Raw genomic sequence first — 56,907 nt, 5'->3', positions numbered from 1 at the left:
ATCATGCCGCTCCACGTCGGATCGGCGGGCCGGGTCCTCCTCGCGTGGAGCCCGCAGCTCGCAGACGAGGTCTACGCATCCGGGCTGAGCGCGATCACCGACCAGACGATCACCAGCCCGGACGAGCTCAAGCGGGCCGTCGCGCAGACGCGGGCCGAGGGCTACGCCATCACCATCGGCGAGCGCGTCACGAGCGCGAGCGGCCTCTCCGCGCCCATCTTCGGCCCCCAGACCGAGCTCTTCGGCGCCCTCAGCGTCATGGGCCCCACCGCGCGGATGCCGCGGGACGTGTGCGAGTCCTGGGTCGAACCTCTGCTCGCGGCCGCAGAGGAGGCCACCCGGCTCCTGGGCGGGAGGATCCCCGCCGCGGCCTAGGGTGGCCTCCTCCAGGGGGCCGCCGGGCACTCAGGCGGGCGGAGCCGCCGACGGCGACGACTCGCCGTCGTGCGCCGCGGCACCGGCCGAGCGGGTGCCGGCCGAGCGGGTGCCGGCTGAGCGGGTCTTGGCCCGCCGCCGCACGAACGGGTACACGACCAGCAGCAGCGCGAGCGCGCCGAGGCTCAGCCAGACCTGGGGTGCGGCGTCCGGGTCGAGGGCCATGAGGACCACGATGAGCCCGACCGCGGCCAGGACCACCGCGTTGAGCCACGGGTGCAGCCACATCTTCAGGGTCAGTCCGGCGCGCTCCTGGGCGCTCATCCGGTTGCGCAGGCGCCACTGCGTGAGCGCCACGAAGGCGTAGACGAAGAGGGCCACGCAGCCGGCGGAGTTCATGATGAAGTCGAAGACGTCCCTGGGCGCGGCGTAGTTCGCGGCGATCGCCCCGTAGCCCACCACCGTGGAGAGGAGGATGGCCTTCCACGGCACACCCGCCCCGTTCCGGTCCTCGACCCAGCGCGGGGCGTAGCCGTGCCGCGCGAGGGCGAACAGCATGCGCGAGCCCGAGTAGAGGCCGGAATTGAGCACAGAGAGCGCGGCGGTGAGCACCACGGCGTTCATGACCTGCTCGGCGCCGGGGAGGCCGAACCGGCCGAAGGCGAACGCGAACGGGCTGGCCTTGGCGGGGAGCTCGTCCCAGGGGACCACCATGAGGAGGATCGCCACCGAGCCGACGTAGAAGAGCAGGATGCGCCAGACCACCGTGTTGGTCGACCGTGCCACGGCGCGGGCGGGCTGGTCGGACTCGGCGGCGGCCATGGTGACGATCTCGGTGCCGAAGTAGCTGAAGATGACGACGGCGACGCCGTTGAACACCGCCGTCCAGCCGTGCGGCATGAAGCCGTGGTCCGCCAGGTGGGCGACCGAGCCGGTGGAGCCGGGGATGACGCCGAAGACATAGAGCGCGCCGACTCCGAGGAACACCACGATGGTGGTCACCTTGATCGATGCGAGCCAGAACTCCGTCTCCCCGAAGGAGCGCAGGGACATCAGGTTCGTGGCCGTGAAGACGAGCATGCCGGCGAGCGCGAACGTCCAGTCCGGCACCGCCGGGAACCACTCGTGGAAGATCCGGCCGACGACGACCGCCTCGAAGGCGACCACGCCGACCCAGAAGTACCAGTAGAGCCAGCCGATCGTGAACCCGGCCCAGTTGCCGAGCCCCTCCCGGGCGTACTCCATGAAGGAGCCGACGACCGGGCGGTTCGTGGACATCTCGCCGAGCATGCGCATCACGAGGACCACGAGCGTCCCGCCGATCGCGTACGAGAGCAGGGCGGCCGGCCCCACGCTGCGGATCACCGAGCCGGAGCCCACGAAGAGGCTCGCCCCGATGATGCCGCCCAGGGCGATCATCGTCAGGTGCCGCGGCCTGAGGCTCGCACGGCCGGACGCCGTTGTCCGGTCCGCGCCCCCCTCCGCCTCTGGTCGGGTGGGCGCAGCCAAGTTGTCTGGTGCCTGCATGCGGATCTCCGTTCCATCCGGGGCGATCGGCGTGGCGCCGATCACAGTGCCCCGTCAGGATGCGTGAGCGGGCGGGCAGGCGCGATGGATGAACTGCACTGGCGAGCGACGCGACCTTGTGCGGTCCGTCTTGGATGCGCAGGCGTGGGGCGGCGAGCGTGGGAACGAGGGCCGTGCGACCTCACTCTAAAACATGCGTTTGCAGATGAAAAGGGGACTCCCGCTCTTGCGGGAGGAGCCCTACGGCCCAAGGGCGTCCCGCCGGGGTCGGCGTGCACAGGCTGGGGATGCCACTCCCGCCGAGGCCCTTGCCAATCTAAATCATCCATGTTTATAGTTTTTAGACCCGGAGCCTGTGGTTCGCGTCACAGGCCTCTGTGGTTCCGGACACCCCCAGCCCTTATCCGCCCCACTAGGAGGCACCGTGACAACTGACACCGCTGAGCCTGCCCCGCAGGCTCCGGGCGCAGGTCAGCTCGAGCAGCACGACGAGGACACCGCGCACCTGGCGTCCTTGGGCTATTCCTATGACACCACCTTCAAGCGCGAGATGACGTTCTGGGGGAACGTCTCACTCGGCTTCACCTATCTCTCGCCGGTTGTCGGCATCTACTCGCTCTTCTCCGTCTCACTCGGCATCGCCGGACCACCGATGTTCTGGTCGCTGGTCGTGGTGGGACTCGGACAGCTCTTCGTCGCGCTCATCTTCGGTGAGGTCGTCTCGAACTACCCGGTCGCGGGCGGCATCTACCCATGGACCCGCAGGCTCTGGGGCCGCAAGTGGGCGTGGATGAGCGGATGGGTCTATCTCGTCGCCCTCCTGACCACCATCGCATCCGTCGCCTACGGGGCTGGCCCCTACCTGGCAGGCTTCCTCGGAATGGAGTCGAACGTCGACACCACGATTGCGGCAGCCCTGGTCCTCATCGCCCTCGCCACGGTGCTCAACCTCATGGGCACCAAGATCCTCAACCGCGTAGCCATGATCGGCCTGATTGCCGAGCTCTGCGGCGCCGTCGCCGTGGGCGTGTGGCTCCTCGTCGCCAACCGGCACCAGGACCTCTCGGTCCTCTTCAACTCCTTCGGCGCAGGCAACGGCTCGAACTACTTCTTCGCCTTCGCGGCCGCGGGCCTTATCGGCATCTTCCAGTACTACGGGTTCGAGGCCTGCGGCGACGTTGCCGAGGAAGTCCCCAATCCTGGACGCACGATCCCGAAGGCGATGCGCACCACGATCTACATCGGCGGCGCCGCAGCCATGTTCGTGTGCTTCTCGCTCATCCTTGCCGTGCCGGATCTCGGCAAGGTCATCTCCGGCGAGGATGCGGATCCGCTGAGCACTGTGCTCGAGAACGCATTCGGCCCCGTCGGCTACCACGTGGTCCTCGGCGTGGTGCTCATCTCCTTCATCTCCTGCGTCTTGAGCCTTCAGGCTGCGGCCAGCCGCCTCTCCTACGCCATGGCCCGCGACGGGATCCTGCCCTTCAGCGGAATCCTCGGAAAATTCAGCGAGAAGCGCCACGTTCCGCCGTATTCGCTCCTCGTCGCCGCGCTGTTCCCGGCTGCGGTCGTGCTCGCCTCGAAGCTCTCGGCAGACGCGCTCGTTGCGATCATCTCCTTCGCCGCCATGGGCATGTACCTCGGATTCCAGATGGTGGTCCTCGCCGCACTGAGGGCACGGCTGCGGGGCTGGAAGCCTGCCGGCAAGTTCGCCCTCGGCCGGTGGGCCATCCCGGTCAACGTGCTCGCCTTGGTCTGGGGCGTGCTCGGCATGGTCAACATGGCCTGGCCGCGCACTCCCGACGTGGACTGGTGGCAGAACTGGATCGTCCTGATCTCCACGGTGGCAGTGATTGCCGTGGGAGCCATCTACATGGCGATCAAGAAGCCCTACCTCCGCGGGGACGCTCCGGCAGCGGACGCGCACGCCTGATCCGTGCCGGCCGCGGCCCCGTGCGCCGCGGCCGGCACCGCCCTCCACCCCAGCACCACCGAAAGGATGCCGCCATGAGCATCGACGCCCATCTCGACGCGCCCTACCTGGACATCTCGGACCCGACCTTCGCCATGCAGTCGGAGCAGCTCCGTACCGCCCGCGAGGCCAACTGGTACGCACGCACCAACTACGGCATCGCCGTCCTGCGCTACCAAGAAGTCAGCACGCTGCTGAAGAGCCCCAAACTCTCCCAGGGCAGCAAGAAGTGGCCCGAGCACAACGGCGTCCATGGCGGCCTCTTCTACGACTGGTGGACCAAGAATCTTCTGGTCCTCGAAGGCGAGGACCACCACCGCATCCGCCGCCTCCTCAATCCGGCATTCTCACCGAAGCTCATCAAGGAGCTCGTCCCCCGCTTCCAGGAGCTGGCCCACGAGCTGGTCGACGCGTTCATCGACTCCGGCGAATGCGAGTTCGTGCGCGACTTCGCAGAGCCCTATGCAACCCGCGTCCTGACCATCCTGCTCGGCATCCCCGAGTCAGAATGGCCCACGATCGCCCGACTGGCCTCGACCGTGGGCCTCGCGCTCGGCGTGACCTTCAAGCGCGACCTCGACAAAGTCGAGGCCGCAGTCGCCGAACTCTACGCCTACGCCGAGGAGCTCATCCGCGACCGCCAGGCCAGCCCGGGCGAGGACTTCGTGAGCCGCCTCGTGCTCGCCAGCCGTGACGGTGACCGGCTCAGCGACGAGGAGCTCCGCAACGCCCTCGTGCTGCTGATCTTCGGCGGCATGGACACCACGCGCAACCAGCTGGGCCTGGCGATGCAGTCCTTCATCCGCAACCCAGCGCAGTGGGAGCTCCTCGCCGAGCGCCCGGACCTGGGCGGGAAGGCGGTCGAGGAGGTCATGCGCACCAACCCGACCGTCACGTGGGTCACCCGTGAGGCCATCGAGGACTTCGAGTTCGCAGGGCTCTCCATCGCCAAGGGCACCACGGTGCACCTCTTCACGCAGTCCTCGGGCACGGACCCCCGCGCATTCCCCAACCCCGAGATCGACCTGCTTGCCGAGCACGCCCCGCACTACGGCTTCGGCGGCGGGGTGCACCACTGCCTCGGCCACTTTGTGGCCCGTGCGGACATGAGCGAGGCGCTCCCGCTCCTGGCCCGCAGGATGACGAACATCCGGTTGGCGGGCGGCGACGAGTGGCTGCCCGACTCCGGCAACACCGGCCCCGTCCGGCTCCCCGTCGCCTTCGACAAGCGCGCCTGAAGGCGCCGTCCCGACCTGATCTTGAAAGGAAGCACCATGCCCTCCATCACCGTTGACCGCTCTCTCTGCGACAACCATGGCCAGTGCGCCATCGCTGCCCCGGAGATCTTCCGCATGAACGCCGACGGCATCCTCGAGTACGAGGAGACCTTCGACGACGCGCTCCTGGAGGAAGTCGAGGAGGCCATCGACGTCTGCCCGCTCCAGGCCATCTTCCTCAAGGACTAGCCGTGGAAACTGAAGAAGCCCGGCGGCGCATCGTCGTCATCGGAGCATCCCTCGGCGGCCTCCGCGCGGCCGAGCAGCTCCGCAGCGCTGGCTGGGAGGGCGACATCGTCGTCGCCGGCGATGAGGCCCACATGCCGTACAACCGGCCGCCGCTGTCCAAGGCCGCGCTCGCGGCTGCGGGCAGCGCCGCGGAGGCGCATGCCGCCCTCGCGTTCCGGCCCCGGCGCAGCGCCACCGGGATCACGTGGCGGCTCGGGGCCGCCGCCGTCGCGGCAGACCTCCCCGGGCGCACCGTCACCTTTGACGACGGCTCGGCCCTTGAATTCGACGGCCTCGTGGTCGCGACGGGCCTGCGTCCAGCGCGTGTTCCCGCGCCTGGCCCGCTGGCCGGGCGCCACGTGGTCCGCTCGCTCGATGACACGCTCGGCCTCCGCCCCGAACTCGTGCCCGGTGCGCGGGCCGTGGTGGTCGGTGCGGGGTTCATCGGGTGCGAGGTAGCGGCCACCGCCGTCGGGCTGGGCTGCCGGGTCACCCTGGTGGAGGGGTCGAGCGGACCCATGGAGCGTTCAGTCGGCAGCCGCCTCTCCGCCGGTGTCCGGGACCTCATGCGCTCCCGCGGTGTGGAATGCATCCCCTCCGCTCGGGTCGCCGAGTTCCTCGGGAGCGGCCGCGGCACCCGCTGCGGCGGTGTCCGGCTGTCGGACGGCTCGGTCCTCGGCGCAGACGTCGTGGTCGAGGCCGTCGGCTCCGCCCCCAACGTCGAGTGGCTCCACGGCAACGGACTCGACCTCTCCGACGGTGTGCTCTGCGACGCGTCGATGCGGGTCCAGGACGAGCACGGCGCCGTGCTCGGCGGCCTCGTCGTCACCGTGGGGGACGTTGCCCGCTACCCCGACCGGATCACGCACGGCCCTGCCCGCCGGATCGAACACTGGGCCACTCCCACGGACACGGCCAAGATCGCCGCCCCGGCCCTGGTCGCCGCGCTCCGCGGAGCCGAGCCGCCCGCGGCGGACGCTCCTCTGCCCTCCTTCTGGACCGACCTGTTCGGCCTGAGGATCCAGGGGGTCGGGAGCCCCGGACTTGCCGACGAGGTCGAGGTCCTCGAAGGGGATCCCGCCCAGCCCGCGGACGGGGTCGCGCTCGCCTACCGGCGCGCAGGCCGGCTCATCGGCGTGGTGTCGGCCGCTGTACCCGCTGACCGCCACCTGCGATACCGGCAGGCCGTCCTCGACGATCTGAGCCCGGTCCCAGTCTGACCAGTGCCCTCCCCTGCCGCCTGAGCGGCACCACAGTCCAGCCCTGCCCCGCGCCCAGACGCGGGGCCTGACGGAAAGAGCCCGAAGATGACCCTCCAGGACATCGCCCCAGCCGCCCACCAGGGTGCCCTCGGCGACCGCAATGCCTTTGCCGAGCACCGTGAGCGGAACCTCCGCCCGGAGACCGTCCGCGAACTCGGTGAGAAGATCGAGGCCGCCGGTGTCGAGTACATCTACTACGCCCTCCCGACCATCGGCTCGCGCATGGTGGCCAAGATGGTCCCTGCCCACCACTTCCGCCGCAACCTCGAGAAGGGCATTGCGTTCCACCGCACGGCCCTGTCCGATCTGCAGAACGACCGCCACGGAAACCTGATCGGCGGTGGGATCGAGGCACGCGAGTTCTGGGGCCTGCCCGAGCCGGACACGTTCGTCGTCCTTCCGTGGGACACCTCAGTCGCCCGCATCTTCTGCACGGCCTATGAGCCCCCGCACCTGCCCGAGGTCGGCGGCCGCGTTCTCGCCCTCGACACGCGTTCCCTGCTGATCCGCTCCCACTCCGAGTTCACGGCGCGCACGGGGTACGAGGTCCGCTCGGGCACGGAACCGGAGATGACGTGGGAAGGCCCAGGCCTCGAGGTCGTCAAGAAGCCGGGATCGAGCCCGGCGTACCAGGTGGAGAACCTCGAACGCATGCGTCCCATCTACAAGCAGCTCGTCACCTACGCACAGGCGATGGGCCTGGACATGATCGAGGGCGACTACGAGGACGACGGCCAGATCGAGCTCAACTGGATGTACGACCGCATCGAGAACACCGCGGACCGCCTCGTGACGTACCGCCAGATCTGCAAGCAGGTGGCCCGCGAGTTCGGCGTCACGGCGAGCTTCATGCCCAAGCCCTACAACGGCCAGATGGGCAACGGCTGCCACCACAACCTGAGCCTGTGGAGCGGGGACACGAACGTCACGGAGGACGCCGGTCGGGTCGAACTGCACGTCTCAGAGACCGCGAAGCACGCGATCGGCGGCCTCTTGGCCCACGCGCGCGGCTCGATGGCCGTCATGGCCTCCACCGTCAACTCCTACAAGCGCTTCTGGGACGCCGGCCAGTTCGCTCCGAGCACCGCGAACTGGGGCCTCGACTCCCGCGGCTGCCTCGTCCGGATCTCCGCCAACGGGCGGATGGAGTACCGCGTGCCGGATGCGGCAGTGAACCCGTACCTCTCGCACACCCTCATCCTCGCGGCGATGGAGGACGGCCTCGAGCGCCGCCTCGACCCAGGGGCGCCCGACGACGGCGGCTCGGGGCTGCCCGCAGTCGGCGGCCAGCTCCCGCTCACGCTGGGGGACGCGATCGAGGCGTTCGTCGAGGACACGACCCTCACCGGCCGCCTGCCCGGCGATCTCGTGGCGATCTACACGCAGCTCAAGCAGGAGGAGTGGGCCCGGTACTGCGGCGCCATCACTGAGTGGGACCGCGAGATGTACTGGGAGACGATCCCGTGAGCCGCGCGACCCCCCTCAAGGACCTCTCGGATGGCGGCACCCTCGTCCCCGGGGTCCTGCAGTTGGCCTGCATCGACTCCGACGCGCCGCCGCTGTTCGGTCTGCGGGACCGGGATGGCGTGCGTCGCGGCTACGAGCCGGCCGCCGCGGAGCTCGTAGCCGGCGAACTCGGTCTGGCCATCCAGTGGGTGTACCTCGCGTGGGACGACATGCTGGCGGCGGTCGCCGAACACCGTGTCGATGCGGTGTGGTGCGGCCAGGGGATCATCCCCGAGCGTGAGGCCGTGGTCGACTTCACGGATCCCTACGCGGTCTTCGACGAGACTGTCCTGGTCCGCAAGGGCGACCCAGCCCGCAGCCGCTGGGAACTCGACGGCTACCGGGTCGCGGCGATCGAGGGCAGCGCGAACATGCGGCTGGCCGTGACGTTCGACGGTGCGACGCCCGTCGCCTTCACCGGTGAGGACGTGTTCGGAGACATGCTCCGCGCCCTGCGCGAGGGCGAGGTGGACGCGATGGTGGACGACGACGTCGTGACCGTCCCACTCGGCGACGATCCGGCCTATGACGTGGCGTTCACCGTCCGCACCGGCAACCGTTGGGGTGTGGGCGTGGCGAAGGACAATCCGCTGCTGCGCGAGCGGCTCGATGGTGCGCTCGCGGCCGTGATCGGGGACGGGCGTCTCGGTGCCGTCTGGGCCGAGTGGATGCCGCATCTGCCCTTCCCCCTCGCTCAAGGCGTCCCGGCATGACGGCGCGTCCCCTCATCGGCGTCCCGGGCATGTGGTCTGCAGACATCCGGGGCCTCCGCTTCGCGGGCGTGGCCGTCGCTGTCGAGGTGCTCCGCTCGATCGACCGGGCTGGCGGCGAGCCCGTCATCCTGTTCCCGTCAAGCGCGGACGGCCCAGCGGGTCAGGTGCGGCGCGTGGACGGCGTGGTGCTTCCCGGCGGCTCGGACATCAGCCCGGCCCTCTACGGGCAGGCGCCGCACCCGGAGCACGCACCCGCCGATTACGAGGGGCAGGACGCGTTCGAGCTCGGAATCATCGAGGCGTGCCTCCGGCAGGACGTCCCCCTGCTCGCGATCTGCCGCGGCATGCAGCTGCTCAACGTGGGCCGCGGCGGCACGCTCGTGCAGCACCTCGAGCCCAGCGGCGTCCAGCACCGGGGCGAGGTGCACCGCGTCCGCGTGCAGGAGGGCTCGCTCCTGCACGCCGCGGTCGGCTGCCTGGCGGTCCAGGCCTCGAGCTACCACCATCAGGCGGTGGGCGCCCTCGGGGAAGGACTCCGCGTCGCCGGCCACGCCGAGGATGAGGTGGTCGAGGCGCTCGAGCTGCCCGGCGCCGAGGTGCTGGCCGTCCAGTGGCACCCGGAGGACCTCGCGGCGGCCTCTGCGACGGATCATGCGCTGTTCCGGTGGGTAGTCGAGCATGCTGCCGAACGCGCGTCGCGCTCCCACTTCGCGGTGGCGACAGCATGAATGGCGGACAGCTCGCCGTCCGGTGGGAAGACGTGATGCCCGAGGGCGTGGACCGCCTCGCGCCTGACGCGCCGCGCATCGCCGTGGTCGTCTCCATGACGTTCCCGGGTATGGGACCGGAGGCCCACGCCATCATGGAGGCCTTCACGCGCGCGGCCTTCCAGGAACTCGTGGACCAGGGCGCGGCGCCCTTCCTCGTGGACAGCGCGCTGCGGGACCCGGGCGCCCCGTCGCGGGTGGCCGGGGCCGACGGCGTCCTGTTCCTCGGCGGCGGCGACGTCGACTCGTCCCTCTACGGGCACACCGGCCCGGTGCCCCACGAGTACGGCGTGGACCCTGCCGCCGATGTCTTCTGCATCGGCCTCCTGCGCCAGTCCTTCGACGCCGACCAGCCGCTCTTGGCCCTGTGCCGAGGCTCGCAGCTGCTCAACGTCGCACTCGGCGGCACCCTCGTGCCCGATCTCGTGCCATCGGACCTGCACAAGGGCGGACCCGGAGAACCGCTCTTCCTCGACGAGGAAGTCTGCCTGACGGAGGGCAGCAAGGTCGCCGGCATCTACGGCCGCACCCGGGCCGTCGTGCGCTCGGGACACCATCAGGCCGTGGGACTCGTCGCGCCGGGGCTGCGGGTCACGGCACGGGCCCACGACGGGGTGGTCGAGGGAACTGAGCATCCGGGGCGCACGTGGGTCGTCGGCCTCCAGTGGCATCCTGAGGACCCGCAGGGACCTGAGGAGGATCGGAGGGCCCTCTTCCGGGTCTTCGCCGCCCAAGCGGCTGCCAGAGCCGGCGTCACGGCAGGCGAGGACACCCCGCCGGAGGAACCCGTGCTCCGCTGACGTGACGGGCCCGGGTGGGCCGAGGGGCCGCCGTCGTGCCAGTCACATGGCGCGAGGGCGGCTCCTTCTGTGTCTCCACAGGGGTCTGCGGCGAGGCTTCCTCAGCGTTGGGTGAGGACGCTGAAACCGAGCCCGGCCGCATCCAGCGGTGTGATGACCGCATCCCGCGGCTCGTCGCGCACCCTCTCGCCCACGAGATAGCGGCCGGAGTTCCCCACGACCACGCGTCCGGAGGCGTTCAGGAGGGCGGCGTCGCCCGAGATCGCGCGCAGGGCCGGCATGATGGCGGACTCCAGGTCCCGGATCCGCATGTCATAGCCCACCACTGCAGCGAGCCGGCGGCCGACCGCGATCGGCGCCGTGTGGGTGAGGATGTACTCGTCCGATCCCAGGTAGTCGACGTAGGGGCCCCAGATGGTCTGCTCGCCGGTGGCCAGCGCGGTCGTGAAGAAGGGCAGCCTCTCGTAGTCGTAGTAGCGGGGACCACCGGGCGTGAGGTCCAGGACGAGCTTGCTGGGCCGCCCCTCGGGCTGGGCTACCCACCATTCGAGGACGCGCGCGCCATCGGAGACCACCTCCGGTGAGAAGATCGCACCCGCGGCGATGGCAAACGGGTGGGTCGCAAGGAACTCGCCCGAGAGTCCTTCGAGTCCCGTCAGGTCGCGGGGACTGACCCTGTCACGGATTCCGAGCCGGCCCTGCAGATCGTCGGCGACCGCGTCAGCGAAGGCCGCTACTTCCTCTGCGGCGTGGCGGAACCAGCCTGCGATCTCGGCCACGCTTCCGTCGCCTCGGGCAAGGGTCATGGGGTCTCCGGTTCTAGTCATGGGCACCGTCCAGGGATGCGCCGGAGCTGTACTCGAGCGCGAGCTTCATGTCGATCAGGTGGTGGACCGCACGCCTGATGTGCAGTCTGACAAGTCGCTGTGCGTCGTCCGGGCGGTCCTCCGCGATGGCCCTCACGAGTGCGAGGTGCTCCGCGGTCGCCTGCTCGCCATCGAAGGTGCCTGCCAGTGGCGCCCAGACGATCTGGACCGACTCCGCCTGCAGCCTGATCTCGGCGGAGGTGAGCCTCGGCGACTGTGCGGTGACGGCCAGCTCAATGTGGAAGCGGCTGTCGGCCTGCGCACGCCCTTGGGGGGTATCGGAGAAGACGAGAGCGCGGCCCAGTTCGAGGAGTCGCTCGACCTCATAGGCCTCCGCCCGCTCGCACGCGAGACGGACCGTTTCAGCGGCGACCGCCGCGTGCTCGTCGCCGAAGTCGCGCAGATCTGCGATCGATGCGGCGGTGAGCTGCGTGCGCATCTCCTCCGCCGACGTCGTGGGCGGCCTGACGATGAAGGTCCCGCCGTTGCGCCCGCGGCGGGTCTCGACGACTCCCTGCTCGCGCAACTCGGCGAGCGCGTCGCGCAGCGTTGCGGCGGCGACGCCGAACTTCTCGGACAGCTCAGCCTCGGCCGGCAGCCGCTCGCCCACGCGGAGCATCCCGAGCACGATTCCCGTGGAGATCCGGTCGACGATCGAGTCGGCGCGCTCCATCTCCGGCAGGGGCCGGTAGATCTGGGACTGGAAGGCGGTCGAAGGGGGCACGGTCCTGCTTCGGGTCGGGGCGCCACAGCGCCGGAAAATAAATCCTCTAAACCTAGATTTTTAGCGATGCGGGCTCTAGTTTCAAGCCTATGAGCTACTACCGTACGACCTCCCCTGCCAGCGGCGAGGTCACCGCCGAGTTCGACGCCGCCACCGACGATGCGGTCTGCGCAGCGGCCGCCGCCAGCCACGCCGCCTTCGAGAAGTGGAGCCTCACCGACACCGCCGAGCGCAGCGCCGTGCTCCGCCGCGTCGGCGCGCTCTACCGCGAGCGCGCCAGCGAACTGGCGCGGGCCATAGCCCGGGAGATGGGCAAGCCCGTCCGTCAGGGCGAGGGCGAGGTCAGCCTCGTCGCGGACATCTATGACTACTACGCGGACCACGGGCCGGCCTTCATGGCGGACGAGCACCTCTCGGTGCGCGGCGGCGGCGAGGCAGTCATCCGCTCGGCACCGATCGGGCCGCTGCTCGGCATCATGCCGTGGAACTACCCCTACTACCAGGTGGCCCGCTTCGCGGCGCCGAACCTCATGCTCGGCAATACGATCCTCCTCAAGCACGCGCGGAACTGCCCGGAGTCCGCGCTGGCCATCCAGGAGATCTTCGACGACGCGGGCCTCCCGCCGGGCGTCTACCAGAACCTCTTCGCGACCAACGGCCAGATCGCCGATCTCATTGCGGACCCCCGCCTGCAGGGCGTCTCCCTCACTGGCTCGGAGCGGGCCGGTGCCGCTGTCGCCGAGGTGGCCGGGCGAAACCTGAAGAAGTTCGTCCTCGAGCTCGGCGGCTCCGACCCGTTCATCGTCCTCGCCACGGACGATCTGGACGCAACGGTTCGGGATGCTGTCGGCGGCCGCATGTCCAACGCCGGGCAGGCCTGTACGGCGTCGAAGCGCTTCATCGTGGTCGAGGAACTCTACGAGGCGTTCGTGGAGAAGTTCACTGCCAGGATGGCGGCAATCAGCCCGGGCGACCCCCTCGACCGCGCCACCCGCTTCGGCCCGGTCTCTTCCCGTGCCGCGGCGGAGGAGCTCATCGGGCAGGTTCGCGATGCCGTCGACAAGGGCGCAACCCTCCGCACCGGCGGCGCGCTCCTCGACGGTCCCGGCGCGTTCGTCCAGCCCACCGTCCTCACAGACGTCACTCCTCAGATGCGGGCGTACTCCGAGGAACTCTTCGGCCCCGTGGCGGTGGTCTACAGAGTCCGGGACGCCGACGAGGCCGTGGAGCTCGCGAACTCCTCGCCGTACGGGCTCGGCGGATCGGTGTACAGCCCTGACGTCTCGGCTGCACAGGCCCTCGCCGACCGGCTGGAGACGGGAATGGTCTTCATCAACGCCGTAGCCGACTCCCAGGAGGACCTCCCGTTCGGCGGCGTCAAGCGCTCCGGTGTAGGCCGAGAGCTGGGCCGCTTCGGGATGGAAGAGTTCGTGAACAAGAAGCTCATCCGGACACCGGCTGCCTAGCAGCGGCTGCCTGCCCCGTCGCGGACCGGGGCCGCGCCCCGGAAGGTGCGGCCCCGGCGTCGTGCGTCGCGGCGGTGGGTGGGACTCAGGCCCTGCCCAGCCACGCCGAGGCCGCGACCACGAGCGCGGCGGTCCCCGCGGACAGCGTCGGCTGCAGGACGGGGGCGAACATCGGCGAGTGGTTCGCGGGCAGCGAGCTGACCGTCCCGGCGTCCTCGGCCGCCGCGTACACCGCGGCGTCGGTTCCGCCAACGCCCCAGTAGGTGTAGGGCACGCCGAGCGCGGTGGGGACGTCGCTGAAGTCCTCGCTGGCCGTCTGGCGGCCGAAGTCCTGGACCGTGCCGGCCGGGAAGAAGTCCTCGAACGCGGCGGTGATCCTCGCGGTCGCGTCGGCGTCGTTGTCCGTGAGCGGGTAGCTGTTGTAGACCTCGATCTCCGGCTCCTTGGGCGAGCCCGACGCGGCCGACTCGGCCTTCGCGATCCGCTCGATCGCGGCCAGGAGCTGGTCCCGGATGGGCTGGCTGTAGGTGCGGATGTTGAGCTCGAGGACGGCGTGGTCGTCGATGATGTTGCTCTTGGCGCCGACCGCGATCCTGCCCACCGTGAGGACGGCGAACTCGCCGGGCTGGACCTCGCGCGCCACGACGCTCTGGAGCCGCACCACGACCATGGAGGCCAGCACCGCAGGATCGATGGACAGGTGCGGCATCGAGCCGTGGCTGCCGCGGCCGTAGAGCGTGATGCGGACGCTGTCCGCCATCGACAGGAACGGGCCCGGGTGCGGGCCCACCGTGCCCGCCGGGTGCACGAGGACGTGCTGGGCGAGGGCGACGTCCGGCGTGGGGATCAGGCTGGCGAGCCCGCCGTCGACCATCGTCTTCGCGCCGTCGCCGAGCTCCTCCGCGGGCTGGAACAGCGCGATGAGCGTCCCGGCCCAGGTGTCGCGCCGCTCGGCGAACAGCCTCGCCGCGCCCAGGAGCGTGCTGATGTGGACATCGTGTCCGCACGCGTGCATCACCGGGGTCTGGCTGCCGGCGTCGTCGGTGGCGACGGCGGTGCTCGCGTAGTCGAGGCCGGTCGCCTCCTTGACCGGCAGGGCATCCATGTCCGCGCGGAGCAGGACGGTGGGTCCGTCACCGTTCGCGAGGATTCCGACGACGCCGGTGCCGCCCACCTTGGAGTGGACCTCGTACCCGAGGCCGGAGAGCTGCTCGGCGACGATCCCCGAGGTGCGCTCCTCATGGTGGCTCAGCTCGGGATGGCGGTGGAAGTCCCTGTACAGCTCCTCCTGCCAGTCCCGGAGTGCGTCCTGGCCGGACAGGATGGTGCGCGCGGATTCGGTCGATGCCATGGTGTTCCTCTTCCTGCAGTTCTCGTGCCGCCTGGTCCTTGCAGGACCTAGTCTGACCCCTCCGCCTGTTCCCTGCCTTTCGGGACCGTCACGAGGATCGAGACGATCGCGATGACCACCATGACGAGATTGAAGGCGAGCGCGATCACGGCGGCCTCGCGGACGGCCGTGTTGTCGGTGCGGCCCTGGTTGACGAGCACGTCGCCGACGAACTGGGCACCGGAACTGCTGAAGGCCGTGAACAGGGCCAGGGAGACCGCGGCGCCGATTGCGCTGCCCAGCGAGGACGCCATCTTGTAGATGCCCGCGCCCGCGCCCGCCTGGTCAGCCGGGAGGTTGGCCAGCGCCGCATCAGTCGACGGGGTGGCGTAGAAGGCGAGGCCGAGGCCGAAGAGGATGTAGGCGACCACGGCGAGCCAGCGGTACTCGCTGAGCAGGAGGTTGGTGGGCATGAGGAGGATGGCAGCGACGCCCACGATGGCCGAACCCCAGATCATGGGCTGACGGGGCCCGAACCGCTGGAGCAGCTTCTCGCCGAGGCGGATGAACGCGATGATCGTGATGCCGTAGCCGAGCGTGAGGAGGCCGGCGTCCGATGCCTTCAGTCCGCCGCCGATCTGCAGGAGCTGCTGGGTGACGATGAGCAGGCCGATGGTGCCGTTGAGGAGGAAGTTGGACAGCGTCGCGCCCGTGAACGTCCGGTTCCTGAAGAGCGCGAAGTCGATGAACGGCCTGGGAGCGCGCCGTTCGAGCCGCACGAGGAGGAACAGCCCCACGACTGCGACGATGAACAGGACGATGGTGACGGGCGAGCCCCAGCCGATCTTCGACCCGAAGATCAGCACGATCATGAGCGCGAGCATCGAGGCCATGAAGACGCCGATGCCCGCCACATCCAGGGTGAACTTCCCGGTCTGGGCGACCTTGCTCTCCGGCGTTCCCCGCATGAGCAGGATCGCGATGACGGAGACGGCGATCGAGACCACGAAGATCCAGCGCCAGTTCACGAGCGTGGCCATGTACCCGCCGAAGATCGCGGCAAGCCCGGAGCCGCCCCAAGAGCCGATGGACCACATCGAGACGGCGCGCTGGCGGGCCGGGCCGTCCCAGTAGGCCTTCACGAGCGCCATGGTCGCCGGCATGATGCAGGCGGCGGAGAGGCCCTGGACTGCGCGGCCGCCGAGCATGAGGGCCAGTGCGGCGGGGCCGGCCGCGAAGACGATGAGGAGCGAGCCCAGGATCCCCAGCCCGTTGCCGATGAGCGCGATGCGCACCCGGCCGACCCGGTCGGCGAGGCCTCCGGCGACCACGATGAACATTCCCGAGAACAGCGCGGTGATGGACACGGCGAGGTTCATCGCATCGACGGAGACCAGCGGGTTGGCCCACGTCTTCTTGACCGGGTCCGAGTAGGCGCCGTTGACGTCGGCGAGGATGTTGGGGGCGACCGTGCCCATGGTGCCGGCGAACAGCCAGAAGGTGATGACACCGAGCACGATGCCCAAGAGCAGCCTGTCGTTGCCTTGGAACGTGGCCCGGGCCGGGGCGGGAGTGGTGCTTGCCATGACAGCTCCTCGGGGAAACCGGCGTCGACCCATTTGGTTGACTCTTCAACTATTGCACTGCGGGACGGTCGCTCCCAGCCCGTTGCCGTCCTGTGCCAAGTCTTCTCCGTCACAGGGCTCCGGGCTACGGTCCTTCGCCCCGCCCGGCCGGACCTGGTCGGAGCGCCGGGACGCTCAGGCCCGCAGGGCGAGCCAGAGGTGCGCGGCCACGTCCGGGTCGTCGACGTCGACGCCGAGCAGCTCCCCGGCGCGGGCCATCCGGTGGCGCACGGAGTTGCGGTGCACACCGAGCTCCCGCGCCGTGGCCTCCCAGTGGCCGCGGTGCTTGAGATAGGCGCGCACCGTGGGCAATAGCTCCCCGCCCGCGCCCGCGAGCGCCTCCGCCCACTCGTCGGCGGGCAGCTCGAGCCCATGCCCCACCCGGACCACCGTCCCGGCGGGGGCATGTCCGGCGGCCTCTGCCACCTGGGCCGCGATCTCCCGCACGCGCCGCAGCGGCACCGGGCCGCCCCAGGCTCCGTGCGCGCCGTCGGGAAGCGACGGCCTCGGCGCATCGGCTGCCAGGAGCACGTGCTGCAGGCCCCCCTCCTCGGTGGCGAGCGCGCCGGTCCGCAGTCGGTACCGCTCCTCGCCCGGGACCAGCACCGCGAGGAACACCGACTCGGGCAGCGCGGCGCCCATCTGCCCCGCGAGGAGACGGGCGGCGTCGTCGTGCCCGGAGAGGACCAGGGCCACGAGCATGCCGTCACCGCGGGCACGCTCCTCCTCCGCCCGGCGCAGCCCCGCGGCCCGGTGGGCCAGGAGGGTCGACGCGGTGAGGAACAGGTGGCGCTCGGCGGGGGCGAGCTGCCCGCCGCGGCCCACCGCGAGGTAGGCGCCCGCACCTGGCTCCACGGGGTACAGCGCGGCCGGGCCCGCCGCAAGCTGCACCGTCGCGGTGGCGCCCCGCCCCGCTGCGCGCAGCGCGGCCGCCTCCCGGCGCAGGTCGTCGAGGAGGGCCGCGGTCGCGCCGTCCGCCCCCGCGCACGAGGCCGCCCTGCCGTCGCCCGGCAGGTAGGCCACCCAGGTGCCCAGCGCGTGGGCGAGCTCGCGCACGATGGCGGGCTCGGCGTCGTCCCTCGAGGCCGCCCGCGTGAGGGCGACCTGGAGCCCGAGCAGGGCGGTGAGCTCGGCCTCGCCACCGCGGCGGACGAGCTCCCAGTACGCGCGGGAGACGGCGAGGAACGGCGACTCGCGCGGAACCGTCAGCAGCGGCAGCCCAGCCTCAGCGCACGCTGTGCGCAGCTCGTCGGGCACCATGCTGTGCCCCGATCCGAGGCCCAGCCCGAGGGCAGCGACGCGGCCGGCCACGAGCCGGGCCACATAGGAGCGGGCCGCCTCGGCGCGCCCGGGGCCGTCCCGGCCGGCCAGCTGCATGCCGACCGTGAGCAGCAGTTCCCCCCCGTCGAGGAACACCGTGGGGTCCTCGAGCTCGGACACGTGCACGCCCGTGAGCTCCACGCGCGGCAGGGGCACCGGCCAGTAGGGCACCAGGTCGCCGCGGGCCGCGTCGGCGAGCTGGGCGAGCGTGATCATCGCCGCTGCTCCGGGTTCGCGGGCCCGGGTGTCCGTTCCTGCCCACCTTGGCCGACCCGAACCGGCGTGTCGCGGCGGGACACGCCGCTGGAGAGCGCCCCTCGAGGCGCAACGTGGGCAGGATGGCACGCGCTGGCCGGGATCATCGGCCTGAGCGCCGGGCTGCGGCGTCCCTGCACCCCGGTTCCTCGCGCACTCCGTTGTGCATTCAGTCTCATGGAAACCAAGTATGGGCCAGAACGTCCAGAGACGCGCCCGCGAGCCCCTCCTTACTGTGGTCCCAACCACATGAACCCAACGCCGGGAGGACCCATGACCGCCGCACCCGTTGCCCCCTCCGCCGATCCGGCCGCCGTCCCGCAGCGCGCCCGCCGCCTCGCCACCGAGTTGCCGGGCCCGCGCTCGCGCGAGCTCGAGGCCGAGCGCCGCCGCCACGTCACCGAGGGCTTCGGCGTCACGCTGCCGGTGTTCATCGACCGGGCCGAGGGCGCGCTGCTCGTGGACGTGGACGGGAACCGGATCATCGACTTCGCCTCGGGCATCGCGGTGACGAGCGTGGGCGCAGCGAACCCGCGCGTGGCGGAGCGCGCAGCCGCCCAGCTGGCCCGCTTCACGCACACGTGCTTCATGGTCACGGAGTACTCCTCCTTCGTGGACGTGTGCCGCTGGCTCAACGAGCACACGCCGGGCGACTTCGACAAGCGCACCGCCCTCTTCTCGACGGGCGCGGAGGCGGTCGAGAACGCGGTCAAGGTCGCCCGCTCGGCCACCCGGCGCCCGAATGTCCTCGTCTTCGACGAGGCCTACCACGGCCGCACGCAGCTGACCATGGCCATGACCGCCAAGGAGAACCCCTACCGCCTCAACTTCGGCCCCCTCCCCGGCTCGGTGTTCCGAGGCCCGACGGCGCCCGCGCACCTCGCCCCGGCCGATCCGGCAGCCTCCGCGGCGCACGTCGCCGAGGCCCTCGCGGGGGTGGAGGCCGTCCTCGCCGCGGCCGGGGCCGAGACGTTCGCGGCGATGGTCGTCGAGCCCCTCCAGGGCGAGGGCGGCTTCGTGGTGCATGCGCCGGGATTCCTGCCCGGGCTGCGCGAGATCGCGACCCGGCACGGGATCGTGCTCGTGGTCGACGAGATCCAGGCCGGCATGGGCCGCACGGGCGTACTGTTCGCCTCCGAGCACGACGGCGTGGCCGGGGACATCACCCTCTCCGCCAAGGCCCTCGGCGCGGGCCTGCCCCTCTCGGCCGTCACCGGCCGGGCCGAGCTCATGAACGCCGTCCACCCGGGCGGGCTCGGCGGAACCTACGCGGGCAACCCCGTCGCGTGCGAGGCCGCGCTCGCCGTCTTCGAGCTCCTCGAGGACGGCTCGCTGCTCGCCGGGGCGCGGGCCGTCGAGGCCGCGGTGCGGGCGCGCTTCGAGCCGCTCCTCGCGCACGACGGCGTAGCCTCCGTCCGGGGCCGCGGCGCCATGATGGCGGTCGAGTTCGGCGACGCCTCCGGCCCCCGCGCCGACATCGCGAAGGCCGCGGCCGCAGCGGCCAACGCCGCCGGGGTCCTGACCCTCACGTGCGGGACGCACGGCAACGTGATCCGGCTCCTGCCGCCGCTCGGCATCGAGCCCGAGGTCCTCGAGGAGGGCCTGGCAGTGCTCGAGGGCGCGGTCCGCGGGGCGCTCTCGTGACCGCGGCCGAGAGGGGCGGCGCGGGCCGTGCCCCGGAGCCGGCGTTGACCGCGCTGGCGGGGGGCGACCACGCGACGTCGTCCGCCCGAACCACAGCTGAAGGTGCCCCCACTTTCGGACAGGACCCCCGTCTCGAGCGCAGGGCAACGACCGAAGCGCAGGGCGTTTCCGCCGCGGCCGCCCCGCTCGAGGGGGTGCTGGTCGCCGACTTCTCGCGGGTGCTCGCCGGGCCCCTCGCCACGATGACGCTCGCGGATCTGGGGGCGCGGGTGGTGAAGGTCGAGCGGCCCGGGTCCGGGGACGACACCCGGCACTGGGGGCCGCCGTTCTCCGAGACCGGCTCGACGTACTTCGAGAGCGTGAACCGGAACAAGGAGTCGGTCGAGCTGGACCTCGGCGATCCCGAAGGCCTCGCGCTCGCCCGGGAGCTCGCGCTGCGGGCCGACGTGCTCGTGGAGAACTTCAAGCCCGGAGGCCTCGAGGGGCTCGGGCTCGGGTACGCCTCGCTCGCGGCGGAGAACCCGGGGCTGGTGTACGCGTCGATCTCCGGATTCGGCGCGGCGGGCGGGCGCGACCTCCCGGGGTACGACTTCATCGTCCAAGCCCTCGGCGGGCTCATGTCCATCACCGGTGCCGCGGACGGCTCCCCCGGCGCCGGCCCGATGAAGGCCGGCGTGGCGCTCGTCGACGTGCTCACCGCCAAGGACGCCACGATCGGCATCCTCGCGGCTCTGGCCGAACGGGCCCGGACCGGGCGGGGGCGGCGCGTGGAGGTGAACCTGCTCTCCTCGCTCCAGGGCGCGCTGGCGAACCAGGCCCAGGCGTACCTCGGTGCCGGCGTGGTGCCGCGCCGGATGGGCAACGAGCACCCCTCGATCGTGCCGTACCAGCTGCTCGCGACCGCCGACGCACCCCTCGCCGTCGCGGCGGGGAACGACGGGCAGTTCGCGCGGCTGTGCGAGGCGGTCGGCGCCCCTGAGCTCGCCGAAGACCCGCGTTTCGCCACGAACAGGGCCCGGGTGGCCCACCGGGCCGAGCTCGTCCCGCTGCTCGAGGCCGGGCTCTCCAGTGCCTCCGCCGAGGTCTGGCAGGACAAGCTGACCGCGCTCGGCATCCCGTGCGGGCGCGTGGCCGACGTCGGGGAGGGCCTCGACTACGCCGAATCGCTCGGGCTGTCGCCCACGGTCGAGGTCTGCGACCGCAGCGGCGCCGCGGTGGGCCGGCAGGTGCGCCACCCCATCACCTGGACGCCGCCGCTGCCGCCGCGGACCGAGGCGCCTCCCGCGCTGGGGGCCGACACGGCCGACGTCGTCCGCTGGCTCCGCACCTGACTCCCCAGCCCGACGCACCTGCCTCCCCAACCCGGCGCACCTGACTCCCCCACCCCGTGAGGGGTCCGTGGCGGCGGGTTGTGGGGTCTCTGGTCACGGCCAGAGACCCCACAACCGCCCGCCAGAGACCCCACAACTCTTGAAAGGAACCCACCGCCATGACTGCCACCGCTAGCCTTGCGGGCATGGACACCGCCGCAGGCACCGACAGCTCCCCCGACCGGGACCCCGCGGACCTGATCTCCTTCGACGCCCTCCTCACGTCCGAGGAACTCACCCTGCGCGACAGGGTCCGGGAGTTCGTGCGGGCCGAGATCCGGCCGAACATCGCCCGCTGGTACGAGGAGGCGTACTTCCCGCTCGAGATCGTCCCCGAACTCGCCAAGCTCGGCCTGCTGGGCATGCACCTGCACGGGTACGGCTGCGCCGGCCGCTCGGCGGTCGAGTACGGCCTCGCCGGCGCCGAGCTCGAGGCCGGCGACTCGGGCCTGCGCACGTTCGTCTCCGTCCAGGGCTCCCTCGCCATGTCCGCCATCCACAAGCACGGCTCCGAGGCCCAGAAGCAGGAATGGCTGCCGCAGATGGCCGCCGGCGAGGCGATCGGCTGCTTCGGCCTCACCGAGCCCACCGCCGGCTCCGACCCCGGATCCATGACCACCTTCGCCCGCCGCGACGGCAGCGGCCCCACCGCGGACTGGATCCTCACCGGCACCAAGCGCTGGATCGGCCTCGCGAACGTGGCCAAGGTCGCCGTCATCTGGGCCATGACCGACGCCGGCGTGCGCGGCTTCGTGGTCCCCACCGCGACCCCCGGCTACACCGCCACCCCGATCCAGCCCAAGCTCTCCATGCGCGCCTCCATCCAGTGCGAGATCGAGCTCGACGAGGTACGCCTCCCCCACGACGCCGTCCTGCCCCACGTCACCGGGCTCAAGGGCCCCTTCTCGTGCCTGAACGAGGCCCGCTACGGCATCATCTGGGGCGCCATGGGCGCCGCCCGCGACGCGTTCGAGGACGCCTTGGCCTACTCCAAGGAGCGCCTCCAGTTCGGCCGGCCCCTCGCCGGCTACCAGCTCACCCAGGCCAAGCTCGTGGACATGGCCCTGGAGATCAACAAGGGCTTCCTCCTCGCCCTCCACCTCGGCCGGCTCAAGGACGCCGGGAAGCTCGCCCACCACCAGATCTCCGTCGGCAAGCTCAACAACTGCCGCGAGGCCATCGAGATCTGCCGCGAGGCCCGCACCATCCTCGGCGGCAACGGCATCACCCTCGAGCACTCGCCCCTGCGGCACGCCAACAACCTCGAATCCGTGCGCACCTACGAGGGCACCGACGAGGTCCACACCCTCATCCTCGGCCAGCAGCTCACCGGAGAGGCGGCCTTCCGGTGAGCGCGGGCATGGACACGGCGCACGACGGCGCGCTGGTCGCCCCGGGCGCGGCACTCCCCGTCCCGCTGCGCCTCCTGATCGGCGGCACGTGGGCGGCGGGCAACGGCGCGCCGCTCGCCTCCCGCAACCCGGCACGCCCGGATGACGTCGTCGCCGAGGGCACCCAGGCCGTGCCGGCCGACGTCGACCGCGCGGTCCGCGCGGCCCGGGCCGCCGCGCGCGAGTGGGCCCGCACCCCGATCCACGCCCGCGGCGCCGTCCTGGCCCGCGCGGCGGCCGCGCTCGAGGAGCGGGCGGACGTGCTCGGCCTCGAGCTCGCGCGGGAAGAAGGCAAGACGCTCGCCGAGGGCACCGGGGAGGTGCTGCGCGCGGCGCAGATCCTGCGCTACTACGCGGGCGAGGGCGACCGCGTGGCCGGCGAGCACTTCGCGTCCCCGCGCCGCGGCGAACGGATCCTCGTGACCCGCAAGCCCCTCGGCGTCGTCGGGATCGTGACCCCCTTCAACTTCCCCATCGCCATCCCGGCCTGGAAGATCGCGCCCGCGCTCGTCTACGGGAACACGGTGGTCTGGAAGCCGGCCTCTACCGTGCCGCTGCTCGCGGTGCGGCTCGCTGAGGCGCTCGACGGCGCCGGCCTGCCTGCCGGGGCGCTCAACCTCCTGATCGGGCCCGGCGCCCTCGGCACCGAACTCGTGCGGCACCCCGGGCTCGACGGGCTCTCCTTCACCGGTTCGACCGGGGTGGGCCGCATGCTCGCCGGCGAGGCCGCCTCCCGAGGGGTGCCGTTCCAGGGCGAGATGGGCGGGAAGAACGCCGCGATCGTCCTCGCCGATGCCGACCTCGACCTCGCCACGGAACAGGTGCTCTTCGGCGCGTTCCGCTCGAGCGGTCAGAAGTGCACCGCGACATCCCGGCTCATCGTCGCCGACGAGGTCGCTGACGAGTTCCTCGCACTCCTGACGGCCCGGCTCGACGCGTGGCACCTGGGCGATCCCACCGACCCGTCCGTGCACATGGGGCCGCTCATCACCCCGGCCGCGGCCGAGGGCGTGCGGGCAGCGATCGCCGCCGCCGAGGCCGAGGGGGCGACGGTCGCCTACCGCGGCCCCTCCCCCGCCGCGTCCGACGGCGGGGACGCACCGTCCGCGTTCGTCCCGCCGACAGTCCTCGAGGTCGGGGCCGGCTCCCCGGTCGGCGACCACGCGGCGGCCGGCGAGCAGCCGGCGTCGTGCGTCCCGTGCGGGAACACGGCCTGGCGCGAGGAGCTGTTCGGCCCGGTGCTCGCGGTGCGCCGCGCGGCCTCGACGGAGGAGGCGTTCGCGCTCGCCGAGGATTCGGAGTTCGGGCTGTCCGCGGCGCTGTTCACGCGGGACATCGCCACGGCGCTCGAGGCGGTCGACGCGCTCGATGTGGGCATCCTGCACGTCAACTCGGAGTCGGCCGGGGCTGACCCGCACGTGCCGTTCGGCGGGGCGAAGAAGTCAGGGTACGGGCCCAAGGAGCAGGGCGCGGCGGCACGGGAGTTCTTCACCCACACCACCACGGTCTACCTGCGGGGGTAGCGCTCAGGCGGCCGTCGCCCTCCGTCGGAGGACGACGGCCCGCCCGACCAGCCCGACGGCGAACATCGCCACGCCGGCGACCACCGACTGCCACGGCAGGGTCGCGACGAGGACGAGGCACCCGATCGCCCCGAGGATGTTGAGGGCGCGCGGCCAGCGCCGGTCCGCGGCCGGCTGCGTGAACGCGGAGGCGTTCGCGACCGCGTAGTACACGAGCACGCCGAAGGAGGAGAAGCCGATGACCCCGCGCAGGTCCGTGGTCAGGACGAGGAGGCTGACCACGGCCGCGAGGGCCATCTCGGCGTGGTGCGGGACCCTGTGCACGGGGTGGACCGCGCCGAGCCACGCGGGGAGGTCGCGCTCGCGGGCCATGGCGAGGCTGGTGCGCCCGATCCCGGCGATGAGCGCCAGGAGCGCGCCGAGGCTCGCGACCGCGCCGCCGACCCGCACCACGGGGGCGAGCCCGTCGAGGCCCACGGCGTGGGCGGCGTCGGCCAGCGGCGCCGCGGAGGCGGCGAGGACGCCGGGGCCCGCAGCGGCCAGGGCGGTGACGCCCACGACCGCGTAGACCACCACGGCCATGCCCAGCGCGAGCGGGATGGCCCGGGGGATGGTGGTGCGCGGGTCGCGGACCTCCTCCCCCATGGTGGCGATGCGGGCGTAGCCGGCGAACGCGAAGAACAGCAGGCCCGAGGCCTGCAGGACGCCGTAGACGCCCCCGGATCCTGCGGGCTGGTCCGCCGCGATCGTCGCCAGATGGGCATGACCGCTCCCCCATAGCCCGGCGACGAGCACGGCCAGGGCCGCGAGCGTGATGGTGACGAGGACGCGCGTGAGCTGGGCGGTCCGGGTGACGCCGCGGTAGTTCAGGGCCGCCAGCGCGAGGACCGCGGCCACGGCGACGAGGCGCTGGATCCAGGCCGCCCCGGGAACGGACCCGGGCACGGCGTAGCTGGCGAACGTCAGCGCCATCGCCGCGCACGAGGCCATCTTGCCCACCACGAATCCCCACCCCGCGGTGAAGCCCCACCAGGGGCCGAGGCGCTCGCGGCCGTAGACGTAGGTGCCCCCGGACGTCGGGTAGGCGGCGGCGAGCTGGGCGGAGGCGGTCGCGTTGCAGTAGGCCACGAATGCCGCGATCGCCAGGCCCACGAGCAGCCAGCCGCCCGCCGCGCGGGCGGCTGGGCCGAACGCGGCGAACACGCCCGCACCGATCATGGACCCGAGGCCGATCACCACGGCATCGGGCAGTCCGAGCCTGCGGGCGAGCTGGGGGTTGGTCACGGGAACACTCTAACCAGCGGAGACGAGGCCGATCGGCGGCTGGTTTCGACTCCGCTCAACCACCGGAGGTCCCGCCGCCGGCCCGCGCTCAGTCCCCGCCGAAGGCAGCCTCGACCTCGCGGGGGTCGACGTCCTCGATCCTGGCCGGGTGCCACCGCGGCGCGCCGTCCTTGTCGACCAGGAGCGCCCGGATGCCCTCGCGCATGTCGCCCCGGGCCACGAGCGCCGCGCCGAGCCGGAGGTCCTGGGCCAGCACGTCGACCACATCCATGACGGCCGCACGCCGCAGCGCCTCGAGCGTGACCACCGCGGAGAACGGGCACACCGAACGGATCGCCTCCTCGGCCGCGCGGGCGCCCTCGTGCCCCTCGGCGGCGAGCTCGACGAGCCGGTCCAGGATCGTCTGGGCGTCGTCCCCCGCGTAGGCTTCGTCCACCCATTCCCTCTCGGCGGCCAGCGGAGCCTCGGGAGCCGGAAGCGCGAGGGAGCGCACGGCGTCGTGCGCAATACTGAGCGCCGTCTCCTCGGTCACCTCAGGGGCGCCGAGGCTCGCGTCGAGGAGGTCCACGAGCTCGCCGAGCCGCTCGGAGGGCACGAGGTGGTCGGCCCAACCGAGGTAGACGGCGTCGGCGCCGGTCGCGGTCGAGGACGTGAGCGCGAGGTGGGTGCCGAGCTCCCCCGCGGCGCGGGCAAGCAGCGCGGCCATGCCGACGTCCGGGGTGAACCCGATCCGCGTCTCCGGCATCGCCACGGACGTCCGCTCGGTCACGACCCGCACCGAGCCGTGGGCCGAGATGCCCAGGCCGCCGCCCATCGTGATGCCGTCCATGAGCGCCACGTACGGCTTCGGGTACCCCGCGATGAGGGCGTTGAGGCGGTATTCGTCCGTCCAGAACCCGACGGCCGCCTCGTCGGGGCCGTCGCGCAGTGCGCGGACATCTCCGCCCGCGCAGAGCCCGCGGCCCTCGCCGCGCACGACGACGGCACGCACCTCGGGCTCCTCGGCCCACCGCTCGAGGGCGTCCTCCATCGCCAGGACCATGTCCCGGTCGAGGGAGTTGAGGGCGCGGGGCCGGTCCAGGGTGATGATGCCCAGGGCTCCCCGGGTCTCGGCGCGGACGTACTCGCTGGTGGGAAGGTGCTGCTCGGCCATGGGCGCTCCTCCTGGGGGACGTGGCTTCTCGAACGGACGGACGTGGCTCCTCAACGCGCGGAGGTGACTCCTCGGGGCGACGGACGTGGCTCCTCGACGACAGGAGCGGTGGCAGCCGGCTGCCGGCCGCGGGCCTGGGCCGCCTCGCGGCAGGCCGCGACGAAGGCGCCCATGATGGCCTCGAGCTGGCCGGGCGCTGCGCGGACGGTCTGGGGATCCTCGGGGTGCCACTGGACCGCGACGAGCCAGACGTCGGGGTCCGCGGCCTCGACCGCCTCGACCACGCCGTCGGGTGCGGTGGCGCTCACGCGCAGGCCGTCCCCGAGCACTGCGGCCGCCTGGTGGTGGCCCGAGACCACGCTGGCCCGGCCGCCGAGCATGCCGGCGAGGCGGGTTGTGGGCTCGATCGCCACGTCGTGGAGGACCATCGGTCCGGTCGGGTCGGCCTGGTTGAGGTGCATCCCGGGGACGCCGTGCGCGGTGGTGCGGGGCAGGTCCTCGTGCAGGGAACCGCCGAGCACCACGTTGACCAGCTGCAGGCCCCGGCAGATGCCGAGGACGGGACGGGCGGCGGCGAGGGCGCCGCGCACGAGGTGCGCCTCGGCGTCGTCCGCGACGCGGTCCACGCCGTCGATCGTCGGGTGTGCGGCGTCCCCGCCGTACAGGGCCGGGTCCACGTCACCGCCGCCCATGACCACGACGCCGTCGAAGTCCTCCGCCGCCGGCAGGGCGCCGGCGGCCGCGTCGAGCACGACGGCCCGCGCCCCGGCGGCCTCCAGCGCGGCGGCCGCGCTCGCGGTGAGGCCCGCGAGTTCGGCGTGGAACCACGGCTCGTGCGAGGGCGCGCTGTCCGCCCAGGTCACAGCCACCCGCGGGGCCCCGACGGCCGGCGCGCTCATGCGCCGCCGGCCGCGGGATCAGCCGGGTAGAGCGGATTGTGGCCTGCGGCGACGCGCTCGGCCGCGGGCGGCGGCCCGGGCGGGGTGCCGTCGCCGAAGGGCCGGCCGCCGAGTTCCTCACGGCCGTGCGGGGTGAGCCAGTTCGACAGGTCCGGGCCCTCAGGGACGATCCCGGTCGGATTGATGTCCTCGTGGACGATGTAGTAGTGCTGCTTGATCTGCACGAAGTCGATTGCGTCGCCGAATCCGGGCGTCTGGAACAGGTCCCGGGCGTAGCCCCACAGGGCCGGCATCTCGGTGAGCTTGTTCCGGTTGCACTTGAAGTGTCCGTGGTACACGGGGTCGAAGCGCGCGAGGGTGGTGAAGAGGCGCACATCGGCCTCGGTGATGGTGTCCCCGACGAGGTAGCGCTGGCGGCTGAGGCGGTCCTCGAGCCAGTCCATGGCGTCCCAGAGGCGGGCGTACGCGCGGTTGTAGGAGGCCTGGGAACCGGCGAAGCCGCAGCGGTAGACGCCGTTGTTGACGTCCCTGAAGACCCGCGCGTTGACCTCGTCGATCTCGGCGCGGAGGGCCTCGGGGTACAGGTCTGGGGCGCCCTTGCGGTGGAACGCGGTCCACTCGAGCTCGAAGTCGAGGGTGATCTGCGGGTAGTCGTTGGTGACGACGGCCCCGCTGGAGACGTCCACGACCGCGGGGACGGTGATGCCGCGGGGGTAGTCCGGGAAGCGCCGGAAGTAGGCCTCCTGGAGCCGCTCGATGCCGAGAACGGGATCCCGGCCGTCAGGGTCGAGGTCGAAGGTCCACGAGCGTGAATCGTGGGTCGGCCCCGGGAGGCCGAGCGAGAGAGCGTCCTCGAGGCCGAGCAGCCGGCGCACGATCACCGTCCGGTTCGCCCACGGGCAGGCGCGGGCGGCGACGAGGCGGTAGCGGCCGCTCTCGGCCGGCCATGCCTTCGCGCCGTCCGGCGCGGGACTGCCGGGCGGGAACTCGCCGTCCCGCGTGATGCGGTCCTCGATGTAGTTCGTGTCCCGGGTGAACTCCTCGCCAGTGTGCACGTAGGCGCCCTTGGTGCTGAATGCGTCGCTGCCAGCCATGCGGCCAGCCTAGCGCGCGCCTCCGACAGCGAGGGCTGCTTCCTGCGTGCGCGGGCGGCGCCGCCTCAGCCGATGCCGGCCGGGGCCGGCTCCCGCTCCGGCTCGGCGGCGGCCTTCCCCGCGCGGGCGGTCCTCCCCGAGACGCGCCGCTCGAGGTACCGGGCGAAGTGCGAGATGAGGATGTTCGTGACCACGTAGACCGCGGCGATGACGAGGAAGGTCTGGATGAGGTGGTTGGTGTAGGCGGTGAGGTTGTTCGCCGTCTTCATCAGCTCGGGGTAGCTGACGGCGTAGCCGAGGGTCGTGTCCTTCAGGAGCACCACGAGCTGGGCCACCATGGACGGCACGACGATCCGGACCGCCTGCGGCAGCACCACGAACCGGGTCGCCTGCGAGTTCCGCATCCCCAGGCTCAGGGCTGCCTCGACCTGGCCGGCCGGAAGGGCGAGGATCCCGGCGCGGAAGATCTCCGCCATCACCGCCGAGCTGCACAGCGTGATGGGGATGACGAGCTTCCAGAAGATGTCCGGGTTGATCCCGTAGTTCGGCAGGCCGCTGACGAAGATGTACACCACGAGCAGCAGCGGCACCGAGCGGAAGAACTCGATGTACGCCGTCGCGGGCCAGCGCAGCCACCGCCGGTGCGAGGTGCGGCCGAGGGCCATGAGGAGTGCCGTCGGGATCGCGAACAGCGCCGACGCGGCCGCCGCCAGCGCGGTGTTGCCGAGGCCGGCCAGGAGGAACTGGATGTAGGGCCACTGGGTGAACTCGGCCCAGCGGTCGGAGGCGAGCTGCCCGGCCTGGCCGAAGCGCTGCACGACGAGGAAGGCCACGGCGAGGATCGCGAGGACGCTCAGCACCGTGACGATCCGGATCGTGCGCCGGCCGCGGGGGCCCGCGGCGTCGAAGATGTGCTCCTGGGTGCTCACCGCTGGACCCTCCACCGCTTCTCGAGCCGCGCCCCCACCCCGCCTGCGAGCAGCGAGATGATCACGTAGGCGAACGCGACGATGACGTAGGCGGTGAGGCCCAGGGCCGCCTGGTTGTTGATCTCGGAGACCTGCAGGGTGAGGTCCTTGACACCGATGACGCCGGCGAGCGAGGAGCTCAGCAGGATCCCGATGAACACGTTCACGAGCGGCTGGACCACGCTCCGGTAGGCCTGCGGGAACAGGACGTGGCGGAGCACCCCGAAGAAGTCCAGGCCGATCGAGCGCGCGGCCTCGATCTGCCCGACAGAGACGGCGTTGATGCCGGTGCGGATCGCCTCGCAGGTGAAGGCGCCCCCGAGCAGGGTCATGGACAGCGCCGCGCACGTGAAGAGGTCGAACGTCAGCCCGATGTCCGGCAGCCCGAAGGTCACCACGACGAGGAGGCTGATGAGCGGGATGTTGACGAACAGCTCCACGTAGACCCGCCCCACCGCGCGCAGCGGCACGATGGGGCTGATCCGGAAGGCCGCCATCACGGTCCCCAGCACGAGCGAGCCCAGAAAGCTCACCGCCGTGAGCCTGACCGTCATCCACAGCCCGTCGAGCAGCTCCGGGAGGTAGGTGGTGAACAGCTCCTGCATGGCGGCCGGGTCAGGAGGCGATGGCCGGCGGCTTGGGCGGATCCGTCTTGACGACCTGGCCCACGGTGGCCTTCCAGAGCGCGGCCCAGGTGCCGTCCTCCTCGATGGACTTGAGCCAGGCGTTGACGAACGCGAGCGCGTCGCTGCCCTTGTGCAGCCCGATCCCGTACGGGTCGGAGTTGCCGAACGGGTCGCCGACGATCTTGACGTCCTTGTTCTTGGCCACGTCCGAGAGCAGGATCGACTGGTCGATCACGTAGGCGTCCACGCGGCCCTGCTGGACGGCGGCGAGGCACTTGGGGTTGTCGTCGAAGGTCTGCACGTTCGCCTTCGGCGCGTACTTCTGCAGGAGGGCGACGCCGGTGCTCGCCGCCTGGGTGGCGACGTTCTTGCCGGCGAGGTCATCGATGGAGTTGATGCTCGAGTTCGTCGACTTCACGAGGATGGCCGACTTCGACTCGTAGTACGGTCCGGCGAAGTCGACCTTCTGCTGGCGCGCCGGCGTGATCGAGTAGGTCGCGATGACCAGGTCCACGGACTGGTTCTGCAGCAGGGTCTCACGGGTGTCCACCGTGACCTGGCTGAGGTTCTCCTTGGGCTGGCCGGTGATGTACTTCGCGAGCAGCTGGGAGATGCCGGCGTCGAAGCCCGCGACCTTCCCGGTGGCCGGATCCCGCAGCGAGAACAGCGAGGACGTGTCGGTGCCGCCCCGGTTGATCACGCCCCGGGCCTTGATGGCCTTGGCCCACGCGTTCCCGTCCACGAGCGAGGCGTCCGCGACCTTGCCCTTCGACAGGACGGCGTCGTAGGCGGCGAGGTCGATCACCGATCCGGAGGCACCCGCCGAGCCGGACCCGGACGGCGCCGGGAGCGAGGGGCTGCTCGAGCATGCGGCCAGCGCACCTGCGCCCAGGGTCCCGAGGCCGATGCCGAGGAGCTTCCTCCTGCTGAGCTGGAGCCCGGCGATCTCGATGCGTTCCATGGGTGTACCTCCATGACGTCTGGCCCGCGAGCGCGGGCCGTCCAATGGCGGGGCCGGGGCCCCTCGACGATCTACGATTTGCCAGTCTAAGCATGATTTCCGTCACGCACGCAGGTGCGCCGCGGGAAACGCGGGACTACTGTGAAAATCCCAGACCCTCCGAACGCTAGGACGTGCACGTGGACGTGGACCTGGAAGCGACTGAATCAGCCGTCTCGCGGGAGACCATGGAGTGGATCACGCGGCTGATCGGGCTCGACACCACGAGCCGGGACACGAACCTGCCGCTCATCGACCTCGTGTCCGCGGAGGTGCGCCGCCACGGCGTCGAGCCCGTCCTGGTCCCGAATGCGGACGGGAGCAAGGCCAACCTGATCGCCACGTTCCCGGCCTCGGACGGCTCGGTCCACGGCGGGATCGTCCTCTCCGGCCACACCGATGTGGTCCCCGTGGACGGCCAGGAGTGGTCGAGCGCACCGTTCACGCCCCAAGTCCGCGACGGGCGCCTGTACGGCCGGGGGGCGTGCGACATGAAGGGGTTCGTGGGCGCCGTCGTCGCCCGGATCGGGCAGATCGCCGCCGCGGACCTGCGCGAGCCGCTCCATCTCGCGTTGTCCTACGACGAGGAGATCGGCTGCCTCGGCGCCGAGGACCTCGTCAAGGACATGGTGGGGCGCGGGCTCCGTCCGAGGGCGTGCATCGTCGGCGAGCCCACGGGCATGCGGGTGATCCGCGGCCACAAGTCCATCAACCTCGTCCGCGTGGACTTCCACGGGGTCGCCGCCCACTCCTCGCTCACACCGCGGGGCGTGAACGCGATCGAGCACGCCGCGGCGTTCGCCCGGTTCGTCCGCTCGGTCGCCGACGAGTTCCGCGAGCAGGGCCCCTACGACGACGCATTCGATGTCCCGTACACGACCTGCACCGTCAACCTCATCGAGGGCGGAATCGCCGTCAACACGATCCCGGCGGACTGCAGCCTCCACTTCGAGTTCCGCTCCATCGGCGGCGTCGACTCCCGCGCCCTCCTCGAGCGCTTCCAGGCCGAGCTCACGCGGATCGAGGGCGAGATGAGGGCGGAGCACCCGCAGGCGGGCCTCGACGTGACCATCGTCGCCGCCGCGCCGGGCCTCGAGACGGCAGCGGACGCCGAGGTGGTCCGCCTCGCCGCCGAGTTCGGCGCGGAGCCGAGCACCGAGAAGGTCGCCTACGGCACCGAGGCCGGCCTGTTCGACCAGGGCGGCATCCCCACGGTCGTGTGCGGCCCCGGGGACATCGCCCAGGCCCACTCCGCCGACGAGTACGTCGACCTGGCCCAGCTGGCGCGCTGCGAGGCCTTCCTCGACCGCGTCATCGCCCATCTGAAGGCCTGACCTGCCCGGACCCACCCGAAGGAGCGCCATGCCAGCCATCCCCGCCACCGCCGCGGTCACCCCGGAACGGCTCGCCGCGGCCCGCCGGGCCGTCGTCAGCAGCTCGATCGGCGCCGCCCTCGAGTGGTTCGACATCATCGTCTACGCCTCGTTCGCGATCGTGATCGCCGAGAACTTCTTCCCGGAGGGGGACAGCACCCTCGGGCTCATCCTGACCTTCGCGACATTCGCCATCTCCTACCTGGTACGGCCCCTCGGCGGGATGTTCCTGGGCTCGTACGGCGACCGGCACGGCCGCAAGAAGGCCCTGACCGTCACCCTCGCGCTCATGATGCTCGGGACCCTCATCATGGCCATCGCCCCGACCCATGCGCTCATCGGGGGGTGGGCGGGGATCATCATCCTCATCTCGCGGCTCATCCAGGGCTTCTCTGCCGGCGGCGAGTTCGGCACGGCCACGACCTTCCTCGTCGAGACCGCACCGCACCGCAAGGCCTACTACGCCTCGTGGCAGGTCGCGGCCCAGGGCATCTCGATGTTCCTGGCCTCCGCGTTCGGGTTCGCGCTGTTCAGCTGGCTGACGAAGGACCAGCTGTACTCGTGGGGCTGGCGCATCCCGTTCATCCTGGGGGTCTTCATTGGCCCGGTCGGCCTCTACATCCGCTCCCGCCTGTCCGAGACAGAGGAGTTCGAACGGAGCGAGAAGCACGCCGCGCCGATCCGGGCCGTCTTCTCCACCCACCTCGGCCGCCTCCTGGCCGCCTCGGCGAGCATCGGCGTCGCCACGATCTCGATCTACCTGATCCTCTACATGCCCACGTTCGCAGTGAAGAGCCTGCATGTCACCGCGGGCGCCGCCTACCTGGGCGGCGTGGTCGCGGGCCTCGTGATCCTCGTCGGGACGCCGTTCGTCGGCAGCCTCGCGGACCGGGTGGGGCCGGCGCGGCTCATGCTCTGGGCCGCGGTGGCGGCGCTCGTGCTCGCGTGGCCTCTCTTCCAGCTGATCATCAGCACCCCGACGCTGCCCGTCTTCATCCTCCTCATCACGGTCCTCGGCATCCTGTGCGCGCTGTACTTCGGGCCGCTGCCGACCCTGCTCACCGAGATCTTCCCGATCAACGTGCGCACCACCGGGGTGGGCGTGGCCTACAACGTGGGCGTCACCGTGATGGGCGGCCTCGCACCGCTCGTGCTCACGTGGCTCCTGGGCCTCACGGGCGCCCTGGCCGCGCCGAGCTTCTACTACATGGCGGTGGCCGTGATCTCGCTGATCGGGCTCACCGTCGCGAAGCGGAAATACCACGCCCGGTGAGACTGGGTTTCACCACCGCGCCGGGGACCGCTAGCGTGGGGGTCGGAACACACCATCGACGGCGAGGACGTGACCCATGGCCCCCACCAGCAGCGATTCGGCCAGCATCGAGCTGGGCCGCTACGCAACGCTCGAGCTCGAGCTCACGGAGGGCATCCTGACCCTCACTGTGAACCGCCCCAAGGCGCTCAACGCCCTCTCCCAGCAGGTCATCGCGGACCTGTGGAAGGCCTTCACCGCGATCGAGGACTCCTGCACGCACGACGCCGGGTGGCCCGTCCGCGGGGTCATCGTCACCGGCGCGGGGGGCAAGGCCTTCGTGGCGGGCGCGGACATCCGCGAGATGGCGTCGATGGATCCGGACGACGCCGCGGAGTATGCGCGCTCGGCGCAGGGCGTGACGCTGCTGATCGAGAAGGTGCCGGTGCCGGTCATCGCGGCAGTGGACGGGTTCGCCCTCGGGGGCGGCTGCGAACTGGCCCTCGCGTGCGACTTCATCTACGCCTCCGAGGCCGCGCAGTTCGGCCAGCCCGAGGTCAACCTCGGGCTCGTCCCGGGCTTCGGCGGCTCGGTGCGCCTGCCCCAGCGCGTGGGACTGGGCCCCGCGCGCGAGCTCATCTACACCGGCCGCCGGATCGATGCGGCCGAGGCCCTGCGCCTCGGGCTCGTCAACCGCGTCCTCCCCAGCCGCGAGGAGCTCCTCGCGGCGGCGCGCGCCACCCTGGGCGAGATCGCCCCCAAGGCCCCGCTCGCCGTTGGGCTCGCCAAGCAGTCCATCACCCGCGCATACGGACGCCACACCGGCCAGGGCCTCGAGATCGAGGCCGAGCTGTTCCGGGAGGCGTTCACCACCGAGGACATGCACGAGGGCACCGGGGCGTTCCTCGAGAAGCGCACGGCGGCGTTCGCCGGGAAGTAGCGCCGTCCGGAGCGGGCCGACCGGGGGTGCTGTGGCACCGGCCACAAGGGTTGAGATTTCAACCAACGCACGGCTGGGGTCAAGGGCCACCACAGCAAATCGACAGGGTGCTGCCCGATTGTTGAAGCATGACGGCGACACTTCCCACTCCCCAGCCCCGCACGGAGGCACTGCCCCGGGCGACCCGGCGCGCCGCCCTGGGCCGTGAGCTCCGGGCCCGCGGACGGCGCCGCCTGATCGGCGCGGACCTGCTCAGCGTGGCCGCGTGGAGCTCGGCGGCCGCCGCCGTGGCCCTCTACCTCGCGGACGGCGGGGCCGGCCAGTTCGGCTCGGTGCCCTCGGCGCTCACGGCCATCGGCATCATCGCCGGGCTCATCGGCACGGACCTCGTGCTCGTGATGCTCCTCCTCGCCGCGCGGCTGCCCTGGATCGACCGGGCCATCGGCCACGACCGGGCCATGGCCGTGCACGGCAGTCTCGGCAAGCCCTCGCTCTACCTGCTCCTGGCCCACATGGTCTTCCTCCTGCTCGGCTACGGCGCCTCCGAGGGCCTCAACCCGATCGCCGAGGCCGTGAGCCTGTGGAACCTCGTGCCGGACATGTGGCTCGCCTTCGTCTCCATCGCGCTGTTCCTCGCGGTCGTCGTGACCTCCCTCGTGGCGGTGCGGCGGAAGATGCCGTACGAGTTCTGGCACGGAATCCACCTCCTCACCTATGCGGCGGTCCTGACCGCCATTCCCCACCAGTTCAGCGTCGGCGGCCTCTTCGCCGAGGGGCACTGGCAGCGCCTCTACTGGGAGGTCTTCTACTGGGGCGTGGTCGTGGCGCTCGTCTGGTTCCGCGTGGTCACCCCCCTGGTGCGCACGTGGCGCCACCAGCTCACGGTGACCCAGGTGACCCAGGAGGGGGCCGGCGTCGTGAGCATCGAGATGACGGGCCTGCGCCTGCACGAGCTCACCGGGGAGGGCGGCCGGTTCTTCATCTGGCGCTTCCTGGCCCCCGGCCTGTGGTGGCATGCGCACCCGTTCAGCCTCTCCGCCGAGCCGCGCGGCGACGCCCTGCGCATCACCGTCCGCGGCCTCGGCCGCGGCAGCGCCGCCCTCGCGCGGCTCCGCCCCGGCACCAAGGTGGCCCTCGCCGGCCCCTACGGCAACTTCGCCCACGCCTCCCGCACCCGCCCGGGCCTGGTGCTCGTGGGCTCGGGGATCGGCATCACCCCGATCCGCGCCCTGCTGGAGCGGGCCGAGTTCGCCCCCGGCGACGCGACCGTGATCCTGCGGGCCAGCGCCCCGCACCAGCTGTACCTGCGCGAGGAGATCGCCGCCCTGTGCCGGGCCCGCGGCGCGGTGCTGTACGAGCTCGTGGGGCGGCGCGCCCGCGGCAGCTCCTGGCTCCCCCGCCATCAGACCGGGCTGCACCTGACCGATTACCTCCCCGCCGGCGCTCCGACGCTGGCCGACTCCGACGTCTACGTCTGCGGGCCCCGCGAGTGGTCCGACGCCGTCCTCGCCGACGCGAAGGCCTCCGGCTCCCGCGACGAGACCCTCCATCGCGAAAGGTTCGACTGGTGAGAAAACGCGCAGCACTCTCCGCCTCCGTCGCCTCCCTCGGCATCCTCGCCATCGGCTGGCAGGCCGGCGCGCACGCCCTCGAGGCCGCCCAGCCCACCGCCGCCGGCGCCCCCGGGACCTCGGGGACCTCGGGGACCTCCGGTGCGGCGAACGGCACGGGAAGCACGACGGCGGGCTCCGGCTCGGGCGCCTCCGCGTCGGGCTCGGGTTCCTCGGGCTCGGGGACCGCGTCCCAGGCGACCGCCGGCGCCCAGGCCAAGGCCCAGACCACCTACGCGGGGCAGGCCGTTTCGACCCGCTACGGCGACGTCCAGGTCCAGATCACCGTGCAGAACGGCAAGATCACCGACGTCGCAGCCCTCCACCTGACCGACGCCGAGATGCGCTCCCAGATGATCAGCGCCAACGCGGCGCCGATCCTGCGCTCCGAGGTCCTCCAGGCCCAGTCTGCCAACGTCCAGACGGTCAGCGGCGCCACCATCACCTCCGACGCCTACCTCCAGTCCCTCCAGGCGGCCCTCGATGCAGCCCATCTCTGAGCCCGCACCGGGCGCCCCGGCGCCGACCGCCCCGGCACTGCGCGGCCGCACCTTCGTGTGCATGGGCACCGTGGTCAGCCTCACCGTGCCCGTGGGCCCCGGCGAGGGCCTGCAGGCCGACCTCGACCGGCTCGAGGCCGCGACCGCCGCCGTGGAGGACCAGTTCGCGGCGCTCGACGCCCAGTTCAGTCTGTACCGGCCGGACTCGGAGGCGAGCCGGATCGCGCGCGGCGAGCTGGCCCTCCTGCAGGCCAGCCCGCTGATGCGGGAGCTGTACGCCGACGCCGTGCGGTGGCGCCGCCGGACCGAGGGCGCCTTCACCCCCGAACGCCCGGACGGGCTGCTCGACCTGGGCGGGCTCGTCAAGGGCTACGCGATCGCCGAGGCGGGGCGCTCCCTCGTGGCGCTCGGCGTGCACGACTGGTGCCTCAACGCCGGCGGCGACGTGCTCGTCTCCGGTACCCCCGCGCCGTCGTCCGGGTCCTCGACGTCCGCGGCGGCCGCAGCGGCCGGTGAAACCGGCACTTCCCCGTGGCTCGCCGGGATCGTGGACCCCGCCGACCGGCGCACCCTGCTGGGCGCCTATCCGCTGGGGGCCCGGCCGGCCCCGCGGCTCGCACTGGCGACCTCGGGCTCGGCCGAGCGCGGCGACCACATCTGGACCGTGGGCCTGCGCGGCGCCTCCGGCCCCCGCCGGCCCGAGTTCGCCCAGGTGAGCGTGGCGGCGCAGGACATCGTGACCGCGGACGTGCTCGCCACGGCGATCGTGGCCGGCGGCCGGCCCACCCTCGATGCGGTCACCGCCCGCTGGGACGTGGACGTCCTCGCCGTGGCGCACGACGGCGGACTGCTCGCCACCCCGGGATTCCGCGCCCCGAGCGCGGCGTAGCGCCGCTCCCGGGCCGGCCCTGCCGGCCCACGGGGTCGGCGGACCGGCTCGTCAGAGGCGCACGGGCCCGTCAGAGACGTACGGGCTCGGGGTACTTCGGGCTCAGGCTGTCGCCCGAGGAGCGGCCCGTGATGCGCCGGACGACCCACGGCCAGGCGTACTCCCGCGTCCACGCGGCGTTGGCGCGGAACTGCTCGACGCGGCTCAGCTTCGGCAGCGGCACGGCGTCCGGGACCTCGGCGAGGCCCTCGTGCTCGAGCAGCTCGAGGACCCGGTTGGCCATCGTCGCGTGGCCGAGCGCGGACATGTGCATCCGGTCGACATCCCACATGCGCCAGTCCTGGAACTCGTGGAAGCGCCAGTAGTCCACGAGCGTGGCCCCGTGGCGGTCGGCGATCCAGCGGACCTGCTCGTTGTAGATCGCGGTGCGGCCGCGCATGGCCCCGAACACCTTGGACGAGCCCGCGTCGAAGCCCGTGAAGAGCAGCACGCGCGCGCCCCCGTCCACGAGGCGGCCCACCGCGGCGTCGTAGCCCTCCATGAGCACGTCGATGTCCACCTTGGGCCGGAGGATGTCGTTCGCCCCGGCGTAGATCGTCACGAGCGTGGGGCGCAGCGCGAGAGCAGGGTCGATCTGCTCGGCGAGGATCTGGCGGATCTTGCGCCCGCGGATCGCGAGGTTCGCGTAGCCCAGGCCCGGGTCGGCGCGCTGGAGCTGCTCGGCCACGCGGTCGGCCCAGCCGCGCACCCCGTTGGGACGCGCCGGGTCGGCGTCGCCGACGCCCTCGGTGAACGAGTCTCCGAGGGCCACGAAGCAGGAGGTGAAGGACTCGCTCACGGTGCCACCTCGCCGTCGTGCACCGGACCGAGGAGGCGCTCGCGGGACGGGTCCCGGAAGATCCAGTTCTCCTCCTGGAGCCGGCCGACGATCTTCTCGCCGATGTCCGCCATCCGGGCCACGTCCTCCGCGCCGAGGGCGTCGAACACGAGGTTGCGCACGCGCTCGACGTGCTCGGGGGCCAGGTCCACGATGGTCTCCCAGCCGGCGTCCGTGAGGTGCGCGGTGGTGACGCGGGCGTCGTCCGGGGAGGGCCGCCGGTCGATCCACCCCCGCCCCTGGAGCTTCGTCACCACGTGCGAGAGGCGCGAGAGCGAGGCCGAGGTGCGGGAGGCGAGCTCCTTCATCGGCAGCATGCGGCCCTCGGCCTCCGAGAGCATCGCGAGCACGTTGTAGTCGAACAGGGACAGCTTGTTCAGCTGCGTCAGGTGCGCATCGAGGGCTGCCGGCAGGAGCGTGGTCACGCTCAGCAGGGCAAGCCACGCCCGGCGCTCCTGGGCGTCAAGCCAGCGGGGTTCCGTCACGGGTACCAAGCATAGGCTGTGGGGATGCTCATCGTTTCGCTCACCTACACCGTGCCCCTCGATGTCGTCGAGGCCCACCTCGGGGCCCACCGGGCGTGGCTCCGCGACGCCGTGGACCGCGGGCTCGTGGTCGCCGCGGGGCGCAAGAATCCGCGCACCGGCGGGATCCTCCTCTCCCTCGCGGACCGGGACGCGCTCGAGGCCGCGATCGCCGAGGACCCGTTCTCGGTGCACGGCGTGGCCGAGTTCGAGGTCATCGAGGCGGACATGACCGCCGCGGCCGCGGGGTTCGAGGCACTGCTCGCCTGACCCCGGAGGACGAGCTCCCCGCCGGCTGTTCCGTCCCGCGCCGCCGCGCCATAGCCTGTCCCCGTTGGGCTCCGGATGCCCCCGGGGCGCTCCCCGGTGTTATCCCAGCGGAGGACAGGCCATGGCTGCAGGACTCGCAGGAATCGACCACGTCGTGGTGCTCATGCTCGAGAACCGCTCGTTCGACCATCTCCTCGGATACCTCTACCACGCCGAGGGGAACGTCTCGCCGAGCGGGGCGCCGTTCGAGGGCCTGACGGGGACCGAGAGCTGCCCCGGGACCGATGGCCGGCCCGTCGCCGTCTACCCCATCACCCCGACCACCCCGGACGCCTACTTCATGCCGGGCGCCGACCCCGGCGAGGGCTTCGCCAAGGCCAACAACCAGCTCTTCGGGACCACGAAGCCCGCTCCCGGAGCCGTGCCCACGATGACCGGGTTCGTGGCCGACTACGCCCAGGCCATCAAGGACAACCAGGCCAAGAAGTGGTACGTGGTGCCGGGCACGGAGCCCGGCTGGATCATGGGCTGCTTCGCCCCGGAGGCCCTCCCCGTCCTCAGCGGGCTCGCGCGCGGGTTCGCCGTGTGCGACCACTGGTTCAGCTCCGTGCCCACGGAGACCATGCCCAACCGGGCCTTCACGTGCGCCGGAACGAGCCAGGGCCACATGGACGATGTCACGAAGTCCTTCACCGTGCCGAGCATCTTCGGCCTCCTTGGCCAGCACGGGGTCCCATGGAAGATCTACGGGTACAGCAAGCCGCCGCTGACCCGGCTCAACTTCCCGGACACGCAGAAGGCCCCGGCGGCGAACATCGGCAAGTTCGCGGACTTCCGCGCCGACGCCGCGGCCGGCACCCTGCCCGGCTTCGCCTTCGTGGAGCCGGCCTGGAGCTCCACCGGCAACAGCCAGCACCCCAACTACAGCATGGCCGCCGGGGAGCAGCTCATCCTCGACACCTACACCGCGCTCCGCACCGGCCCCGCCTGGGCCAGGACGCTGCTGATCGTGACGTACGACGAGCACGGCGGGTGCTACGACCACGTTCCACCGCCCGCGGGCGCGACGCCGCCGGATGCCTCCCCGGGCGAGTTCGGGTTCGACTTCACGCGCTTCGGGCCCCGCGTTCCCACGGTGCTCGTGAGCCCGCTCATACCCGCCGGCACCGTGTTCCGCGTGCCCGCGGGATCCATGCCGCTGGACCACACGAGCATCCTGGCCACCGTGGAACGGCGGTTCGGGCTCCCGCCGCTCACCCGGCGGGACGCGGCCGCGCCCGATGTCGGCGCGGCCCTCACGCTCGCGGCCGCCCGCACCGACGATCCCCTCGCCGGCGTGTCCGCGCCGCCGCCGCCCGCCGTCCCCGCTGCCCTGGCCGCCACGCCCTCGCACCTCGCGGACGTCCGGGACGAGCTCATGGCGCGGTTCGCCCCGGCGCAGACCCCCTAGTCCGCGGGCATGCCGTCCTGCTCACGCCGCAGCGTCCGCCTCGGCGCGTCGCCCCTCGACACGCCGAGGGAAGCCGGCAGCCCGCTCCGGCGTGAGCAGAATCGCGCAACCGGGGAATGCCACGAGATGGTTGAATGTTCAAGTGACCATGGACTTCGGCATCTTCACCTTCGGCGAGCTCACCCGGGGCCCCTCGGGCTCCGGGCGCTCCGCCGCCCAGCGCATCGATGAGACCCTCCGGCTCGCCAGGCTCGCGGACGAGGCCGGGCTGGACGTGATCGGCCTCGGCGAGCACCACCGCCACGACTTCGCGTTCTCTGCCCCGGAGATCGTGCTCGCCGCGATCGCCCGCGAGACCCGACGCATCCGCCTCACCACGGCCGTCACGGTCCTCTCCACCGCGGACCCCGCGCGCGTGTTCGAGCAGTTCGCCACCCTCGACATCGTCTCCGGCGGCCGCGCGGAAATCCTCGCCGGACGCGGCGTCTTCCCCGAATCGTTCCCGCTCTTCGGCTACGATCCCGCCGACTACGACGCCCTCTTCGAGGACAAGCTCGAGCTCCTGCTGCAGATGCGCGAGCAGGCGGACGTCACGTGGCCCGCCCCGGGCGCCGGCACCCGGCCGCGCGCGCACCATGCCCTCCACGAGGCGGCCATCGCGCCGCGCCCGCTCCAGGAACGGCTGCCGATCTGGCGCGGCGTGGGCGGCACCCCCTCGAGCTTCGTCCGGGCCGGCCAGGCCGGAGTCCCGCTGTTCCTCGCGCTCCTGTCCGGGCACCAGCACTTCGTGCGGCTCGTCGAGCTCTACCGGACGGCCGGCGCCCAGGCCGGGCACGCGGCGTCGTCCCTGAAGGTCGGCACGGGCAGCCACTTCTACGCCGCCCGCACCTCCCAGGAGGCCCGCGACGCGTTCTACCCCCACTACGCCGCCTACATCGGACAGAACATGCCGCGGCCCGCGGGGACATTCCCGCGCGAGCAGTTCGACGCGTGGGCCGGCCCCGGCGGCGGCCTCCTCGTGGGCAGCCCCGCCGAGGTCACCGAGCGCATCCTCGCCACGCACGAGGCCCTCGGCACGAGCCGGTTCATGGCCCAGGTGGGCCTGGGAACGCTCCCGTTCGCGGAGACGGCGGCGTCCGTGGAGCTGCTGGCCACCGAGATTGTGCCGGCGGTGAAGAAGGCCCTCGGCGAACACTGAGCCCGCTAGCGTAGACGGCATGACCTCCGGCGCCGGACGCTTCGCCCCCAGCCCCTCCGGCGAGCTGCACCTCGGCAACCTCCGCACGGCGCTGCTCGCGTGGCTCTTCGCCCGGTCGGCGGGCCGGCGGTTCATCCTGCGCGTCGAGGACCTGGACCGGGCCCGTGCGGGAGCCGAGGAGGTCCAGCTGAGGGACCTCGCCGCCGTCGGCCTCGACTGGGACGGCGAGGTGGTCCGCCAGACCGAGCGGGGCGGGCTCTACGAGGACGCGATCGCGCGCCTGGCCGCGGCGGGCCTCACCTACGAGTGCTACTGCACCCGCCGCGAGATCCACGAGGCTCCGAGCGCGCCGCACGCCCCGCAGGGCGCGTACCCCGGCACCTGCCGCGACCTCACCGAGGCGCAGCGCGCACGACGCCGCGCGGAGCGTCCCGCCGCGATCCGCCTCCGCGCCTCGGTCACCGACTGGGCCGTGACGGACGTGCTCCACGGGAGGTACTCGGGGATCGTGGACGACTTCGTGCTGCGGCGCAACGACGGGGTCGTGGCGTACAACCTCGCGGTGGTCGTGGACGACGCCGCCCAGGGCGTCGACCAGGTGGTCCGCGGCGACGACCTGCTCCCCTCCGCCCCGCGGCAGGCCTACCTCGCCGGGCTCCTCGGGGTGCCCGTCCCCGAGTACGCCCATGTGCCGCTCGTGCTCAACCCCGCCGGTCGCCGGCTGGCCAAGCGTGACGGCGCGGTGACACTCGGCGCGCTGGCGGCGGCCGGCGTCGGGCCCGAGGAGGTGACGGGGCTGCTCCTGGGATCCCTCGGGCTGCCCGCCACGCTCCCGGAGGCGCTCGTCGCGTTCGATCCTGCAGCGCTCCCCCGCGACCCCTGGGTGCTCGACCCGCAGGACCTGGCCCCCAGAAGGTGACCTTCAGGAGGTGACTCCCAGACTGGGTCTGGGAGTCATGTCCTGGGAGTCACCTCCTGCGGGTGTGGACAGGGGTCGTCCGGCGTCAGCCCTGCATCGTGAAGCGCGCGGCCGTACGCTCGGCGAGCCACGGCACGCGGTAGAGCGCGCGGAAGGCCGCGTTGCGGGCGGCCATGACGCCCCCTGGCAGCGCGCGGCCGAGGGCCATGTTGACCCTCGCCTGCCGGGCCGCGAAGCGCGCGGCCCGGAGCCGCTCCGCCTCGGCCGCGGCCCACAGCTCGGGCCACCCGTCACCGGAGGAGTCCCGGGGGCCCCGGATGTCCGCGGTGATGAGCGGCACGAGGGCCTCGGCGTCGAGCCAGCCGAGGTTCATCCCCTGCCCGCCGATCGGGCTCACCTCGTGCGCGGCGTCGCCGGCGAGCAGGACCCTGCCGGAGCGCAGCCGGGCGGCGAGCCGCTCGGTGACCGTGAACGCGCTCAGCATCGTGCACGTGGACGGGTCCGGCCGAACCCCGGTCCGCTCCCCCACGATCCGGGCGAGGTCGCGGGCCGACGGGTCCAGGGCCGGCTCGGGCACGTGCGCGACCCAGCGCCGCACGCCCCCCGGCAGCGGGAACGACTCGACGATCCCCGCCGCCTCGAGGTGCAGCACCGCGGCCGCCCCGTCCCCGGTCGCGTCGGCGAAGTCGCCCATCAGGTACGCGTCCGGCAGCGCGCGGGTGCGCACGGGCATGCCGAGGCCCGCGCGCAGGGGCGAGCGGGCGCCGTCGGCCGCGACGACCCAGCGGCCCGCCACGCGCTCCCCGTCCTCGCAGCGCACGACGGCGCCCCCCACCTCGTGCTCGGCCCGCACCGCCCGCACGCCGCGGCGCAGGGCCCCCGGCGCGAGCTCGGCGAGCCGGCCCTCGAGCGCCTCCTCGGTGGCCCACTGGGGCACGGCGAGCACGGGCGGCCGGAAGGCGATCCGCGCCACCGTACAGGCGGCGCCCGAGTCGCGGGCGCGCGCGGCGCCCTCGTGGATGGGCACGGCGGCAGCGGCGACCCGGTCCGCGACGCCTGCCCGCGCCAGGACCCGCAGCCCGGGCGGGTGGACGCCGATCGCCCGGGTGTGCCGGCCGCGCTCGGGCCTGGCCTCGAGGACCGCGACGTCCAGGCCCCGGTCTGCGAGCAGCACCGCGAAGCAGAGCCCCACGGGGCCCGCGCCCACCACGACCACGTCGTGCCGCCCGGCGGCCATCCTCAGGAGCCCATGCCCGGCCCGCCGTCCTCAGGCGCCCCGGCTCACGGGAGCTTCCGGGTCATGAGGGCCGTCTCGACGGTCAGGCCGGGGCCGAAGGCCATGGCGCAGATCCGTTCTGCCCCGGGCGAGCCGGGATCCGACCCGGGCGAGCCTCCCGCGCTCGGCGAGGAGGCGGCGTCGTCCGTGTCCCCGTCCGGGAGGGCGAGGATCCGCTCGAGGACGAACATGATGGTGGCGCTGGACATGTTGCCGAATTCGCGCAGGGTCTCGTAGGCGGGCGCGCCCTGCTGCGGCGAGAGGCCGAGGCGGGCCACGACCTTGTCCACGATGCTGCGGCCGCCGGGGTGGATGGCCCAGTGCTCGATCTCGGCGTGCGGGCGGCCCACGAGCGAGGCGTCGCGGGCGAGGAGGGGTTCGAGGGCGCCGGTGATGTGGTCGTCGATGATGTGGGGGACGTAGGTGCCGAGGACCATCTCGAAGCCCTGGTCGCCGATGTTCCAGGCCATGTTCTCCTCGCCGACCGGGGTGAGCGTGGTCTCGAAGGCGTCGAGGCTCACCGCCGGGCGGGTCAGGGGCAGGTCACGGGCCGTGACCACCGCGGCGGCCGCGCCGTCGGCGAACAGGGAGGCGCCGAGGATGGTGTCCGGGTCGTTGGAGCTGCGCACGTGCAGGGTGCATAGCTCGACGATCGCCACGAGGACCACGGCATTCGGGTCCGCGTCGCAGAACGCCTTGGCCATGCGCAGGGCGGGGAACGCGGCATAGCAGCCCATGAAGCCGAGGTGGAAGCGCTGCACGGACGGGCTCAGGCCGAGGTCGCGCACAATCCGGTAGTCGGGGCCGGGGTTGAAGAACCCGGTGCACGAGACGGTGACCACGTGGGTGACGTCCTCGGGCGCGATCCCGTCCGCGTTGTCGAGGGCCCGGCGCGCCGTGTCGGTGAACAGGGGCGTGGCCTCGCGGACGAACACGTCGTTGCGGGTCTTGGTGCTCGGGCTCAGGAGCCGGCCCGTGGAGGGGTCGAAGAAGTCCGGATCGTGGTCCGGCCGGTCCCACGAGAACTCCGCGAGGGCCGAGTAGCGGGTCTCGATCGCGGCGGCGTCGAAGCACGTCGTGACGAGGCGCTGGCCGAGGCGGGTGAGGCCCTCCTGCGCTGCGAACACGTCGCGGGCCTCGGCCTGCTTGAGCACGGTGGACGGGACAGCGGTCTCGAGGGACCTCACCAGGACGGTCATGGGCCATTCTTCCCCCGAGGCGGGGGGCGAAAACAAGGGGTGGGCGAGCCTGCCCCCAGGAGGTGACCCTCAGAAGGTGACCTCCAGACGGGAGGGACCGGGTCAGAGGACCCCGGCGGACTCGAGCTGCTGCGCCAGCCCCGCGCCGTCGGGCGCCGAGGCCCAGGTGAGGCCGGGGCGGGAGGCTCCCCCCGCGGCGTCGTGCGTGGTGCCGCCCGAGAAGACCGCCTGGCTGGCCGAGAGCTCCCGGATCGCGACCGCGGCCACGGAGTCGGGGTGCTCGGCGGCGAACTCGGCGTAGATGGACTCGTCGTGCTGGCCGTTGTCGCCCACGAGGAGCCAGCGGATGCCCGGGAACTCGGCGGCGAGTCGCTCGAGGTTCTCCCGCTTGTGGTCCCGGCCCGAGCGGAACCAGCGCTCCGGGGTCATCCCCCAGTCCGTGAGCAGGAGCGGGCCCGCCGGGTACAGGTTGCGGCCCAGGAACCGCTGGAGCGTGGGCGCGGCGTTCCACGGACCGGTCGAGAGGTACACGATCGGCGCCTCCGGATGCTCGGTCGCGAGCCGGTCCAGCAGCACCGCCATGCCCGGGGTGGGCGTGCGCGCCCGCTCGCTGAGCACGAAGGTGTTCCACAGGGCGAGGAACGGCCGCGGGAGAGCTGTGACCATGACGGTGTCGTCGATGTCGGAGACGATCCCGAAGCCTGCCCCCGGCTCGACCACGAGCACCTGTGCCACGTCCGGCTCGGCGCCGTCCGCGCTCATCCGCACCTCGTGCCAGCCCGGCTCGAGCTCCACGTCCACGAGCGCGTCGACCACCCCACCCGCGTCGGCATGCACGACGGCGCGCGTCACCCCGATCTCGACCGTCACCTCGGCGTGCTGGATCGGCACAGAAGTGAACGAGACCCAGCCGCGGAAGTTGTTGAACGCGTCCGACTCGCCGTGGAGCCCCGGCCGCGAGTACATGACGCGGCCGAGCACCCGCACCCGCCGCGTGGACCCGTACCCGCGGTAGGCGACCACCTGGGCCACGTAGTCCCCCCGTTGGGCCTGGCGGGTGCGCAGATCGTTCCACCTCTGCGCGACGCGCTGCGCGAGGCGGAACAGCGGCTTGAGGCGGGGCGAGGCTCCCGCGCACTCCGGGACCGGCGCGGCGGCGGTGGGCTGTGCTGCGGGGGCTGTGGCGGTGGCGGGCGCCCCGCCGCTGGGCCCGGCGCCGGCGGTGCGGGGGCCGTCGGGGCCCGAGACGGCGTGGGCGTGCTGCGCGGTCATGGTCCAACTCTCCCACGAGGGTGGGGGCCGCATCACATCGGCCGCCCCGCGCGGGCACCGCCGTGTCCGCGACGCGGCCCGGATGCGCGCCAACGGCGACGCCCGCGGGGGCCCCCGCTCAGACGCGCGCCAGCTGCTCGATGTCCTCGAGGAACGCTGCCGCGACCTCCTCGCTCACGGTCGTCTTCGTCTCGGCGATGGCCTCGAGGTAGTCCTGGGTGCTGGGTCCCCGGCGGGCCGGGGCGGCCGTGGGGCCGGAGCCGTCCGGGGTGCCTGCGGGCCTCGGCTCCTGATCTGGCGCGGAGCCGCCGGCGAGGTCAGCGCCGCCGGCGGGCAGGCCGGCGTCGTGCGCGAGGTCACCGGCGTCGCGGTGGACGGCCCCGCCTGCCGCGGGCGATCCCGCCATTCCCGCCACCGGCACCGGCTCCGGCACCGGCTCCGCGGCGTACACGGCCTTCTCGAGCGCGCGCTGCGACGCGGACCGTGCCGCGAACTCGATGTCCGCGGGCGAGAACCCCTCGGTGTGCGCCACGAGCTGCTCCACGTCCACCTCCGGCAGGACCGCCTCGGGGATGAAGCGCTGCCACATGGCCCGGCGAGCCTCGGTGTCCGGGAGGCCGATCGGGATCACGTAGTCGAAGCGGCCGTGGCGCAGGAAGGCGGAGTCGAGGGCTCGGATGAAGTTGGTCGCGCACACGAGGAGGCGGCCGGGCTGCTCGCGGAACGCCGGGATGATCTTGAGCAGCTCGTTGGTGACGCCCTGGTTGGGGCTCGGCGGGTCGCCGGCGCGGTGGGAGGCGATCTCCTCGACCTCGTCGAGGAACACCACCGCGTGCTCGAGCTCGGAGATCTCCAGGAACGTGGTGCGCAGCGCCCCCGCGAGGCCCTCCGGCCCGGCGGCGAGCCGAGACGGGAACACCTCGACGAACGGCCATTCGAGGCGGGAGGCGATCGCCTTCGCGAACGTCGTCTTGCCCGTCCCGGGCGGGCCGAAGAGCACGACGGCGCGCGGGGGCACCACGCCGAATTCGTCGGCGAGCTCGGCCTGGGCCAGCGGAAGCACGAGCCGGCGCTCGAGGAGCTGCTTCTCCCGCTTCATGCCCGCGACCTTGTCCCACAGGTCGCGCGGGAGGACCCGGCCGCCCAGCTGGGCCAGGGGCTCGAGCTCGGTCCGCTGCACCGGGATCTGCCGCTCGAAGAAGCGCAGGTTCTGCACGTCCTTGAATCCGCGGGAGAGGAAGGCCTCGAGGCGGGTCTCGGTGTCCGGCATGAGCGCGGACAGCTTGGCCAGGCCCAGGGGCGCCATGCGGTTCTCGAGGGCGGCGAGGAGCGCGGTGCCGATCCCGCGGGAGCGCCACTCCGGGAGGGTCGCGAGGAACACGATCCAGCCCTGCTCGTGCGCTGCCCGGCCCACCGCGGCCCCGACCACGTCGTCGCCGTGCAGGGCCACGACGGCCACATCCTTCTGGCAGCTCGCGAGGACCTCGGAGAGCGAGTACACCGGCTCGATGCCCGAGGCCGTCATCGCGCTCCAGAGGTGCAGGATCCCGTCCAGGTCCGAGGGGTGGAAGTCCCTGATCCGCCACGTGGTCATCGTCGGTGCTCCTTCGCTCCGCGGGCCCCTTCTCGGCCGCTGGGGCGAGTCTATCGACGGCACGTGGCGGGGAGGTTGCGCGGGGGAGGTTGCGCGGGGGAGGTTGCGCGGGCGGGGTCGTTGCGCGGGCGGGGTGGGCCCGCGGCGCCTCGGCGGCGACGGGCGGCTTCCAGTCGGCGGCCAGACTGCTCTGGCAGGATCCGTGCATGAGCATCGTGAAGATCAACGCCATCACCGTTCCCGCCGACTCCGGCGACGAGCTTGCCCGCCGCTTCGCCGCCCGCGCCGGGGCGGTGGACGGCCAGCCCGGCTTCGAGGGCTTCGAGCTGCTGCAGCCGACCGACGGCCGGAACGTCTGGCTCGTCGTGACGCGCTGGGCCGACGAGGACAGCTTCGAAGCGTGGAAGAACTCGGCCTCGTTCGGGCGCGGGCACGGCCGGCCCGAAGGTGCGGGCGCCGCGGGCGAGGGCGCGGCGGGCGCAGACGCAGGCGCCGAGGGCGGGGAGCGCCAGCGCCCGGTGGGCATGTCTGCCGAGCTGTGGAGCTTCGTGCCCGCGGACCTCGGCCGGTAGGCCGGTCCTGCAGGCTGGGCAGACGGCTCGGCTGAGGAGCGCGTAGCCCGCCGCGGCGTCCTCCGCACCGCTCCACCCAGCAGTCGTTCGGGAGGACCCTGCGTTTCGGTCGGAGCCCCCGTCTTCAGCCGGAGGTTCTGACCGAAGGGCAGGGCGCTTTCCTTCAGCCGGCCGCAGGCCCCGCGCGCCGAGCGGTTTCAGCCCGACAGCCCCGCCGCCCGGCCGCGCCCCAGGCCCCCCCCTCAGCCGTGCCGGCGCCGCAGTGCGAGTGCGAGCACCGCCGCCACCGCTGACGCCACCGTCATGATCACCGCCATCGGCACGGCGGTCCGGTCTCCGGCGAGCCCGGACAGCGGCGACACGATCGCGCCGAACACGAACTGGACGGCCCCGAGCACGGCCGAACCGCTGCCTGAGACGTGCCGCACGGCGTCGAGGGCCAGCGCGGAGGAGTTGCCCATGAGGAAGCCCACGCTCGTCACCGCGCACCAGATCGGGATCGCAAGGAGCCATCGCGGCACGGGCGCGAGGGCGAGCGCGAGGATGGCCACGCAGAAGAGCAGCAGCAGCGGCGCCGCCACGCCCACGATCCGCTGCGCAGGGATGCGCTTGACCAGCCGGGACGAGATGTACCCGGCAACGATGAGCCCCGCGGCGTTGAGCCCGAAGAGCGCCCCGTACGCGAGCGGCGGCAGGCCCATGACCACCTGGTACACGAACGGCGAGGCGGGGATGTAGGACATCATCGCTGCGAACGAGGTCGCGAAGAGCCCCGCGTACCCGAGATACCGGGGCACCTTGAACAGCTGAGCGAGGCCGCCGAGGATGCCGTGCTCCCCGCGGGACTCGGGCGGGAGCGTCTCGCGGACCACGGACGAGACGCTGAGCATCATGAGCGCGAACAGCCCGGCGAGGGTCCACATGATCCCGCGCCACCCGATGGGCCCCTCGAGCAGCGCCCCGAGCGACGGCGCCACCGCCGGCGCCACCCCGTTGACGGTCATGAGGAGGCTGAGGGTGCGGGCCGTCTCCGAGCCGCGGGTGAGGTCCACGATGATGGCCCGGGCGATCACGATCCCCGCTGCGCCGAACAGCCCCTGCCCGAGCCGGGCGGCGATGAGCACCTCGAGGTTGGGCGCGAGCGCGGCCGCGATCGAGGAGAGGATGGCGCCGACGTTACCGATGAGCAGCGGCCTGAGCCGGCCGAACTTGTCCGAGATCGAGCCGAACGCGAGCTGCCCCGCCGCCATCCCGAGCAGGAAACCCGTGAGCGTGAGCTGCACGCCGGAGGCCGTCGCGGCGTACTCCTGCTGCACGCGCGGAAAGCTCGGCAGGTACAGGTCGGTCGAGAGCGGCGCCGTCATGGAAAGGAACGCAAGGACCAACAGCCACGGCGCGCTGATCCCCTCGCTGCGGTTCAGCGGTTTCGGGGGCACGGCACGGCGATGGTTGAGACGTCAGGCACCCGCCCAGACTACGCGCCCGGCACGAACGACGCCGCCCCGCGCCTCCCGCGTGACGCCGCCTCCCGCACGGGTCGGCCGCTGGCGCTAGAGCGCCTTCCGGGCCCAGCCCGGCGTGCCTTCGAGGACCTCGGGATGCTCGGCGTAGCGGCGGAGGCCGCCCTTGCGGGGGACCTTCACCGGGCGGGGCCAGCGGGGGGAGAGGTCGTCGCCGAGGGTCACGCCGCGGATCTTCCGACCGATGAGGGGCACGACCCAGTCGCCGAGCCACGCCCTCTGTGCTGCGACCCACTCGCGCGGGCCGCGCCGCATCCGGGGCTCGCGCCCGCGCTGCTTGGCGCTCTGGGGGTACCCGAGCTGGTCGAGCACCTGGCGGGCGAGGAACTTGTGGCCGGCCTTGGACATGTGGAGGCGGTCGGTGTCCCACATGCGCCGGTCGGCATACTCGTCGAAGCACCAGTAGTCCACCAGGACGGCGCCGAGTTCGCGCGCGAGGCCGCGGACGCGCTCGTTGTACTGCCAGTTGCGGTGCTTGAGCGGCTCGAGCAGGGGGTTGACCTTCACGTCGTACCCCGTGAACAGCACCAGGGTCGCCCCGGTCGCGGCGAGCTGGCGCACGAGGTCCTCGTACTGCCCGAGCAGCTGGTCCATGTCGGTGCCGAGGTCGAGGATGTCGTTGCCCCCCGCGTAGAGGGTCACGAGCGTGGGCTCCATGGCCAGCGCCGGCTCGAGCTGGTCCGCGACGATCTGGCGCAGCCGCTTCGACCGGACCGCGAGGTTCGCGTACTCCCAGCCCTTCTCGGCCTTGGCGAGCTTCTCGGCCACGCGGTCGGCCCATCCGCGCACGCCGTTGGGCAGGGCGGGGTTCCAGTCCCCCACGCCCTCGGTGAAGGAGTCGCCCAGGGCGACGAACCTCTTCCCGTTCCCGCGCACACCGCCTGCCACCCGGCGAGCCTAGGGGCGGCGTGCTACCGGCGGCCGACGGGAGGGTGAACGCGAGGCAACGGCCACGGACGTGACCCCTCACCCCGACGGACGTGACCCTCAAGGGGACGGAGATGACTCCTCAGCGCGTCACTTGACGCAGGGGACCCCGCCGCCGACGAGGGCGTCGGACCAGTCGCCGGCGTTGAACGTCGAGGACGGCGACGGCGACGCGGCCGCCGGCGGAGCCTGCCCCGACGCAGCCTGCCCGGCCGGCGCCTGGCCCGTGGACGAGTCCTGTCCAGCGCCCGGCCCCGGCGCGCCAGATCCCTGGGTGCTCGCGCCGTCCGAGGACCCCGTAGCCGGCGCCGCGGGCGCCGGCTGGGCGGGCTGCGCGGCGGCCGAGGAGGCAGGCGCCGGCTTCGGGTGCAGCAAGTCGGCGACCTGGGCCTGGATGGCCTGCTTGTCCACGATGTTCACGGACTCGCCGGTGTCGCTCGTGCCGAACTGGACGATCGGCAGGGTCACGAACTTCGTCTTGTTCTCGGTTAGCTGCTTGGCCTTGAGCCCGAAGTCGATGAGGTTCAGGCCCTGGTCCACGGCGATCTTGTCCTTGAGGGCATCGAGGATCCCGGTGACCCTGCCGAGGTCCGTGAACGTGCCCTTCTGCTTGAGCTGGGTCGCGAGCGAGGAGATGAATGCCTGCTGGCGGCGCGAGCGGTCGAGGTCGCTGAGCGCCACCCCGGAGCCGGAGGTGTCGCGCCGCTGCCGGACGAACGCCACTGCCTGCTGGGCGCTGATCTGCTGGACGCCAGCCTTGAAGTCGGCCCCCGAGTAGGAGTCCTGCGTGGCCTCCTGCAGGCACACCGTGATGGGGGCGACCGCCTTCGCGACGGAGAGGAAGGCGGCCATGGTGACCTCGGCGAAGTGGTCGATCCTGATGTTCAGGAAGTTCTCGACGGTGGAGATCTCCGCCTTGCGGCCGGCGTCCCTAGCGGCCTGGTAGATCTCGTCCTGGCTCTTGCCGTTGGGGCTGGCGGCGAGCTCGCGCATCGCCTGGTCCATCGCGTAGCCGTAGGCCTGCTTGACCTTGCCCTGCTGGATGCCGTCGGGGGAGCCTGCGAGGTCCACGTAGTCGTCGCGGGGGACCGAGATGATGGTGGCCCGGCTGCCGTCCTTGGGCACGTGCAGGACCATGAGGACGTTGCTGTTGTAGCCGCCGTCGTCCGAGCTGCCCGAGTGGAGCGCGTCGTACTCCTCCTGGCTCAGCGGCTTGCCGTTCTCGTCGAGGCGCGAGTCCAGGCCCATGAGGAGGATGTTGACGTCCTGGTCCAGGCCCTTGCCGCCGGTCAGGGCGTCCGAACGCCGGATCCCGTTCTCGAAGCCGAAGTAGGTGGCGGCCGCCCAAGCCCCCGCCCCGAGGACGAGCGCGACCGCGACGACCCCAGCGAGCACGGCCGCGCGGCGGCGGCGGTAGGTCCACCGGCGGTCGTACGCGAGCGACTTCTGGTACAGGTTGCGGAAGGACGCGTCCTCGGGTCGGCGCATGCGGGGTACCTCTCAGTGGACTCGGGGCGCGCCCAGCCGGGACGCGCCCCCACGCTAGCGCCGGAGCCTCAACGGCAGCTGGAAGCGCGCCGGGGCGGCAGCGGGACCGTCAGCGCAGCACGATGTCCACCGGGTTCGCCTGGGAGATCGGACCCCCGGGCACCGCCGGGCCCTCGATGAGCCCCGACCGGTTGGTGCGCTTGTCCCGGAGGATCTCCGTGACGGACCCGAGGTAGCGCGAGAGGTCGATCACGTTCTCCGGGGCCGCGAGGAGCAGCTGGAAGCCGAACTCGTGCAGGGCCGCGATGCCCTGGCCCGCGAACTCCTCGGAGGCGAGCACGAACGCCTCGTCCATCATGACCGTCCCGTAGCCGGTGAACCCGTGCTCGGCGATGCCCAGCTGGTAGCTCAGGGCCGCGGCCATGATGAACGCGGTGAAGCGCTGCCGCTCGCCGCCGGACATCGAGCCCGTGTCCGCGTGCACGAACACCTCGTCCCGCGCCGTGCCCGCGGCAGCGTCGCGCGAGACGCGGTGCTCCTTGCACGAGATGAACACGTGCGAGCGCGTGTCGAGCACCTCGGACCGCCACCTCCGGTCCTCGGGCGTCTGGGACGCGAGCCGCTTCACGAGCGCCTCGAGCGTCTTGTACCGGACGGTGAGCTGGTCCTCCCCGGTGCCGCTCCCGGCGGTGCCGCTCCCGGCCCGGGCGGCGGAGCCGGCGTCGTGCGGCGCTGCGGAACCGGCGGACGACGGCGCGTGGCGCGCCCTGAGCGCAGAGACGATCGCCTCCTTGAACTGCTTCGCGGACGCCGGGACGGTCTGGCGGATGTCCAGCTCGAGGTACGAGCCGTCGTGGAAGTCCACCCCGGCGAGGATCGAGTTCAGGGGCAGGATGCGGGCCGCGATGCCGCGGCGCTCCTCGTCGAGCAGGTGCAGCAGGGTCGAGAAGGACTCGTGCGTGCGCTGGGCGAAGAACTCCCGGAACTGCGCCTCCTGCGCGGGCAGGCCCTCCGAGACGATCTGCCGGTAGCGGGCCTCGAACGCGGCCGCGGCCCCGATCGAGACGCCGTGGTCCGCCGCGACGACGGGGCCCCAGTCGCGCTGGAACTGCTCGAAGATCCGGGTGAGCCGCTCGGCCGCGGCCTGGGCACGGCTCTCCGCGGCGTGGACCCGGGCGGCGAGGCGGCCGTGGACCTCGGCGGCGATCCGCTCGAGGTCGTGCTGGTCCTCGGCCTGGCCGAATTCCTCGAACAGCGGGCCGAGCGTGCCGGCCGCGGCGGCCGACGGCGGGGCGTCGGCGAGGCGGGTCCGCGCGGCCTCGAGGAGGCGGTCGGCGGTGACGAGCTGGGCATCAAGCTGGCGGTACTCGCTCTGGAGCACCGCGGCGGCCTCTGTGGAGGCCTGGTGCTCGGCGCGTGCCGCCTCGACCTTGGCCCGCAGCGGCTCGAGGTCGCCCTGGGCCGCGAGCGCGTCCTCGAGGCGGGTGCCGATGCGGCGCAGCTCCTCCTCGGCCGCCGCGGAGGAGACCTCCTCCCACGCCCTCTCGTCCCGGGCCACGCGCCGCAGCGCCTCGAGCCGACGGGAGAGTCCCTGGTGGGAGTCCTCGCTGGCCTGGGCGGCCTCGGCCGCGGCGGCGAGGGAGGCCTCGAGCTCGAGGACCCGGGCGGCGAGGAGCTCGATCTTGGCCGCGTTGTCGAAGCCGAGGACGAAGTCGGCGCGGGCCGCGAAGCGGTCGTCCTTCTCAACGGTGCCGCGCCCGCGCTTGACCACGCCGCCGAGGCTGAGCCCGCGGTCGAGGCCGGCGAGCTCGTCCGGGTCCTCGACGCACGTGTAGGCGAAGTCCACGGCGATGCGCTCGCGCACCCAGTCGCCGGCCGGGCCCTCGACGACCTCGAGCTTGGAGAGCAGGTCGCGCTCCCCCGCCGCGGCCAGGGCGGCCTCGGCGCCGGGCACGCGGCCGGAGAGGTCGACGGCGCGCAGCGCCCCGCGCACCGGGTTCGCGTCGAGCCACCGGGTCACGGCCGCGAAATGCTCCCCCGGGACGAGCAGCGTCGTCGCGAGCGAGCGCAGGGCCCGCTCCGCGGCCGGGCGCCACCGCTCCTCGTCCTCGGCGAGGTCGATCAGCTCCCCGCCGAACGGCATCTCGTCCTCGTCGAGGCCGAGGGCCGAGGCGATCGCGGCGCGGTTCTCGACCGCGTGCTGGGGCAGGAGGCTCTTGCTCTGCGCGAGGGCCGAGAGCTCCGAACGGGCCTCGGCGAGCTCTCGCTTGGCGGTCGCGTGGGCCTCGAACGCGTCGAAGCGGGCCTCCCGCAGCACCGCCGTATCCCCCTCGAGCCCGGCGAGGGCCTCGGCGGCCCGGCGGTGCGCCGCATCCCAGCCCTCGGCCGAGAACGGGAGGTCGAGGCCGGCGTCGTGCAGGCCTTCCTTCGCGGCCGCCTCGACCTCGCGGCGCAGGCGCAGGCCGACCGTCGCGTTGTCCCGGGCCTGCTCGAGGGCGGAGATCTGGTTGCCGCCGGCGCTGTTGTACTCGGCCTCGAGGGAACGCAGCTCGGTGGCCAGGGCGTCGCGGCGGTGGCGCTCGGCGGAGAGCTCCTTCGCCTTCGCCTGGGCGCGGTCGCGGATACCGGCGATGAGCCGCTCCTGGACGGCGACGGCGTGGGCCTGCCGGACTGCGTCGAAGGGCTCGTCGGCGAGCTCGCGCAGGCGGGCCGCCTCGGTCAGGGCCGCCTCGTACTCCTGGTTCAGGCCGGGAACGGGGGCGAGCTGGTCGCGCTGGAGCCTGATGTCCTCGAGCCGGGCCCGGATGGACATGAGGTTGCTGAACTCCTCGACCACCTCGTCGGCGGCCGCGAGCGTGGCGGGCGGGTCGAGGACCTGATCCCGGAAGAAGCTGTTGACGCTGCCGCCGAGGCCCTTGCCGGCCTGGATCACGCGCAGGAGCGGGAGCGCCTGGTCGCTCGAGATGCCCAGGAGCCGGCGGAAGCGCTCGGCGAAGTTCTTGTGGACGTCGAAGACCTGCGCCTCGGGGAAGACGGCCTCGAGCCCGCTGCGGGTGAAGCGCCGGCCCTGGGCCTGGCCGATGATCCCCTCGACCGCGGCCACGTCGAGCGGCACCGAGTCAATGAGGTAGAAGCGGCCGAGGCTGGACTCGGTGCCGTTCTTGGGCAGGTCGAACAGCGCCGTGAGCGTGTAGGAGGTGCCGGCCGCGTTGTCGAACGTGAGGGCGACGGCGCTCCAGGTGGCCCCCGGGCGCTGGAACGCGCTCGCGCGGCCCTCCCCCACGGCCATGTCGCCGACCTTGCCGCGCATGTAGGTGTAGGTGGTGCGGCGGTCCTCGCTGTGCCCGGCGCGGGCCGCTGCGGCCTCGTTGGAGCGCGGGCGGGCGTCGAACACGCGGGCGATCGCGTCGAACAGTGTCGACTTGCCCACGCCCGAGTTGCCCGTGAGCATGGTGCCGGCGCGGTCGACGTGCATCGTGTGGGCGCCGTGGAACGTGCCCCAGTTGACCACCTGGACGAGGCTGAGCCGGTACTGGCCGGGATTGATGTCCGTCCCGAGCGGGAGCATGGTCGCGACGCTCACAGGAGCCCCTCCGTCTCGCCGGATGCGCCGAGGTCGCCCCGTGGGACGCCGAGGTCAGGGTTTCCGACGTCTTCCAGGGGATCGGCCTCGTCGGGGCTGTCCGCGCCCTCGGCCTCGCCTGGCGCGTCCCCGTCTCCCGCGGCGGGGTCCACGCCCAAGGCGACCTGGCCGGCGTCGTCCGCGGGACCCCCATCCCGCGAGGGCCCCGCCGCGGCGACGGCCTCGAGGTGCCGGGTGACGTCGCCGATGTTCTCGAACGGCAGGGCGAGCGGCAGGGCGTTGGAGATGAGGTACACGTCCTCGAGCGGGGTGGGGATGAGGAGGCGGCGGGCCTGGAGCTTGGCGACCGCGCGCTGGACGGTATCGGCGTCCCGGAGCGCGTCCTGCTCCTCGGCGGGCTGGTAGTGGGCCACGACGTCGGCGAGCTCCTCGAGCGTGACGGTGGGCTCCGTCTGGGCCGTGGCATGCCGGTCCAGAAGCAGTCGGAGCCGGAGGAGGAGGATGGTCTCGACCCGGCTGAGCGCGCGCTGCTGGCGCAGGACCGTGGCGCGCGAGGCCGTGCCCAGCAGCTCCGGGTCCACCGGCCGCAGCACGGCGATCTTGCGCTCGTGGTCGATGTGGAGACTCAGGAAGAGCTCGGACAGCCGCGAGCGCAGCACGTCCTCGTGGTCCAGCAGCGTGGTCCAGGCCTTCTCGTCGCGGCCGCCGT

Annotated in this window: 49 protein-coding genes (2 of these 49 running past the window's edge); 25 read left to right on the top strand and 24 right to left on the bottom strand. The window is 72.4% G+C overall.

What is annotated here, in order from left to right; genetic code table 11:
* A protein-coding gene (locus tag ACYVKZ_RS01065) for an IclR family transcriptional regulator (RefSeq protein WP_460990184.1) crosses the window boundary here: on the top strand, positions 1-375 show its end. The gene continues 405 nt to the left of window position 1, outside the view; 375 of the gene's 780 nt are visible here — the last part of the coding sequence; its start codon lies off the left edge, out of view; the stop codon is at positions 373-375.
* 30 nt (positions 376-405) lie between these two features.
* On the opposite strand, the gene ACYVKZ_RS01060 is transcribed toward ACYVKZ_RS01065, so the two are convergent.
* The gene (locus ACYVKZ_RS01060) at positions 406-1,902 is read right to left on the bottom strand and encodes an amino acid permease (RefSeq protein WP_460990183.1); all 1,497 of its coding nucleotides are present in this window, start codon (positions 1,900-1,902) and stop codon (positions 406-408) included.
* 424 nt (positions 1,903-2,326) lie between these two features.
* Here ACYVKZ_RS01060 and ACYVKZ_RS01055 point away from each other — a divergent pair, with 424 nt between their 5' ends.
* From ACYVKZ_RS01055 to ACYVKZ_RS01020, 8 genes are all read left to right on the top strand, one after another.
* Positions 2,327-3,835 (top strand): APC family permease, encoded by a 1,509-nt coding sequence (locus ACYVKZ_RS01055; RefSeq protein WP_460990182.1) that lies wholly within the window; start codon positions 2,327-2,329, stop codon positions 3,833-3,835.
* Between the two features lie 74 nt (positions 3,836-3,909).
* Complete coding sequence (locus ACYVKZ_RS01050; RefSeq protein WP_460990181.1) at positions 3,910-5,112, top strand: cytochrome P450; 1,203 nt, start codon at positions 3,910-3,912, stop codon at positions 5,110-5,112.
* Between the two features lie 36 nt (positions 5,113-5,148).
* Positions 5,149-5,340 (top strand): ferredoxin, encoded by a 192-nt coding sequence (locus tag ACYVKZ_RS01045; RefSeq protein WP_460990180.1) that lies wholly within the window; start codon positions 5,149-5,151, stop codon positions 5,338-5,340.
* A 2-nt stretch (positions 5,341-5,342) separates the two neighbouring features.
* On the top strand, positions 5,343-6,599 hold the full coding sequence (locus ACYVKZ_RS01040) for an NAD(P)/FAD-dependent oxidoreductase (protein ID WP_460990179.1): 1,257 nt from the start codon (positions 5,343-5,345) through the stop codon (positions 6,597-6,599).
* Positions 6,600-6,686: 87 nt separating this feature from the next.
* Positions 6,687-8,108, top strand: coding sequence for a glutamine synthetase family protein (locus ACYVKZ_RS01035; protein WP_460990178.1), 1,422 nt, complete (start codon positions 6,687-6,689; stop codon positions 8,106-8,108).
* Positions 8,105-8,860, top strand: coding sequence for a substrate-binding periplasmic protein (locus tag ACYVKZ_RS01030; protein ID WP_460990177.1), 756 nt, complete (start codon positions 8,105-8,107; stop codon positions 8,858-8,860). Before ACYVKZ_RS01035 ends, ACYVKZ_RS01030 begins: the two co-directional genes overlap by 4 nt.
* Positions 8,857-9,588, top strand: a complete 732-nt coding sequence (locus tag ACYVKZ_RS01025) for a gamma-glutamyl-gamma-aminobutyrate hydrolase family protein (protein WP_460990176.1) — start codon at positions 8,857-8,859, stop codon at positions 9,586-9,588. Before ACYVKZ_RS01030 ends, ACYVKZ_RS01025 begins: the two co-directional genes overlap by 4 nt.
* Positions 9,585-10,427, top strand: a complete 843-nt coding sequence (locus ACYVKZ_RS01020; RefSeq protein ID WP_460990175.1) for a gamma-glutamyl-gamma-aminobutyrate hydrolase family protein — start codon at positions 9,585-9,587, stop codon at positions 10,425-10,427. The genes ACYVKZ_RS01025 and ACYVKZ_RS01020 overlap by 4 nt, the downstream gene beginning before the upstream one ends.
* Before the next feature lie 101 nt (positions 10,428-10,528).
* On the opposite strand, the gene ACYVKZ_RS01015 is transcribed toward ACYVKZ_RS01020, so the two are convergent.
* A complete protein-coding gene (locus tag ACYVKZ_RS01015) occupies positions 10,529-11,233 on the bottom strand; it encodes a cache domain-containing protein (protein ID WP_460990174.1) in 705 nt (234 codons plus the stop codon).
* Positions 11,234-11,246: 13 nt separating this feature from the next.
* Positions 11,247-12,017, bottom strand: a complete 771-nt coding sequence (locus tag ACYVKZ_RS01010; RefSeq protein ID WP_460990173.1) for a FadR/GntR family transcriptional regulator — start codon at positions 12,015-12,017, stop codon at positions 11,247-11,249.
* 89 nt (positions 12,018-12,106) lie between these two features.
* On the opposite strand from ACYVKZ_RS01010, the gene ACYVKZ_RS01005 reads away from it, so the two are divergent.
* Positions 12,107-13,483 (top strand): NAD-dependent succinate-semialdehyde dehydrogenase, encoded by a 1,377-nt coding sequence (locus tag ACYVKZ_RS01005; RefSeq protein ID WP_460990172.1) that lies wholly within the window; start codon positions 12,107-12,109, stop codon positions 13,481-13,483.
* An 85-nt stretch (positions 13,484-13,568) separates the two neighbouring features.
* On the opposite strand, the gene ACYVKZ_RS01000 is transcribed toward ACYVKZ_RS01005, so the two are convergent.
* From ACYVKZ_RS01000 to ACYVKZ_RS00990, 3 genes are all read right to left on the bottom strand, one after another.
* Entirely contained in the window at positions 13,569-14,834 is a 1,266-nt protein-coding gene (locus ACYVKZ_RS01000; RefSeq protein ID WP_460990171.1) for an amidohydrolase, read from the bottom strand.
* Positions 14,835-14,881: 47 nt separating this feature from the next.
* On the bottom strand, positions 14,882-16,399 hold the full coding sequence (locus tag ACYVKZ_RS00995) for an MFS transporter (protein WP_460990170.1): 1,518 nt from the start codon (positions 16,397-16,399) through the stop codon (positions 14,882-14,884).
* A 174-nt stretch (positions 16,400-16,573) separates the two neighbouring features.
* Positions 16,574-17,974: a PucR family transcriptional regulator gene (locus tag ACYVKZ_RS00990; protein WP_460990169.1), complete on the bottom strand. Its 1,401-nt coding sequence runs from the start codon at positions 17,972-17,974 to the stop codon at positions 16,574-16,576.
* A 312-nt stretch (positions 17,975-18,286) separates the two neighbouring features.
* Between ACYVKZ_RS00990 and ACYVKZ_RS00985 the strand changes: the two genes are divergently transcribed.
* The 4 genes from ACYVKZ_RS00985 to ACYVKZ_RS00970 all read left to right on the top strand — a co-directional run bounded on the left by ACYVKZ_RS00985 (position 18,287) and on the right by ACYVKZ_RS00970 (position 23,941).
* Positions 18,287-19,657, top strand: a complete 1,371-nt coding sequence (locus tag ACYVKZ_RS00985) for an aminotransferase class III-fold pyridoxal phosphate-dependent enzyme (protein ID WP_460990168.1) — start codon at positions 18,287-18,289, stop codon at positions 19,655-19,657.
* Between the two features lie 242 nt (positions 19,658-19,899).
* On the top strand, positions 19,900-20,988 hold the full coding sequence (locus tag ACYVKZ_RS00980) for a CaiB/BaiF CoA transferase family protein (RefSeq protein WP_460990204.1): 1,089 nt from the start codon (positions 19,900-19,902) through the stop codon (positions 20,986-20,988).
* 185 nt (positions 20,989-21,173) lie between these two features.
* The gene (locus ACYVKZ_RS00975) at positions 21,174-22,379 is read left to right on the top strand and encodes an acyl-CoA dehydrogenase family protein (RefSeq protein ID WP_460990203.1); all 1,206 of its coding nucleotides are present in this window, start codon (positions 21,174-21,176) and stop codon (positions 22,377-22,379) included.
* Positions 22,376-23,941 carry an aldehyde dehydrogenase family protein gene (locus tag ACYVKZ_RS00970; RefSeq protein WP_460990167.1) on the top strand — a complete coding sequence of 522 codons (1,566 nt, stop codon included), beginning with the start codon at positions 22,376-22,378 and terminating at the stop codon, positions 23,939-23,941. Before ACYVKZ_RS00975 ends, ACYVKZ_RS00970 begins: the two co-directional genes overlap by 4 nt.
* A gap of 3 nt (positions 23,942-23,944) precedes the next feature.
* Here ACYVKZ_RS00970 and ACYVKZ_RS00965 read toward each other — a convergent pair whose 3' ends face one another.
* The 7 genes from ACYVKZ_RS00965 to ACYVKZ_RS00935 all read right to left on the bottom strand — a co-directional run bounded on the left by ACYVKZ_RS00965 (position 23,945) and on the right by ACYVKZ_RS00935 (position 30,926).
* Complete coding sequence (locus ACYVKZ_RS00965; protein ID WP_460990166.1) at positions 23,945-25,225, bottom strand: APC family permease; 1,281 nt, start codon at positions 25,223-25,225, stop codon at positions 23,945-23,947.
* Between the two features lie 88 nt (positions 25,226-25,313).
* Complete coding sequence (locus ACYVKZ_RS00960; protein WP_460990165.1) at positions 25,314-26,378, bottom strand: enoyl-CoA hydratase/isomerase family protein; 1,065 nt, start codon at positions 26,376-26,378, stop codon at positions 25,314-25,316.
* Between the two features lie 50 nt (positions 26,379-26,428).
* A complete protein-coding gene (locus tag ACYVKZ_RS00955; RefSeq protein WP_460990164.1) occupies positions 26,429-27,277 on the bottom strand; it encodes a gamma-glutamyl-gamma-aminobutyrate hydrolase family protein in 849 nt (282 codons plus the stop codon).
* The gene (locus ACYVKZ_RS00950) at positions 27,274-28,371 is read right to left on the bottom strand and encodes a glutathione S-transferase family protein (protein ID WP_460990163.1); all 1,098 of its coding nucleotides are present in this window, start codon (positions 28,369-28,371) and stop codon (positions 27,274-27,276) included. The genes ACYVKZ_RS00955 and ACYVKZ_RS00950 overlap by 4 nt, the downstream gene beginning before the upstream one ends.
* Positions 28,372-28,436: 65 nt before the next feature.
* Complete coding sequence (locus tag ACYVKZ_RS00945; RefSeq protein WP_460990162.1) at positions 28,437-29,300, bottom strand: amino acid ABC transporter permease; 864 nt, start codon at positions 29,298-29,300, stop codon at positions 28,437-28,439.
* Positions 29,297-29,944 carry an amino acid ABC transporter permease gene (locus ACYVKZ_RS00940; RefSeq protein WP_460990161.1) on the bottom strand — a complete coding sequence of 216 codons (648 nt, stop codon included), beginning with the start codon at positions 29,942-29,944 and terminating at the stop codon, positions 29,297-29,299. Before ACYVKZ_RS00940 ends, ACYVKZ_RS00945 begins: the two co-directional genes overlap by 4 nt.
* 10 nt (positions 29,945-29,954) lie before the next feature.
* Positions 29,955-30,926 carry a glutamate ABC transporter substrate-binding protein gene (locus ACYVKZ_RS00935; RefSeq protein WP_460990160.1) on the bottom strand — a complete coding sequence of 324 codons (972 nt, stop codon included), beginning with the start codon at positions 30,924-30,926 and terminating at the stop codon, positions 29,955-29,957.
* Positions 30,927-31,099: 173 nt separating this feature from the next.
* Between ACYVKZ_RS00935 and argE the strand changes: the two genes are divergently transcribed.
* The 6 genes from argE to ACYVKZ_RS00905 all read left to right on the top strand — a co-directional run bounded on the left by argE (position 31,100) and on the right by ACYVKZ_RS00905 (position 37,529).
* The gene (argE, locus tag ACYVKZ_RS00930; RefSeq protein WP_460990159.1) at positions 31,100-32,299 is read left to right on the top strand and encodes an acetylornithine deacetylase; all 1,200 of its coding nucleotides are present in this window, start codon (positions 31,100-31,102) and stop codon (positions 32,297-32,299) included.
* Positions 32,300-32,327: 28 nt separating this feature from the next.
* A complete protein-coding gene (locus ACYVKZ_RS00925) occupies positions 32,328-33,611 on the top strand; it encodes an MFS transporter (protein WP_460990158.1) in 1,284 nt (427 codons plus the stop codon).
* 76 nt (positions 33,612-33,687) lie between these two features.
* Positions 33,688-34,530: an enoyl-CoA hydratase/isomerase family protein gene (locus tag ACYVKZ_RS00920; RefSeq protein ID WP_460990157.1), complete on the top strand. Its 843-nt coding sequence runs from the start codon at positions 33,688-33,690 to the stop codon at positions 34,528-34,530.
* A gap of 128 nt (positions 34,531-34,658) precedes the next feature.
* The gene (locus tag ACYVKZ_RS00915; RefSeq protein ID WP_460990156.1) at positions 34,659-36,101 is read left to right on the top strand and encodes a ferredoxin reductase family protein; all 1,443 of its coding nucleotides are present in this window, start codon (positions 34,659-34,661) and stop codon (positions 36,099-36,101) included.
* Positions 36,098-36,640 carry an FMN-binding protein gene (locus ACYVKZ_RS00910; RefSeq protein WP_460990155.1) on the top strand — a complete coding sequence of 181 codons (543 nt, stop codon included), beginning with the start codon at positions 36,098-36,100 and terminating at the stop codon, positions 36,638-36,640. Before ACYVKZ_RS00915 ends, ACYVKZ_RS00910 begins: the two co-directional genes overlap by 4 nt.
* Before the next feature lie 61 nt (positions 36,641-36,701).
* Positions 36,702-37,529 carry an FAD:protein FMN transferase gene (locus ACYVKZ_RS00905; RefSeq protein WP_460990202.1) on the top strand — a complete coding sequence of 276 codons (828 nt, stop codon included), beginning with the start codon at positions 36,702-36,704 and terminating at the stop codon, positions 37,527-37,529.
* A gap of 70 nt (positions 37,530-37,599) precedes the next feature.
* Here the strand turns inward: ACYVKZ_RS00905 and ACYVKZ_RS00900 are convergent, their stop codons facing one another.
* Together ACYVKZ_RS00900 and ACYVKZ_RS00895 are read right to left on the bottom strand one after the other, a co-directional pair.
* Positions 37,600-38,367 carry an SGNH/GDSL hydrolase family protein gene (locus tag ACYVKZ_RS00900; RefSeq protein WP_460990154.1) on the bottom strand — a complete coding sequence of 256 codons (768 nt, stop codon included), beginning with the start codon at positions 38,365-38,367 and terminating at the stop codon, positions 37,600-37,602.
* Positions 38,364-38,891, bottom strand: a complete 528-nt coding sequence (locus ACYVKZ_RS00895; protein WP_307006428.1) for a MarR family winged helix-turn-helix transcriptional regulator — start codon at positions 38,889-38,891, stop codon at positions 38,364-38,366. Before ACYVKZ_RS00895 ends, ACYVKZ_RS00900 begins: the two co-directional genes overlap by 4 nt.
* Positions 38,892-38,915: 24 nt before the next feature.
* Between ACYVKZ_RS00895 and ACYVKZ_RS00890 the strand changes: the two genes are divergently transcribed.
* From ACYVKZ_RS00890 to gluQRS, 4 genes are all read left to right on the top strand, one after another.
* Entirely contained in the window at positions 38,916-39,200 is a 285-nt protein-coding gene (locus ACYVKZ_RS00890; RefSeq protein ID WP_310076644.1) for a YciI family protein, read from the top strand.
* Positions 39,201-39,321: 121 nt separating this feature from the next.
* A complete protein-coding gene (locus tag ACYVKZ_RS00885) occupies positions 39,322-40,650 on the top strand; it encodes an alkaline phosphatase family protein (protein WP_460990153.1) in 1,329 nt (442 codons plus the stop codon).
* A 148-nt stretch (positions 40,651-40,798) separates the two neighbouring features.
* Positions 40,799-41,848 (top strand): LLM class flavin-dependent oxidoreductase, encoded by a 1,050-nt coding sequence (locus ACYVKZ_RS00880; protein WP_460990201.1) that lies wholly within the window; start codon positions 40,799-40,801, stop codon positions 41,846-41,848.
* 19 nt (positions 41,849-41,867) lie between these two features.
* Positions 41,868-42,767 carry a tRNA glutamyl-Q(34) synthetase GluQRS gene (gene gluQRS / locus ACYVKZ_RS00875; protein ID WP_460990152.1) on the top strand — a complete coding sequence of 300 codons (900 nt, stop codon included), beginning with the start codon at positions 41,868-41,870 and terminating at the stop codon, positions 42,765-42,767.
* An 85-nt stretch (positions 42,768-42,852) separates the two neighbouring features.
* On the opposite strand, the gene ACYVKZ_RS00870 is transcribed toward gluQRS, so the two are convergent.
* From ACYVKZ_RS00870 to ACYVKZ_RS00855, 4 genes are all read right to left on the bottom strand, one after another.
* The gene (locus ACYVKZ_RS00870) at positions 42,853-44,004 is read right to left on the bottom strand and encodes an FAD-dependent oxidoreductase (RefSeq protein ID WP_460990151.1); all 1,152 of its coding nucleotides are present in this window, start codon (positions 44,002-44,004) and stop codon (positions 42,853-42,855) included.
* Positions 44,005-44,048: 44 nt separating this feature from the next.
* Positions 44,049-45,242 carry a type III polyketide synthase gene (locus ACYVKZ_RS00865; protein WP_460990150.1) on the bottom strand — a complete coding sequence of 398 codons (1,194 nt, stop codon included), beginning with the start codon at positions 45,240-45,242 and terminating at the stop codon, positions 44,049-44,051.
* 102 nt (positions 45,243-45,344) lie between these two features.
* Positions 45,345-46,514 (bottom strand): App1 family protein, encoded by a 1,170-nt coding sequence (locus ACYVKZ_RS00860; protein WP_460990149.1) that lies wholly within the window; start codon positions 46,512-46,514, stop codon positions 45,345-45,347.
* A gap of 118 nt (positions 46,515-46,632) precedes the next feature.
* A complete protein-coding gene (locus ACYVKZ_RS00855) occupies positions 46,633-48,108 on the bottom strand; it encodes an ATP-binding protein (protein WP_460990148.1) in 1,476 nt (491 codons plus the stop codon).
* Between the two features lie 206 nt (positions 48,109-48,314).
* Between ACYVKZ_RS00855 and ACYVKZ_RS00850 the strand changes: the two genes are divergently transcribed.
* Positions 48,315-48,680 carry an antibiotic biosynthesis monooxygenase family protein gene (locus ACYVKZ_RS00850; RefSeq protein WP_460990147.1) on the top strand — a complete coding sequence of 122 codons (366 nt, stop codon included), beginning with the start codon at positions 48,315-48,317 and terminating at the stop codon, positions 48,678-48,680.
* Between the two features lie 242 nt (positions 48,681-48,922).
* On the opposite strand, the gene ACYVKZ_RS00845 is transcribed toward ACYVKZ_RS00850, so the two are convergent.
* From ACYVKZ_RS00845 to ACYVKZ_RS00825, 5 genes are all read right to left on the bottom strand, one after another.
* On the bottom strand, positions 48,923-50,116 hold the full coding sequence (locus ACYVKZ_RS00845; protein ID WP_460990146.1) for a multidrug effflux MFS transporter: 1,194 nt from the start codon (positions 50,114-50,116) through the stop codon (positions 48,923-48,925).
* 114 nt (positions 50,117-50,230) lie between these two features.
* Positions 50,231-51,088, bottom strand: coding sequence for an SGNH/GDSL hydrolase family protein (locus ACYVKZ_RS00840; protein WP_460990145.1), 858 nt, complete (start codon positions 51,086-51,088; stop codon positions 50,231-50,233).
* Positions 51,089-51,217: 129 nt separating this feature from the next.
* Positions 51,218-52,615 carry an LCP family protein gene (locus ACYVKZ_RS00835; RefSeq protein ID WP_460990144.1) on the bottom strand — a complete coding sequence of 466 codons (1,398 nt, stop codon included), beginning with the start codon at positions 52,613-52,615 and terminating at the stop codon, positions 51,218-51,220.
* Between the two features lie 109 nt (positions 52,616-52,724).
* Positions 52,725-56,198 (bottom strand): ATP-binding protein, encoded by a 3,474-nt coding sequence (locus ACYVKZ_RS00830; protein WP_460990143.1) that lies wholly within the window; start codon positions 56,196-56,198, stop codon positions 52,725-52,727.
* On the bottom strand, positions 56,195-56,907 hold the 3' portion of the coding sequence (locus ACYVKZ_RS00825; RefSeq protein ID WP_460990142.1) for a DUF4194 domain-containing protein. 154 nt of this gene lie beyond the right edge of the window; only the last 713 of its 867 coding nucleotides appear in the window; its start codon lies off the right edge, out of view — the gene reads right to left on this strand; the stop codon is at positions 56,195-56,197. The genes ACYVKZ_RS00830 and ACYVKZ_RS00825 overlap by 4 nt, the downstream gene beginning before the upstream one ends.

This window comes from Sinomonas soli (genome assembly GCF_054782415.1).
The sequence above is the reverse complement of the archived record's forward strand: the minus strand, read 5'-3'. Positions and strand labels throughout refer to the sequence as shown.

Bases quoted from the DNA above. Each gene is read 5' to 3' on its own strand.
- ACYVKZ_RS01060 (WP_460990183.1), bottom strand. From the start codon at position 1,902: ATGCAGGCACCAGACAACTTGGCTGCGCCCACCCGACCAGAGGCGGAG.
- ACYVKZ_RS01050 (WP_460990181.1), top strand. From the start codon at position 3,910: ATGAGCATCGACGCCCATCTCGACGCGCCCTACCTGGACATCTCGGAC.
- ACYVKZ_RS01045 (WP_460990180.1), top strand. From the start codon at position 5,149: ATGCCCTCCATCACCGTTGACCGCTCTCTCTGCGACAACCATGGCCAG.
- ACYVKZ_RS01035 (WP_460990178.1), top strand. From the start codon at position 6,687: ATGACCCTCCAGGACATCGCCCCAGCCGCCCACCAGGGTGCCCTCGGC.
- ACYVKZ_RS01025 (WP_460990176.1), top strand. From the start codon at position 8,857: ATGACGGCGCGTCCCCTCATCGGCGTCCCGGGCATGTGGTCTGCAGAC.
- ACYVKZ_RS01020 (WP_460990175.1), top strand. From the start codon at position 9,585: ATGAATGGCGGACAGCTCGCCGTCCGGTGGGAAGACGTGATGCCCGAG.
- ACYVKZ_RS01015 (WP_460990174.1), bottom strand. From the start codon at position 11,233: ATGACCCTTGCCCGAGGCGACGGAAGCGTGGCCGAGATCGCAGGCTGG.
- ACYVKZ_RS01005 (WP_460990172.1), top strand. From the start codon at position 12,107: ATGAGCTACTACCGTACGACCTCCCCTGCCAGCGGCGAGGTCACCGCC.
- ACYVKZ_RS01000 (WP_460990171.1), bottom strand. From the start codon at position 14,834: ATGGCATCGACCGAATCCGCGCGCACCATCCTGTCCGGCCAGGACGCA.
- ACYVKZ_RS00995 (WP_460990170.1), bottom strand. From the start codon at position 16,399: ATGGCAAGCACCACTCCCGCCCCGGCCCGGGCCACGTTCCAAGGCAAC.
- ACYVKZ_RS00990 (WP_460990169.1), bottom strand. From the start codon at position 17,974: ATGATCACGCTCGCCCAGCTCGCCGACGCGGCCCGCGGCGACCTGGTG.
- ACYVKZ_RS00985 (WP_460990168.1), top strand. From the start codon at position 18,287: ATGACCGCCGCACCCGTTGCCCCCTCCGCCGATCCGGCCGCCGTCCCG.
- ACYVKZ_RS00980 (WP_460990204.1), top strand. From the start codon at position 19,900: ATGACGCTCGCGGATCTGGGGGCGCGGGTGGTGAAGGTCGAGCGGCCC.
- ACYVKZ_RS00975 (WP_460990203.1), top strand. From the start codon at position 21,174: ATGGACACCGCCGCAGGCACCGACAGCTCCCCCGACCGGGACCCCGCG.
- ACYVKZ_RS00960 (WP_460990165.1), bottom strand. From the start codon at position 26,378: ATGGCCGAGCAGCACCTTCCCACCAGCGAGTACGTCCGCGCCGAGACC.
- ACYVKZ_RS00955 (WP_460990164.1), bottom strand. From the start codon at position 27,277: ATGAGCGCGCCGGCCGTCGGGGCCCCGCGGGTGGCTGTGACCTGGGCG.
- ACYVKZ_RS00950 (WP_460990163.1), bottom strand. From the start codon at position 28,371: ATGGCTGGCAGCGACGCATTCAGCACCAAGGGCGCCTACGTGCACACT.
- ACYVKZ_RS00940 (WP_460990161.1), bottom strand. From the start codon at position 29,944: ATGCAGGAGCTGTTCACCACCTACCTCCCGGAGCTGCTCGACGGGCTG.
- ACYVKZ_RS00935 (WP_460990160.1), bottom strand. From the start codon at position 30,926: ATGGAACGCATCGAGATCGCCGGGCTCCAGCTCAGCAGGAGGAAGCTC.
- ACYVKZ_RS00925 (WP_460990158.1), top strand. From the start codon at position 32,328: ATGCCAGCCATCCCCGCCACCGCCGCGGTCACCCCGGAACGGCTCGCC.
- ACYVKZ_RS00920 (WP_460990157.1), top strand. From the start codon at position 33,688: ATGGCCCCCACCAGCAGCGATTCGGCCAGCATCGAGCTGGGCCGCTAC.
- ACYVKZ_RS00915 (WP_460990156.1), top strand. From the start codon at position 34,659: ATGACGGCGACACTTCCCACTCCCCAGCCCCGCACGGAGGCACTGCCC.
- ACYVKZ_RS00905 (WP_460990202.1), top strand. From the start codon at position 36,702: ATGGGCACCGTGGTCAGCCTCACCGTGCCCGTGGGCCCCGGCGAGGGC.
- ACYVKZ_RS00890 (WP_310076644.1), top strand. From the start codon at position 38,916: ATGCTCATCGTTTCGCTCACCTACACCGTGCCCCTCGATGTCGTCGAG.
- ACYVKZ_RS00885 (WP_460990153.1), top strand. From the start codon at position 39,322: ATGGCTGCAGGACTCGCAGGAATCGACCACGTCGTGGTGCTCATGCTC.
- ACYVKZ_RS00880 (WP_460990201.1), top strand. From the start codon at position 40,799: ATGGACTTCGGCATCTTCACCTTCGGCGAGCTCACCCGGGGCCCCTCG.
- gluQRS (WP_460990152.1), top strand. From the start codon at position 41,868: ATGACCTCCGGCGCCGGACGCTTCGCCCCCAGCCCCTCCGGCGAGCTG.
- ACYVKZ_RS00870 (WP_460990151.1), bottom strand. From the start codon at position 44,004: ATGGCCGCCGGGCGGCACGACGTGGTCGTGGTGGGCGCGGGCCCCGTG.
- ACYVKZ_RS00865 (WP_460990150.1), bottom strand. From the start codon at position 45,242: ATGACCGTCCTGGTGAGGTCCCTCGAGACCGCTGTCCCGTCCACCGTG.
- ACYVKZ_RS00860 (WP_460990149.1), bottom strand. From the start codon at position 46,514: ATGACCGCGCAGCACGCCCACGCCGTCTCGGGCCCCGACGGCCCCCGC.
- ACYVKZ_RS00855 (WP_460990148.1), bottom strand. From the start codon at position 48,108: ATGACCACGTGGCGGATCAGGGACTTCCACCCCTCGGACCTGGACGGG.
- ACYVKZ_RS00850 (WP_460990147.1), top strand. From the start codon at position 48,315: ATGAGCATCGTGAAGATCAACGCCATCACCGTTCCCGCCGACTCCGGC.
- ACYVKZ_RS00835 (WP_460990144.1), bottom strand. From the start codon at position 52,615: ATGCGCCGACCCGAGGACGCGTCCTTCCGCAACCTGTACCAGAAGTCG.